The 57,671-nt window shown below is 47.8% G+C and carries 43 protein-coding genes (1 of these 43 only partly in view); 18 read left to right on the plus strand and 25 right to left on the minus strand.

The annotated features are described in order from the left end of the window. Positions 1 to 92: 92 nt before the first annotated feature. Both AC3WS5_RS10760 and recG read right to left on the minus strand, forming a co-directional pair. Positions 93 to 1,493 carry an FAD-binding oxidoreductase gene (locus AC3WS5_RS10760; RefSeq protein WP_492467377.1) on the minus strand — a complete coding sequence of 467 codons (1,401 nt, stop codon included), beginning with the start codon at positions 1,491 to 1,493 and terminating at the stop codon, positions 93 to 95. Between the two features lie 50 nt (positions 1,494 to 1,543). After that, positions 1,544 to 3,646 (minus strand): ATP-dependent DNA helicase RecG, encoded by a 2,103-nt coding sequence (gene recG / locus AC3WS5_RS10765; RefSeq protein ID WP_492467378.1) that lies wholly within the window; start codon positions 3,644 to 3,646, stop codon positions 1,544 to 1,546. A 354-nt stretch (positions 3,647 to 4,000) separates the two neighbouring features. On the opposite strand from recG, the gene AC3WS5_RS10770 reads away from it, so the two are divergent. Beyond that, a complete protein-coding gene (locus AC3WS5_RS10770) occupies positions 4,001 to 6,379 on the plus strand; it encodes a TonB-dependent siderophore receptor (protein ID WP_492467379.1) in 2,379 nt (792 codons plus the stop codon). A gap of 47 nt (positions 6,380 to 6,426) precedes the next feature. Here AC3WS5_RS10770 and AC3WS5_RS10775 read toward each other — a convergent pair whose 3' ends face one another. Together AC3WS5_RS10775 and AC3WS5_RS10780 are read right to left on the minus strand one after the other, a co-directional pair. Continuing rightward, on the minus strand, positions 6,427 to 7,539 hold the full coding sequence (locus tag AC3WS5_RS10775) for a HigA family addiction module antitoxin (protein ID WP_492467380.1): 1,113 nt from the start codon (positions 7,537 to 7,539) through the stop codon (positions 6,427 to 6,429). 19 nt (positions 7,540 to 7,558) lie between these two features. Beyond that, the gene (locus AC3WS5_RS10780) at positions 7,559 to 7,891 is read right to left on the minus strand and encodes a type II toxin-antitoxin system RelE/ParE family toxin (RefSeq protein ID WP_492467381.1); all 333 of its coding nucleotides are present in this window, start codon (positions 7,889 to 7,891) and stop codon (positions 7,559 to 7,561) included. Positions 7,892 to 8,474: 583 nt separating this feature from the next. Here AC3WS5_RS10780 and AC3WS5_RS10785 point away from each other — a divergent pair. Then, positions 8,475 to 8,786 carry a helix-turn-helix domain-containing protein gene (locus tag AC3WS5_RS10785; RefSeq protein ID WP_492467382.1) on the plus strand — a complete coding sequence of 104 codons (312 nt, stop codon included), beginning with the start codon at positions 8,475 to 8,477 and terminating at the stop codon, positions 8,784 to 8,786. 129 nt (positions 8,787 to 8,915) lie between these two features. On the opposite strand, the gene AC3WS5_RS10790 is transcribed toward AC3WS5_RS10785, so the two are convergent. After that, positions 8,916 to 11,183 carry an aconitate hydratase gene (locus tag AC3WS5_RS10790; RefSeq protein WP_492467383.1) on the minus strand — a complete coding sequence of 756 codons (2,268 nt, stop codon included), beginning with the start codon at positions 11,181 to 11,183 and terminating at the stop codon, positions 8,916 to 8,918. 333 nt (positions 11,184 to 11,516) lie between these two features. On the opposite strand from AC3WS5_RS10790, the gene AC3WS5_RS10795 reads away from it, so the two are divergent. Beyond that, a complete protein-coding gene (locus AC3WS5_RS10795; protein WP_492467384.1) occupies positions 11,517 to 11,738 on the plus strand; it encodes a PspC domain-containing protein in 222 nt (73 codons plus the stop codon). Positions 11,739 to 11,913: 175 nt separating this feature from the next. Continuing rightward, entirely contained in the window at positions 11,914 to 12,495 is a 582-nt protein-coding gene (locus AC3WS5_RS10800; RefSeq protein WP_492467451.1) for an RNA polymerase sigma factor, read from the plus strand. A 377-nt stretch (positions 12,496 to 12,872) separates the two neighbouring features. On the opposite strand, the gene AC3WS5_RS10805 is transcribed toward AC3WS5_RS10800, so the two are convergent. The 3 genes from AC3WS5_RS10805 to glmM all read right to left on the minus strand — a co-directional run bounded on the left by AC3WS5_RS10805 (position 12,873) and on the right by glmM (position 19,237). After that, positions 12,873 to 16,223, minus strand: a complete 3,351-nt coding sequence (locus AC3WS5_RS10805; protein WP_492467385.1) for a vitamin B12-dependent ribonucleotide reductase — start codon at positions 16,221 to 16,223, stop codon at positions 12,873 to 12,875. A gap of 406 nt (positions 16,224 to 16,629) precedes the next feature. Then, positions 16,630 to 17,805 (minus strand): cysteine desulfurase family protein, encoded by a 1,176-nt coding sequence (locus AC3WS5_RS10810; protein ID WP_492467386.1) that lies wholly within the window; start codon positions 17,803 to 17,805, stop codon positions 16,630 to 16,632. A gap of 43 nt (positions 17,806 to 17,848) precedes the next feature. Next, positions 17,849 to 19,237, minus strand: a complete 1,389-nt coding sequence (gene glmM / locus AC3WS5_RS10815; RefSeq protein WP_492467387.1) for a phosphoglucosamine mutase — start codon at positions 19,235 to 19,237, stop codon at positions 17,849 to 17,851. 212 nt (positions 19,238 to 19,449) lie between these two features. Between glmM and AC3WS5_RS10820 the strand changes: the two genes are divergently transcribed. The 3 genes from AC3WS5_RS10820 to AC3WS5_RS10830 all read left to right on the plus strand — a co-directional run bounded on the left by AC3WS5_RS10820 (position 19,450) and on the right by AC3WS5_RS10830 (position 22,287). Next, positions 19,450 to 20,064: a phosphatase PAP2 family protein gene (locus AC3WS5_RS10820; protein ID WP_492467388.1), complete on the plus strand. Its 615-nt coding sequence runs from the start codon at positions 19,450 to 19,452 to the stop codon at positions 20,062 to 20,064. Then, the gene (locus AC3WS5_RS10825; protein WP_492467389.1) at positions 20,064 to 21,359 is read left to right on the plus strand and encodes a hemolysin family protein; all 1,296 of its coding nucleotides are present in this window, start codon (positions 20,064 to 20,066) and stop codon (positions 21,357 to 21,359) included. The genes AC3WS5_RS10820 and AC3WS5_RS10825 overlap by 1 nt, the downstream gene beginning before the upstream one ends. Before the next feature lie 115 nt (positions 21,360 to 21,474). Continuing rightward, positions 21,475 to 22,287 (plus strand): SMP-30/gluconolactonase/LRE family protein, encoded by an 813-nt coding sequence (locus AC3WS5_RS10830; protein ID WP_492467390.1) that lies wholly within the window; start codon positions 21,475 to 21,477, stop codon positions 22,285 to 22,287. A gap of 149 nt (positions 22,288 to 22,436) precedes the next feature. Here AC3WS5_RS10830 and hypE read toward each other — a convergent pair whose 3' ends face one another. The 6 genes from hypE to AC3WS5_RS10860 form a co-directional block, all read right to left on the minus strand. After that, complete coding sequence (gene hypE / locus AC3WS5_RS10835; RefSeq protein WP_492467391.1) at positions 22,437 to 23,474, minus strand: hydrogenase expression/formation protein HypE; 1,038 nt, start codon at positions 23,472 to 23,474, stop codon at positions 22,437 to 22,439. A 140-nt stretch (positions 23,475 to 23,614) separates the two neighbouring features. After that, on the minus strand, positions 23,615 to 24,718 hold the full coding sequence (gene hypD, locus AC3WS5_RS10840; RefSeq protein ID WP_492467392.1) for a hydrogenase formation protein HypD: 1,104 nt from the start codon (positions 24,716 to 24,718) through the stop codon (positions 23,615 to 23,617). 158 nt (positions 24,719 to 24,876) lie between these two features. Next, positions 24,877 to 25,146 carry a HypC/HybG/HupF family hydrogenase formation chaperone gene (locus AC3WS5_RS10845; RefSeq protein WP_492467393.1) on the minus strand — a complete coding sequence of 90 codons (270 nt, stop codon included), beginning with the start codon at positions 25,144 to 25,146 and terminating at the stop codon, positions 24,877 to 24,879. A gap of 11 nt (positions 25,147 to 25,157) precedes the next feature. Next, on the minus strand, positions 25,158 to 27,461 hold the full coding sequence (hypF, locus tag AC3WS5_RS10850) for a carbamoyltransferase HypF (protein ID WP_492467394.1): 2,304 nt from the start codon (positions 27,459 to 27,461) through the stop codon (positions 25,158 to 25,160). 90 nt (positions 27,462 to 27,551) lie between these two features. Continuing rightward, a complete protein-coding gene (gene hypB, locus AC3WS5_RS10855) occupies positions 27,552 to 28,358 on the minus strand; it encodes a hydrogenase nickel incorporation protein HypB (protein WP_492467395.1) in 807 nt (268 codons plus the stop codon). Positions 28,359 to 28,529: 171 nt separating this feature from the next. Continuing rightward, on the minus strand, positions 28,530 to 29,072 hold the full coding sequence (locus AC3WS5_RS10860) for a DUF6702 family protein (RefSeq protein ID WP_492467396.1): 543 nt from the start codon (positions 29,070 to 29,072) through the stop codon (positions 28,530 to 28,532). A 39-nt stretch (positions 29,073 to 29,111) separates the two neighbouring features. Between AC3WS5_RS10860 and AC3WS5_RS10865 the strand changes: the two genes are divergently transcribed. Beyond that, the gene (locus AC3WS5_RS10865) at positions 29,112 to 29,729 is read left to right on the plus strand and encodes a HupE/UreJ family protein (protein WP_492467452.1); all 618 of its coding nucleotides are present in this window, start codon (positions 29,112 to 29,114) and stop codon (positions 29,727 to 29,729) included. Positions 29,730 to 29,738: 9 nt separating this feature from the next. Next, positions 29,739 to 32,114 carry a M1 family metallopeptidase gene (locus tag AC3WS5_RS10870; RefSeq protein WP_492467397.1) on the plus strand — a complete coding sequence of 792 codons (2,376 nt, stop codon included), beginning with the start codon at positions 29,739 to 29,741 and terminating at the stop codon, positions 32,112 to 32,114. Between the two features lie 148 nt (positions 32,115 to 32,262). On the opposite strand, the gene AC3WS5_RS10875 is transcribed toward AC3WS5_RS10870, so the two are convergent. Beyond that, positions 32,263 to 32,481 carry a (4Fe-4S)-binding protein gene (locus tag AC3WS5_RS10875; RefSeq protein WP_492467398.1) on the minus strand — a complete coding sequence of 73 codons (219 nt, stop codon included), beginning with the start codon at positions 32,479 to 32,481 and terminating at the stop codon, positions 32,263 to 32,265. Between the two features lie 161 nt (positions 32,482 to 32,642). Further along, positions 32,643 to 34,241 (minus strand): OmpA family protein, encoded by a 1,599-nt coding sequence (locus tag AC3WS5_RS10880; protein WP_492467399.1) that lies wholly within the window; start codon positions 34,239 to 34,241, stop codon positions 32,643 to 32,645. Positions 34,242 to 34,432: 191 nt separating this feature from the next. Between AC3WS5_RS10880 and AC3WS5_RS10885 the strand changes: the two genes are divergently transcribed. The 6 genes from AC3WS5_RS10885 to rbp all read left to right on the plus strand — a co-directional run bounded on the left by AC3WS5_RS10885 (position 34,433) and on the right by rbp (position 39,307). After that, positions 34,433 to 35,395 carry a polyprenyl synthetase family protein gene (locus AC3WS5_RS10885; RefSeq protein WP_492467400.1) on the plus strand — a complete coding sequence of 321 codons (963 nt, stop codon included), beginning with the start codon at positions 34,433 to 34,435 and terminating at the stop codon, positions 35,393 to 35,395. Between the two features lie 186 nt (positions 35,396 to 35,581). Continuing rightward, entirely contained in the window at positions 35,582 to 37,291 is a 1,710-nt protein-coding gene (recJ, locus tag AC3WS5_RS10890; RefSeq protein WP_492467401.1) for a single-stranded-DNA-specific exonuclease RecJ, read from the plus strand. Positions 37,292 to 37,608: 317 nt separating this feature from the next. Then, positions 37,609 to 37,965, plus strand: coding sequence for a 30S ribosomal protein S6 (gene rpsF / locus AC3WS5_RS10895; RefSeq protein ID WP_492467402.1), 357 nt, complete (start codon positions 37,609 to 37,611; stop codon positions 37,963 to 37,965). A gap of 3 nt (positions 37,966 to 37,968) precedes the next feature. Then, positions 37,969 to 38,232 carry a 30S ribosomal protein S18 gene (gene rpsR / locus AC3WS5_RS10900; protein ID WP_492467403.1) on the plus strand — a complete coding sequence of 88 codons (264 nt, stop codon included), beginning with the start codon at positions 37,969 to 37,971 and terminating at the stop codon, positions 38,230 to 38,232. Positions 38,233 to 38,304: 72 nt separating this feature from the next. Next, positions 38,305 to 38,751, plus strand: a complete 447-nt coding sequence (gene rplI / locus AC3WS5_RS10905) for a 50S ribosomal protein L9 (protein ID WP_492467404.1) — start codon at positions 38,305 to 38,307, stop codon at positions 38,749 to 38,751. Positions 38,752 to 38,962: 211 nt separating this feature from the next. After that, positions 38,963 to 39,307: an RNA-binding regulator gene (gene rbp, locus AC3WS5_RS10910; RefSeq protein WP_492467405.1), complete on the plus strand. Its 345-nt coding sequence runs from the start codon at positions 38,963 to 38,965 to the stop codon at positions 39,305 to 39,307. 489 nt (positions 39,308 to 39,796) lie between these two features. Here the strand turns inward: rbp and AC3WS5_RS10915 are convergent, their stop codons facing one another. From AC3WS5_RS10915 to AC3WS5_RS10930, 4 genes are all read right to left on the minus strand, one after another. Then, positions 39,797 to 43,426 (minus strand): efflux RND transporter permease subunit, encoded by a 3,630-nt coding sequence (locus tag AC3WS5_RS10915; RefSeq protein WP_492467406.1) that lies wholly within the window; start codon positions 43,424 to 43,426, stop codon positions 39,797 to 39,799. Between the two features lie 135 nt (positions 43,427 to 43,561). Beyond that, positions 43,562 to 44,770 carry an efflux RND transporter periplasmic adaptor subunit gene (locus AC3WS5_RS10920; RefSeq protein WP_492467407.1) on the minus strand — a complete coding sequence of 403 codons (1,209 nt, stop codon included), beginning with the start codon at positions 44,768 to 44,770 and terminating at the stop codon, positions 43,562 to 43,564. Between the two features lie 28 nt (positions 44,771 to 44,798). Then, positions 44,799 to 46,133, minus strand: a complete 1,335-nt coding sequence (locus tag AC3WS5_RS10925) for a TolC family protein (protein WP_492467408.1) — start codon at positions 46,131 to 46,133, stop codon at positions 44,799 to 44,801. Beyond that, on the minus strand, positions 46,120 to 46,797 hold the full coding sequence (locus AC3WS5_RS10930) for a TetR/AcrR family transcriptional regulator (RefSeq protein WP_492467409.1): 678 nt from the start codon (positions 46,795 to 46,797) through the stop codon (positions 46,120 to 46,122). Before AC3WS5_RS10930 ends, AC3WS5_RS10925 begins: the two co-directional genes overlap by 14 nt. Before the next feature lie 399 nt (positions 46,798 to 47,196). Here AC3WS5_RS10930 and AC3WS5_RS10935 point away from each other — a divergent pair, with 399 nt between their 5' ends. From AC3WS5_RS10935 to AC3WS5_RS10945, 3 genes are all read left to right on the plus strand, one after another. Beyond that, positions 47,197 to 48,417 carry a DUF1015 domain-containing protein gene (locus AC3WS5_RS10935; protein ID WP_492467410.1) on the plus strand — a complete coding sequence of 407 codons (1,221 nt, stop codon included), beginning with the start codon at positions 47,197 to 47,199 and terminating at the stop codon, positions 48,415 to 48,417. Positions 48,418 to 48,651: 234 nt separating this feature from the next. Next, complete coding sequence (locus tag AC3WS5_RS10940; RefSeq protein ID WP_492467411.1) at positions 48,652 to 49,674, plus strand: tetratricopeptide repeat protein; 1,023 nt, start codon at positions 48,652 to 48,654, stop codon at positions 49,672 to 49,674. A 190-nt stretch (positions 49,675 to 49,864) separates the two neighbouring features. Continuing rightward, positions 49,865 to 51,652 carry an AMP-dependent synthetase/ligase gene (locus AC3WS5_RS10945; RefSeq protein ID WP_492467412.1) on the plus strand — a complete coding sequence of 596 codons (1,788 nt, stop codon included), beginning with the start codon at positions 49,865 to 49,867 and terminating at the stop codon, positions 51,650 to 51,652. A 13-nt stretch (positions 51,653 to 51,665) separates the two neighbouring features. On the opposite strand, the gene AC3WS5_RS10950 is transcribed toward AC3WS5_RS10945, so the two are convergent. The 5 genes from AC3WS5_RS10950 to AC3WS5_RS10970 form a co-directional block, all read right to left on the minus strand. Then, on the minus strand, positions 51,666 to 52,955 hold the full coding sequence (locus AC3WS5_RS10950; protein ID WP_492467413.1) for a Gfo/Idh/MocA family protein: 1,290 nt from the start codon (positions 52,953 to 52,955) through the stop codon (positions 51,666 to 51,668). A gap of 27 nt (positions 52,956 to 52,982) precedes the next feature. Further along, on the minus strand, positions 52,983 to 53,813 hold the full coding sequence (gene kduI / locus AC3WS5_RS10955) for a 5-dehydro-4-deoxy-D-glucuronate isomerase (protein WP_492467414.1): 831 nt from the start codon (positions 53,811 to 53,813) through the stop codon (positions 52,983 to 52,985). A gap of 117 nt (positions 53,814 to 53,930) precedes the next feature. Continuing rightward, positions 53,931 to 54,695 carry a 2-dehydro-3-deoxy-D-gluconate 5-dehydrogenase KduD gene (kduD, locus tag AC3WS5_RS10960; protein ID WP_492467415.1) on the minus strand — a complete coding sequence of 255 codons (765 nt, stop codon included), beginning with the start codon at positions 54,693 to 54,695 and terminating at the stop codon, positions 53,931 to 53,933. 169 nt (positions 54,696 to 54,864) lie between these two features. After that, entirely contained in the window at positions 54,865 to 56,295 is a 1,431-nt protein-coding gene (gene uxaC / locus AC3WS5_RS10965; protein WP_492467416.1) for a glucuronate isomerase, read from the minus strand. A gap of 180 nt (positions 56,296 to 56,475) precedes the next feature. Further along, positions 56,476 to 57,671, minus strand: partial view of a DUF4350 domain-containing protein gene (locus AC3WS5_RS10970; RefSeq protein ID WP_492467417.1) — the 3' portion only. 652 nt of this gene lie beyond the right edge of the window; 1,196 of the gene's 1,848 nt are visible here — the last part of the coding sequence; its start codon lies beyond the right edge, outside the window; it ends in the stop codon at positions 56,476 to 56,478.

Consider the following 57,671-nt stretch of genomic DNA (forward strand, 5'->3'; position numbering starts at 1 on the left):
TCTTCCACGGTAAAAATCAGTTTCTGATCACAAATCAAAGATCTTGATAGTTAAATTGTCGCAAATCGTCCAGCATGAAAATCCGGTTTTAACTACGGATCAAAGATCTTCCCCGGATTCAGGATCAGGTTGGGATCAAATAATCGTTTTATCCCCCTAAGTAACTCCAGATGTTTTTGCTCAAAAACAATATCCAAAAAGCTTTTCTGGATCAGTCCGATCCCGTGTTCGGCAGAAATGGTACCGCCCAGGTTTTTCACCAACAGGAACACATCACGAAGCGCCGCTTGCATTCCGGGGTGATTAAAGCTGTCTTTCACCCCTTCTTTCTTAATACGCACGTGAAGGTTTCCATCACCCGCATGGCCATAGCATACCGCCAGGAAATCATGTTGCACACCTAATTCCTTAATGCCCCTGATCAGTCTGGCCAGTTCGGCCCGGGGCACGACGGTATCTTCTTCAATGGTATATCCGTCAGACCTGACCACTTCGGCCATCCGCAACCGCAGTTTCCACAGCTCCTCCTTTTGTGCCGCAGTGTCCGCCAGCAGCACTTCGTCCACGCCAAACTGTTCAAGTACACCCGCAATCTGCTCCATTTCCTCCATCAATACTTCCGGATGTTGGCCATCTACTTCGATGATCAGGTGGGCGGCGATGCCCTCATGCACCGGCGCCAGATGCTGATCCACGTACCGGGTCACAACCTTCAGCGCATCGATCTCCATCAGTTCCAGCGCGCTGGGGGTGATGCCCGACCTAAAGATAGCCGTTACCGCCTCACAGGCCCGATCCAGCGATCCAAAAGCAGCCAGCATCACCAGATCGTGTTTGGGATAGGGAATCAGTTTCAGCACAATTTTGGTGACGATGCCCAGGGTACCCTCGCTGCCCACCACCAGTTGAGTCAGGTTGTAGCCCGTGACATTCTTCAGCACATTGGCGCCTGTCCAGATAATTTCGCCAGTAGGCATAACCATCTCCAGATTCAGCACGTAATCCTTCACCACACCGTATTTGACGGCTTTGGGGCCTCCGCTGTTTTCAGCAATATTGCCTCCAATAAAGCAACTGCCGCGGCTCGCCGGGTCGGGCGGGTAAAACAATCCCTTCTCCCGGACAGCCTCCTGCAACACCTGGGTGATCACACCCGGCTCTGTAATAACCTGCAGGTTGCGCTCATCTATTTCTAGGATCCGGTTCATCCGCTCGGTGGAGAGCAAAATACCACCACGGTAAGGAAGTGCGCCACCGCTGACGCCGGTACCAGCGCCCCTGGGCGTGACGGGAATCAATTCCCGGTTGCAAAACTTCATCACCGCGCTGATCTCTTCGGGGGTACGGGGTTTAATCACCAGCTCCGGCCAGTATTGCAGGGTTTCCGTCTCGTCCCGCGAATAAGCCTCCCGCGTGCTTTTATCAAAAAAGACCTGATCCTCACCGAGGATCGCGATAAGTTCCTGAATATGCGCTGGATTTATTGAAGTCATTCGTTGTTTTTTGATAGATGGCGAGCGCGCCTAATGCAGCGCCTGCCCTGTCAGGATATTTTACTCCAGACCGTCTTGCCTTTATGCGCGCGGAGAAAATCCTTCAGCGGGGCATTCTCAGGCAGGTCCAGCCCGGGATCCTGCTCCAGGATTTCCTCGCAGAGCAATTTTGCTGTTTCCACCATCGCCCGGTCGTTCACGATATTTGCCAGTTTAAAATCGAGCACCCCGCTCTGCCGGGTACCTTCGATATCGCCGGGCCCTCTCAGTTCCAGGTCCTTTTCGGCAATCTCAAAACCATTGGTGGTGGCCGCCATGATCTTCACTCTTTCCCTCGCCACCTGCCCTATTTTCCGGCCGGTGAGCAAGATACAATAACTTTCCTCGGCGCCTCGTCCCACCCGCCCCCGGAGCTGGTGCAATTGCGATAAGCCAAATTTCTCGGCGCTTTCGATCAGCATCACCGATGCATTCGGGACATTCACGCCAACCTCGATGACCGTAGTGGAGACCATGATCTGGGTATCATGATCCACAAACCGTTTCATATTGAGATCTTTTTGCGCTGCGGGTTGCCGGCCGTGCACCATGCTGATCCAGTAGGCCGGTTCGGGGAAATAGACCTTCACGTTCTCATAGCCATGCATCAGGTTTTCATAATCCAGCTTTTCACTTTCTTCAATCAGCGGGAAAACAATATAGGCCTGCCGTCCTTTTTCGATCTCAGCTTTCAAAAAATGCATCACCAGGCCGCGGTCCTCTTCATACCGGTGTACGGTGCGGATGGGCTTTCTGCCTGGCGGCAGTTCATCGATCACGCTATAATCCAGGTCGCCGTAAGCCGTCATCGCCAGGGTCCGGGGTATGGGCGTTGCCGTCATCACCAGCACATGCGGAGGGATATCGGCTTTTTCCCATAGCCGCGCCCGTTGGGCTACGCCAAAACGATGTTGTTCATCAATGATCACCAGGCCGAGGTTAGAGAACTGCACGGCCGCCTCAATCACGGCATGGGTACCCAGCAGGATGGGAATGGAACCATCCCCCACCCCTTCCAGAATGCGCTGCCGCTCTGCTTTTTTGGTTGATCCGGTGAGTAAAGCCACGGGAATCTGCAGTTGGGTCAGCAGATCCAGTACGGTTTGAAAATGTTGGCGGGCCAGGATTTCTGTCGGCGCCATCATCACGGCCTGGTATCCGTTGTCGATAGCCAGCAGCATGGACAAAAGCGCCACGATGGTTTTGCCGCTGCCCACATCGCCCTGCAACAGCCGGTTCATCTGCCTTCCGCTACCGGTGTCCTGCCTGATCTCCCGCAAAACGCGTTTTTGCGCGTTGGTCAGTTCAAAAGGGAGGTGTTCATGAAAAAACCGATTAAAATAGTCCCCCACCTGCTTAAAGATCACACCTCTTGAGTGGCGGTGCCGCTCGGAACGGCGCAACTGCAATCTCAGTTGGGCAAAAAAGATCTCTTCAAATTTCAGCCGCCTGAGCGCCTGCGCGTGTTTCTTCAGATCGGGCGGGAAATGGATAGTCCGGAATGCCTCAAACCGGCGCATCAGCTTGAGTTTGTGGAGGAGCGGTTCGGGAAAATTCTCCGGAAGGTCTCTTTCCTGCAGATGGGCGATCAGGGTTGCACTCAGCTTTCCGATCTGCCTTCCCCCCAGTCCGCGGGTATTCAGTTTTTCGGTCGATGGATAGATGGGCTCCAGGAACGCCTTGCCTGCTGCTTTTTCCGGGTCCCAGACCTCCATTTCGGGGTGGACGAGCTGGGGGCTTCCCATGTACCAGGTCACCTTACCATAAACCAGGTAGCGGGTCCCGGGTTGAAACACTTTCCGCATCAGGCTGATCCCCTGAAACCAGACCAGGTCCAGCGAACCCGATGGATCGGTGAGGGTGGCGGTGAGTCGCCTGCTTCTTTTGACGCCCAGTTCTTCAAACGGCCCCAGCACCCCGGTAAACTGGGCATAGTCGTCGGCCGGGCTAATATCTGCGATACGGCTGATCCGCGTCCGGTCGATATGCCGGAACGGAAAATGATATAGTAAATCTTCAAATGTGAAAATTCCCAGTTCTTTTTGCAACAGCTCCGCCCGTTGGGGGCCTACCCCTTTCAGATATACGATCGGACTGGATAATATGTTAGCCATGGAGGAGCTCACGGTTGTAGCGCAAAAATAACCCCATTTTCTGCAGCACGCTGCAAAGCAATTTGGCGGTAAGATAAAAAACAATTGTTGTTCACTGTAGATTCCAGCCTTAAATTGGATTAAAACCGGGCTGAATGACGAATGGATCTGAAAAAAGCAAAATCCACCTGGAAAATGTCCATTCCCGCGCTGTCACAAATCCGTTTTGCTCAAATCGACCTCAACGCCTGCCTCATAATCCACTCCCCCATCACTCAAATGGTCCAAATTTTCCCGAAACCGTAAACAGGATTTCCCGATTTTGAAAGTGATTGGCGGCGTTAACCCCTTCCTTTGCACCTCATTCAACAAATCATGAGACTACACTATCTATTTATATTAAGTTTTACGTTTTTTACAACCCTGCTCAACGCGCAGAACCGGACAGGAAAAATAGAAGGGACCATCACCACGACCGATGGCGCCCCAGTTCCCGAAGTGAATATCCACCTCAAAGAGCTGAAAAAATATACCCGGACCAATCACGACGGGCATTTCTCTTTCAGCGATATCCCCTTTGGCAAATACACCATCGTCTATTCTTTTGAAGGCGCATCCCCGCAGGAAGCCAATGTGACGGTCCCGCCGGAGGCAGAAGCCACCACATGGTACCGTCTGCCCCTCAACACAAGGGAGTTACAGGAAGTGATCGTCACCTATAAAAAAGGCATGAACAAAGGCAGCACCCAGATCTCCAAATCGGGCATTGCGATCATGGACATGCCCCAAAGCGTATCTGTTATTGGCCGGCCGGTGATTGAAAACCAGCAGGCGCAAAAGCTGAGCGACGTGATCAAAAATGTGAACGGGGTCTATCTTGGCAGCTACCGCGCCGGTACCCAGGAAAATTTCTACGCACGGGGATATAATTTCTCCGGTACCAATATGTTTAAAAACGGCTTCCGGATCAACCCGGGCTCCATGCCTGAAATGAGCGGACTCGAAAGCGTAGAGATCCTCAAAGGCAGCGCAGCGATCCTTTACGGCAATGTGGCGCCCGGCGGCATTATTAACATGGTGACCAAAAAACCAAAATCTGAATGGGGAGGTGAGATCAACATGCGCGCGGGAAGTTTTGACCTGTATAAACCGGCCATCGATGTGTATGGCCCGCTGTCCAAAGCGGTATCTTTCCGGGTAAACGGGACCTATGAAAAAGCAAACAGCTTCAGGGATGTGGTCAAATCCACCAAGTATTATGTCAACCCCTCGTTCCTGTTTGCCATTTCCCCGCGCACTGAGTTGCTCCTGCAGGGCGATTACCTCAACCATTCGTTTACCCCTGATTTCGGTATCGGCACCCTGGCAGACACGATCATCGCCAACCTGCCGCGTTCCAGGTTCCTGGGCGCACCCTGGCAATACGCCAAAACCGAACAGGGAACGGCTTCTGCGGTGCTGAACCACAAATTCAACGAAGCCTGGCAGCTCCATGCCGGTCTGGATGTACAGGATTTCAAAAGGGATTATTTTGCCCTGGAAAGAATCCAGGCCAAGGCCAACGGGGATTGGGGCCGGCCGATCGGCAAGACCAACAACCATGAGAAATACACCACGGGCGAAGTCAACCTGACCGGAAAATTCAATACCGGCGCTTTCCGCCACCAGGTTTTGGCCGGGACCGATGCGGACAGGTACTATACAACCCTGCTCACGTCTGACATGGAAAGAAAGATTTACGACAGCATCAATATCCTGGATCCCGGGAAGTTCACGCCCCGGACGGATGTGCCAAACGCAAAATGGGCCACCCGGACCGAAACGCCGGTGACTAGAGTGGGGATCTATGTGCAGGACCTGGTGAACCTTTCGGAGAAATTCAAGTTGCTGGCGGGCCTTAGGTGGTCCTGGTTGGAAACGAGTCCGGTAAAAACGACTTATTTGCTGAAGAACGACTCTGTTGGTCTTGCGAAAGCCATCACCGATCAGGCCTTTTCACCACGGCTTGGCCTGGTTTATCAGCCCACCAAATTCACCTCGGTTTTCGCCAGCTATTCCAATTCTTTCACCCCCAATTCGGGAACGGATATTTACTTCAACCCGCTCCCGCCTTCTGTGATCGACCAGTATGAACTGGGCATCAAGAATGACTTTTTCAATAGCCGTCTGGATGTCAACCTGACGCTTTACCGTATCCTGAATAACAACCTGGTGCAGATGGCGCCTTTTGGATCCGATGGGCGTCCGAATTCCAATGGTAGTATCAAGGAGCTGACCGGGCAGACCACCAGCGATGGTCTTGAACTCGATTTCAGCGCCCGGCCGATCAAGGGGATGGAGATTTTGGCGGGATATAGTTATAACTATATCCGGTACACCCGAGCGGAGAAGGGAGCCGGTTCCTATGTTAAGGGGCAGCGGCTTGTCAATACACCGGCCCACACGGCCAATGCGTCTGTGTTTTACCGTTTTGAGGAAGGAGGGCTAAAGGGGCTGAAACTGGGCGCAGGCGCCTATTATACCGGGGAAAGAATGAGCGGCTGGAATTACACGGTTAATGCGAAGCGCCCTTACTACTCGGTGAAACCGTACACAACTGTTGATGTCTCCGCGGGCTATGAGATCGGCAAGGTCGGGCTGTTGGCAAAACTCGCCAATCTGACGGACACTTATAATTATGCCGTTCACGAAAATTACAGTATCAATCCCATTCCACCCCGAAACTTCGTGATTACGGCCAGTTTCAAGTTCTGAGATGGTTTGGCGGGGTCTTCATTTCAATGTGAACCGCTGCGCATTATTTAATGGTCACCATCGACTTCAAGATTTACTGGCGTAAAAAATTTATGAGCAAAGGCGTAGTTCACAAGTCCTTTATGGCACAGCCTACCAGCAATCATAGCGGGATGGGTGTTGAACTTTTGAGCGTATTCCAATATGTTGTCTTCATTTCGCAGGTCAGAAACTTCGGTCATAAACTGTTCTTCCTCTGCTTCTGAAAAAGTCCATTTCACTGCAAAATCATTCGCTTCCTTTTCTTTTTCGATATCCTTATCATCATAATCTACTTGTTCCAGGAAGATGTCCTTTTTGCCGTGCAGTAGTATATGCCCTGCTTCGTGAAAAAAGGTAAACCAAAAGACATCGTTTCGCTTGTATCTGCCTGACATTTGAACGAGCGGAGTATCGCCGATCCAACGGGTAGCGCCACTTATGGGCGCTTTGGCAATGCAGGGAGTATAAACCACTTTAACACCAGCATGCAGGCAGATTTTCTGCAGGGCTCGAAAGTATCCTTCTGCTTGTGCTGCCATTAGCTCCTTAATTTGTTCAAGATTCTGCCTGAATTTCACCTTATCATAAGCTGGGACTTCCATTGCTGCCGCCTGCAAATCACCTTTGCGCAGCCAGGCCGAAATGGAAAATGGGTTGGAAGTATTATGCAAAGAAATACGAAAAGCCACTTTTAATTCCTGATTCAAATAATAATCCGTCCAGGCATGATGATTGGCGATACCGAAGAAAGATAAAAGCGCATCTGTTTTTTCTTCTTTTGTAGTAACCGCAGGCAACCAATTTTTCTTTATCATTTCTGCAAGAGGAAATGCTTTTGCCCAGGGTACAGCCCCGGCTATGACCGCTTTATGCTTCTTTCGGGCTATAAACTCGTCATAGCCCCTTTGGTGATTCATCCAAAAATGGGCCGGAATTTTAGTAACATTTTCAAATTGAATTGCCATATCCGGTGTTATGCTGCTTTGACCGTTTAGGATGGCAATAATGGTTTTTTCGGGCTTACCGGTACGCAGGGCAAACTCCTTTGGACCCATGCCCATCTCTTCCAGCTTTTCAGCAAGGGTTCCGCCCGGGTGCGGGACAGTTTGAGGGAAAAACTGATTCTTTTTGATGGTCATTTTTAGTTCTTTTTTTGTGTTAGTGATAATCTTCTATCCTAATTATCTCCACTCCTTTAATCTCAATCCATATAGACCTGCCGTGCACATCTGTTGGTATAGGGTCCTCTTGACAGGTAAAAATCAATCTGTACGGATGATCTAAATCACAAGCCCAAAGACCCTTCTTATCTTCTTTCAATTCGTGCCACCTTCCCGACAAGTATCTTACATCTTCCAGTGTAGTGGCAAAACGAATCTGGACAAGTCTTGTATTGAAAATATCCGCCCTCCTCTTACCCATTTCCCTGACCCGTTTTTGTTCGTCGTTGGCTAATTTCTCAAGTCTCCTGTCGGCAAAGCTAATATTCATGGCAAATATATGGTTATTTTGGTTAACAGTAAGTGTAAATTATAATTATTTACATATTTAGTTTCTGAAAAATCCCGTTTAATGACAGAAGCTATCGTTCCGAATGTGAGACCTTTATTTTAAATATGTTCAAGCATTGATCGTACCATCGGCAAGTTAACAAAATCGTTCATTACATCAAGCGCAAACCCCGGAGTCTCTTACCCCTATTTGTGCATAAGTTCACTCAAAAATGAGCGACTGACGTCACTAAATAAGCGTTTTACAAGAAAGAAAATGGTTTGATCCCATTTTATAAAAGACACCGTTTGATAAACTGTGAAAGTTAAAAATCGATCTGTCTGAAAATATGTTGATGTAATGGATCTAATATAAAAAAATATGGAAACATCATTGAAATGAAAATAGCTTTATTTCTCATTTGTATCTTCCTAACCGGTTGTCATTCAAATAATAATGAAAGGATTGACAGCGAAAACAAAAACACAACGTTAGTTACCGAAAACTTTGCGCGTCAGTCTTAACAAAACTCCATCATAAAAATAGTTTCGATATTTGGAAACTTTCCTTATCTTTGCAAGAAATGAAGAGCTATTCACTTGCCGAAATGAAAGACAAATATATCGGTAAAATAGGCACGACGGAACGGGATGATTATGAATATGAACTTCGTATGGATGTTATTGGGCGAATGATTAAAAATGCACGACAAGAAAGAAATCTGACTCAAGAGCAATTAGGTGAGCTTGTGGGAGTGCAGAAGTCTCAAATTTCTAAACTTGAGAGTAGCGCAAACAGTGCAACTGTTGACACAATTTTAAAAGTGTTTAAAGCATTGAAAGCGGAAATACATTTTAATGTAAAAATCGAAAACGAATACATTCGACTTGCATAACATCCAGACGAAGAATACGAAGCATCACAGAAAAAAAAGGTGGTTGATAGTGTTGTTCATCTTCATAAAAAAGCCGCCAAAATTGGCGGCTTCAACTTTTTCGAACACTGAAAAAATCCGGGCTTGAATTTAACTTCCCGCGAACTCCTTCTTGATGATATTCAGCGCCCCACCGGCCTTGAACCACTCGATCTGCTGTTCATTATATGTGTGGTTCACCTCAATGGTTTCCGTGGTTCCATCGGCATGGCGTAAAACCAGGCCGAGCGGTTTGCCGGGAGTAAAGGTCGTCAGCCCCACTATATCGATCGTATCATCTTCCAAAATCTTTTCGTAATCCTCCTTATTGGCGAAGGTTAGCGCCAGCATACCCTGCTTCTTCAGATTGGTCTCATGGATCCTCGCAAAGGATTTCACCAATACCGCACGCACACCCAAATGACGGGGTTCCATAGCCGCATGCTCACGCGATGAGCCCTCACCATAATTCTCATCACCCACTACGATAGAGCCGATCCCCGCCGCTTTATACGCCCGTTGTGTGGCCGGTACAGGACCGTATTCACCGGTAAGCTGATTCTTCACAGCATCGGTCTTGTCATTAAAGAAATTCACCGCCCCGATCAACAGGTTATTGGAAATATTATCCAAATGCCCCCTATACCTCAACCAGGGCCCTGCCATGGATATATGGTCGGTCGTACACTTACCCCTCGCCTTAATCAGCAATTTCAGCCCCAACAGATCGCTGCCTTCCCAGGCGGCGAACGGATCAAGCAATTGCAGTCGCTGGCTATCGGGCGACACGATCACCTCAACATCTGACCCATCGGCTGCAGGAGCCTGGTAACCCGGATCATCGACCTCAAACCCTTTTGCAGGAAGCTCGTCGCCGCTGGGCGGATCTAGTTTAACCGCTTCTCCTTTATCATTGATCAGCGTATCGGTCATGGGGTTGAAGGTCAGGTCTCCGGCAATAGCCAGGGCCGTAACCAGCTCGGGCGATGCCACGAAGGCGAAGGTATTGGGGTTGCCATCGGCGCGTTTGGCAAAGTTCCGGTTGAAGGAATGGACAATGGTATTCTTTTCTTTCCGATCCGCACCTACCCTGTTCCACATACCGATGCAGGGACCGCAGGCATTGGCAAACACCGTCGCCCCGATCTTGTCAAAAACCTCTAAAAATCCGTCCCTCTCAATGGTGAACCTTACCTGCTCGGACCCGGGGGTGATAGTAAACTCCGACCTGGTCTTCAGGCCTTTTTCGCTCACCTGCCTAGCCAGCGATACGGCCCGGCTGATATCTTCGTAGGATGAGTTGGTACAACTGCCAATCAAACCGACTTCCACTTTTGTGGGCCATTGGTTTTGAGCAGCCACTTCTTTCATTTTCGATACCGGTGTGGCCAGATCCGGCGTGAAAGGCCCGTTGAGATGGGGTTCCAGCTCGCTGAGGTTGATTTCAATGACCTGGTCAAAATATTTTTCGGGCTCAGCATAGACCTCCGGATCTGCCGTCAGGTGTTCCGCAATCTGATCAGCCATTGCAGCGACTTCCTCGCGGCCGGTTGCCCTGAGGTAACGTTGCATGCTCTCATCGTAACCGAAGGTGGAGGTGGTTGCGCCAATTTCGGCGCCCATATTGCAGATGGTGCCTTTTCCGGTGCAACTGATGGATTTGGCACCTTCCCCGAAATACTCCACGATGCATCCCGTTCCGCCTTTAACGGTCAGGATACCCGCTACTTTCAGGATAATATCTTTCGGCGCTACCCAGCCGTTTAATTTACCGGTGAGTTTGATGCCAATCAGCCTGGGCATCTTCAGCTCCCAGGGCAGTCCGGCCATCACGTCACAGGCATCGGCGCCACCTACGCCAATAGCGACCATACCCAGTCCGCCGGCATTCACCGTATGACTATCAGTCCCGATCATCATCCCCCCTGGAAAGGCGTAATTTTCCAACACCACCTGGTGAATAATCCCCGCGCCGGGTTTCCAGAAACCGATTCCGTATTTATTGGAGACCGATGCCAGAAAATCATAGACCTCCCTGCTGTCGGTATTGGCCGCGGCCAGGTCTTTGCTGGCGCCCACTTCCGCCATGATCAGGTGATCGCAATGGACGGTTGAGGGAACGGCCACCTTCTCCCTGCCGGCCTGCATGAACTGCAGCAGCGCCATTTGCGCTGTGGCATCCTGCATCGCTACGCGATCGGGATGAAAATCCACATAATCCGAACCACGGTCGTAAGGCTTTGATGCGGGCTGTGTCAGGTGTGCGTAAAGCACTTTTTCTGTAAAGGTCAGCGGCCGGTTCACCAATTTGCGGGCTTCCTCTACCCTGGCTTCAAATCCGTTATAAACTTTTTTTATTAGATCGAGATCAAATACCATATGAAATATTTTTTGATTTGTTAATTTAACATAGCAGTGTAGCGGCGAATTTACAAAAATCAACCGTTCCAAAAAAGCGGGCTCCCCTTGCAGGTAAAGTTAAATCAACTATTTATGACGCCAGGCGGCCGGGCAGAGGTGGGAAAGTTAAGACGGGAATGAACTGAAACTCAAATCGCCGATGCTTTGCGCCGCATAGCTGAGTTGGGAAACCTAAGACAAGAAAGGTCCGCAGAAGCAAACTGAAGCGAGTTATCCCCGTTTTCCAAAACCTGCTCGATGTATGCAACTATTTTATAAATTTGCCTTTTAGCACCCTTTAACAAATAGCATATGAACCGCCTTAAAAGCTTTGTGGAGTGGAATGCCTTTGGGGTATGTTCCTCCATCGGTGAAAAGCTGAATATAGCGCCATCCCGGATCCGCCAGTACTTTATTTATGCGTCGGTACTAACGATGGGGTCGCCTATTATCCTGTATATGATCCTGGCTTTCACCAAAAATATCCGCCATTTTATCCGCTCGTCCAAGAGAAATCCCTGGTATTACTTATAGTCTGCCTGCTTATCGATCTATTTTTTGCCAGCCATCAACAGTAAATTCACAAACACCTTATCCTCCTTTTTTTAAAATATTTCCGGGAAACTGTAACATTTTGAGTATATTTCCGATAAGTAATTGTCGGTTTATCGCGAATCAATAACCTTGAATAATACTTTGTTTGAACCAGGTGACACCAAAAACCACGGATGCACTGGTGGAATTGTGCAAGAAGGGGGACAAACAGGCATTTTTTGTGGTGTACCAGCGAAATGCCAAACCCTTGCTGAACACCTGCATGCGGATCCTGAATAATCTGGCTGACGCAGAAGATTTGGTTCAGGAGACGTTTATAGATGCATTCACGCATTTGCATCGTTTTGATAACAAGTGCTCTTTCGAAGTATGGCTGAAAAGAATCATCATCAACAAATCTGTCAGTCTTCTCAGGAAGAAAAAGGTAAGTCTGACTGTTTTAGACCAGCATATATCTGAAAAACCCGAAACAGAACTGCCCGATGAAGAGATTTCTCAAATTAATATTGCCCATATCAAGGCGGCCATGGGCCGATTGCCCCGTAATCAGTGGATTGTTTTCAACCTGTTCGCCATTGATAATTTATCTCAAAAGGAAATCGGCCATTTATTAGGGCTTTCGCACAACAACGTCCGGATACTTTATTACAGAGCTAAAAAGAAAATTATACAATATCTCAATTATGTGGAGAAAGACAAGAAAACTGGAAACATTTATCAGAGATCACGCGGATGAATTTGATGTTTCCGAGCCCTCAACCAATCAATGGGACAACCTGCTAAAACGGCTTGAAATGCAAGAAACGGGCGCAGGCGAGCCTGCGGACGCCGGAGCGCATACCACAGAAGGCGGAGAGATTCCCCCAGATTTACCAAGCCTCCATCGGTCAATTAACGGGGAACCGCGAATTCAATAACCCCGAAACATTTATCCCGGGAGATATCATTTAAGATGATCCTGTATGCGTGCCCGCATATTAAGGTGACTCTGCGCCATTTTTTTCAAGATTCAACAGACTGCCATTAAGAGAGCAGTCTGTTGAATCAAGTACCCGCAGCAGAACGGCTTTAACCCTATAATATACTTTTTTTTGTTAAAGTAGGAAATTGGGGTTAACTACATCCGAGGCTATTACCGCAGTTCAGGCATTTGTAACAGGTGCCGCTCCGGATGGTGATATTTCCACATACGTTGCAGGTGGGGGCATCGCTCTGCATACTCCTGGCGATAGCGTTCACAGCGTTTATGCTTGCGTCGGCCGGTTTCATTGTGTCTTCCGATTTTGATGACTGCTTACCTACAACCCGCACTCCACTCAGTTCATGCTTTCTCTCACCAATCGTTGGCGTACCTCCATCCCATTGCGGGAGCTCATCAGCATCCTCATGCTGCTCCGGCGCATGAGGCTTATCCAGCACATGCACCAGGTCCGCACGGTTCAGGTATTCGTAAGCCAGTGCCCTGAACATGAAGTCGATGATGGATGTGGCCGATTTAATGTTCGGATGTTGTACCATCCCCGACGGTTCAAAACGGGTAAATACGAATTTCTCTACAAACTCTTCCAGCGGCACACCGTACTGCAGACCAATCGACACCGAAATAGCAAAGCAGTTCAGCATGCTACGCATGGTAGCGCCTTCCTTGGCCATATCAATAAAGATCTCACCCAGGGTTCCATCGCTGTACTCGCCGGTGCGCAGGAACAGGGTCTGCCCATTGATTTTGGCCTTTTGCGTGAAACCCCTCCGTTTAGCCGGTAAGGAGCGCCGTTCTACAATCATCGCGAGCTGGCGCTTCAACGATGTATCCGCACTGTTCTGAACCCGGTGATTGACTTCTTCCAGCAGTTCATCTACCGTCAGTTTACTCAGGTCAACGATCTGGCTATCTGCTTCCGCTGTATCTTCTTTGTCACTTCCGCTATCCTTGCTCTTTTTATCAGATTTGTTACTTAAAGGCTGGCTGAGTTTTGAGCCATCACGATAGAGCGCACATGCTTTCAAGCCCAGTTCCCAGCTTAGTTTGTAGGAATCTGCAATCTCTTCCACTTTGGCCTCGTTTGGCAGGTTGATGGTCTTGCTGATCGCTCCGCTCAGGAACGGCTGGGCCGCCGCCATCATCCGGATATGGCCGTGCGCATGAATATAGCGCTCGCCGGAAGGTCCGCATTTATTGGCGCAATCAAACACCGGCAGATGCGCTTCTTTCAGATGGGGCGCTCCTTCTACAGTCATGGTTCCGCATACATAAGTGTTTGCTGCGCTGATCTGTTCATTCGTAAAACCCATCGCCTCCAGCATATTCCATTCAAAGTCGTTATACTGTTCGGGTTTAAATCCAAGGCGCTTCATACAATCCTCGCCCAGCGTAAACACATTAAATGCAAACTGAATATCAAAAGCTGTTGCCATCGCCGCGTTCAGTTTGGCGATATCGCCTTCGCTAAACCCTTTGGATGCCAGCGTCTCTTCGTTAATAAATGGCGCGTTCTTTAAAGTGGCGTGACCTTTTGCATAATTGACGATCTCTTCAATTTCGTGTTCTGTATATTTCAGGTTCCGAAGCGCCTGTGGAACGCTTTGGTTGATAATCTTGAAGTATCCGCCGCCACTTAGCTTTTTAAATTTCACGAGGGCAAAATCGGGCTCTACTCCCGTAGTATCGCAATCCATCACCAGGCCGATAGTGCCCGTTGGTGCAATAACGGTGGTCTGCGCGTTCCGGTAACCGTTCTGCTCACCCAGCTTAACGGCATCGTCCCAGGCCCTGGTTGCTGCTTTCAGGAGGTAATCGGGGCAATATTTCGCATTGATCCCCTGCGGCTTAATTTCCAGCCCTTCATAGGCTTCTGTGGCGTCGTACGCCGCTGCCCGGTGATTGCGCATCACCCGCAGCATATGTTCTTTATTTTCTTCGTAGCGCGCAAATGGCCCTAATATACCGGCCATTTCAGCCGAAGTGCTATAAGCAACACCGGTCATGATAGCAGTGATTGCGCCCGAAATGCCACGGGCCTCTTCGCTGTCGTAAGGAATGCCGCTAACCATCAGCAGGCTGCCGAGGTTTGCATAACCCAGTCCCAGTGTACGGTAGTCGTAACTTAACTGAGCCACTTCTTTTGACGGGAACTGTGCCATCAGCACGGAAATCTCCAGCACCACGGTCCATAGCCTGCTGGTGTACCGGAATCCATCCACATCCAGGATGTTATCATTTTCATTAAAGAATTTCCGCAGGTTGATACTGGCCAGGTTGCAGGCTGTATTATCCAGGAACATGTATTCGCTACAGGGGTTGCTGGCGCGGATGGGACCTCCTTCCGGACAAGTATGCCATTCGTTGATGGTCGTATCGTATTGGGTACCCGGGTCAGCACAGCGCCAGGCGGCGTAATTGATCTGATCCCAAAGGTCCTTAGCCTTAACTTTCTTCATCACGTGTCCATCGCTTCGTGCTTTCAGTTCCCAGTCACCATCTTTTTCCAGGGTCCTGAAAAAGGAATTCGGAATGCGTACTGAGTTGTTGCTGTTCTGTCCGCTGACCGTCTTATATGCTTCCCCTTCATAATCGCTGGGATATCCGGCAGCTATCAGGGCAGCCACTTTATTTTCTTCCTCTACTTTCCAGTTGATGAACTCCACGATCTCCGGGTGATCCAGATCCAGGCAGACCATTTTTGCCGCCCGGCGGGTGGTTCCTCCGCTCTTGATCGCGCCGGCCGCCCGGTCACCAATTTTTAAGAAACTCATCAGTCCGCTGGATGTACCGCCTCCGCTCAGTTTCTCACCTTCTCCCCGGATACTGCTGAAATTAGTTCCAACACCGCTGCCATATTTGAAGATCCTGGCTTCGCGGACCCAAAGATCCATGATACCCCCCTCATTCACCAGATCGTCATTTACGCTCAGGATAAAACATGCGTGTGGCTGGGGGCGCTCGTATGCTGAAGTTGATTTTTTCAAATTCGCATCTGCAGGATCTACATAGTAATGCCCCTGTGGTTTACCGGTTATACCATACACTTCATGCAGACCGGTATTAAACCATTGCGGGCTGTTGGGTGCGCATGACTGGTTGAGGATAGAATACACCAGCTCTTCATAGAAAACCCGGGCATCGTCAGGCGACGCAAAATACCCATAACGTTCGCCCCATACCCGCCAGCAATGTGCCATGCGGTGCGCGACCTGCCTGATGCTGGTCTCGCGACCCAGGGTCCCGTCCGGCTGGGGAACACCCGCCTTACGGAAGTATTTCTGGGCCAGAATATCCGTGGCAATCTGGCTCCACTGCGCGGGAACTTCTACATTGTCTAACTGAAAGATTACCTCACCACTTGGATTTTTAATCACCGATGACCGGTAATCATACGCAAACATGTCGTAGGGGTTAATCCCATCTTTCGTAAATTTCCTTTCAAATACTAGTCCTTTCTGAGTTTGTTTTTTCTGGGGTGCCATTTCAAAATATTTTAAGGTTTGATGCTTCTAAAAAAAGTCCCGTGGGACAACGAAAGTATCCCAACCAAGTCATGATTTCCAAGTCTAAATATTAACAAGCTGTGGATAAAGAAGGTTGTTTTTTCACAAACGCAAATGGGTATTAAGTTTGGCAAGTTTTACACATCAGGTGGAAAGAATAAGGCTTTCGAAGTCCGAATTTTTCAGTAAATATTTCGGAATACTGATGGAACAGCCGTACCGCGCATTTGTTAACAAATCATGAAATTCTCGAGGGATCCGAAACCGCCGGACCGGTCAGGATAGGTTAAGATCAGCTCATCAATCCGCGTTAAAAATATATTTTTTTATTCGCAGATTTTATGGTATTTTTAAAGGTTGCACCGATCTGAGCAAAAGCGAGCCCTTATTGCAATTCCTTTATTTTCCGAATCACTTCATCGACCTCATCCCTGGTATTGTACCTGTTGAATGAAAAACGGATGGCCACGTCATTGTTATCCGGATAAAGCGCTTCAATGACATGCGAAGCAGTGCTCGCCCCGCTGCTGCAGGCACTTCCTCCCGACACGCAAATATTTTGCATGTCCAGGTTAAACAACAGCATTTCTGATTTTTCCGTCCTCGGAACCGATATATTCAATACGGTGTACAGGCTACTCCCATTGTAGTCGCCGTGGAATCCCAGCCCAGGAATATGTTCCTGCAATTGTTCGATCATATAATTTCGCAAATCAATGATAGCTGCTGAATCCTTTTCGAAGCGTTCCATCGCAAGTTCCAGCGCTTTGGCAAAGCCAACAATACCATACAGGTTTTCGGTACCCGCGCGCATATTCCGCTCCTGCCCTCCACCGTGCAACAAGGGTTTAACCAGCCGATTCCGGTTGACGTACAGGATGCCTACACCCTTGGGCCCATGGAACTTGTGTGCTGAAGCGGAAATAAAATCGACCTGAATGCGTTGCAGATCCAGCGGATAGTGCCCCACCGTCTGCACACAATCCGAGTGAAAGACTGCATCATATTTCCGGCAGATAGCACTGGCCGCATTAATGCTCAGGAGGTTCCCGATTTCGTTATTGGCATGCATCAGGCTCACCAGACATTTGCCCCTTTGCCCTGCCAGTTGAGCTTCCAGATCCTGAAGATCGATATGGCCATTGGGCAACAGCTTCACAAAGCTGAAGGAAATATTGCGCTGCGTACAATAATATTCTATGGTATGCAATACTGCATGATGCTCAATGGGAGAGGAAATAATATGTGTACACCCCAGGTCCCGGATAGATGTAAGGATCGCCGTGTTATTACTTTCTGTACCCCCGCTGGTAAAAAAGATCTCCCCCGGGTGCGCATTTAATAATTTTGCTACGGATTTCCGGGCGCTCTCCACCGCCATCCTCGTCTCCCGGCCATAGGAATAGATTGACGACGGATTCCCAAAACGTTCAGTCAGGTAGGGCATCATGCCGTTCAGCACTTCCGGGTCCAGAGGCGTAGTTGCCGCATTATCCAGATAAATTCTTTTCAGCTTACTGTCATTTAAAGTTGTAACATAAATTAATTTACTAACCCGCAAGGGTTCTGTTCCGTTGATTGATTTTATTCAGCCGGGGCTCTGACTACATCGCTTCCTTAATATCGCGCATCAGTCTTTCGGCTATGTTGTTGGCCTTTGTCTCCAGATCGCTCTCGGAATAAATTCGAATGATAGGTTCTGTATTTGATGTACGCAGGTGTACCCAATCCCCATCGAATTCAATTTTCAGTCCATCTTCTTCATTGATCGGGTATTTGCTGTATTTTTTTCGAATCTTCCGGAAGATCTCTTTGACATCCAAGTCTTCGTCCAGTTCGATTTTATTCTTACTGATAAAATAGTCCGGATATAAACTGCGCATCGATTTTAACCCGTTCTTCTGCCTTGCCAGATGGCTCAAAAAAAGTGCAATTCCGATCAGCGCGTCCCTTCCGTAATGAAAATCCGGTACGATGATCCCCCCATTGCCTTCACCGCCAATCACGGCGTTCACTTCTTTCATCCGGGCCACCACATTCACTTCACCAACGGCCGACGGGTAATACTCACCCCCGTGCTTCTGCGTAATTTCCCGCAGAGCGCGGGTACTGCTCATATTGCTGACCGTGTTCCCCTTACGATGCCCCAGCACATAATCGGCAACGGCCACCAGCGTGTATTCCTCTCCAAACATACTGCCGTCCTCGCACACGAAGCAAAGCCTGTCCACATCCGGATCCACCGCGATCCCGAAATCAGCCTTTTCCCGCACAACAGTATGACTCAGATCTGTCAGATATGCCGGAAGCGGTTCCGGGTTATGCGCGAAGTTGCCGGTAACTTCTCCATTCAGTACCACCACCTGCTCAATTCCCAGCGCTTTCAGCAGCGCCGGTACGAATATGGCTCCGGTAGAGTTGATGCCATCTACCACCACTTTGAAATTCCGCGATGCGATCTCTTCCCTGTTCACCAGGGGATATTGCAGGATCGCCTCAATATGTTTCTCCTGGTAGGACGAATCGGTCGCTACCTTTCCGAGTTTGTCGACCGGCGAAAAAATAAAATCGTCGGCTTCTGCGATGCTCAGCAGCTCCTTCCCGGTTTCAGCGGATATAAACTCACCATCACTATTTAGCAATTTCAGTGCATTCCATTCTCTGGGATTGTGGCTGGCGGTGATGATAATGCCCCCATCGGCGGCTTCCATTTTTACGGCCAGCTCAACCGTTGGCGTTGTACTCCAGCCCAGATCCTTAACGTCCACGCCCATTGCATTGAGCGTGGAGACCACCAGGCCACTCACTTGCGGACCGCTAATTCGACCGTCCCTGCCAACAACTACTTTGAGCGTTTTTCCAGGAGCTGCCTTTTTCCCAAGAATCGCAGCAAAAGCCGCTGTAAATTTCACTATATCGGGCGGCGTAAGGTTCTCGCCTGGTTTACCGCCTATTGTTCCCCGGATTCCGGAAATACTCTTTATCAGTGCCATATTAACCTCATTGTGATCTGAAAACACTTGCCGGATCACGCCGGAATGCTTACGGATTCTGCTGCAAATTTAAGGCGGACGGCCGATAAATTTAAAATTTTTAACCAGTTAGGGGGCTTTTCACAGCCAGACCTGTCATTTCTAATTGTCCATGGTCAGGCAGTGGCAGCGAGGAAACGCACGCTATTCATTTGCCGCTTATCTTTGTTAAAATGAGATCACTGTCTTATATACCTTTGCCGGATTGGTTCGTAAATCCCGACAAAAGACTTTTTTATACGATCAACGTCAGGGGCGCCAATGATTTCTTCGACTGGCTGATGCCATTGCTGCGTAACCAGTTCTTCTGGGCACCGCTGTATCTTTTTATCATCCTTTTCGCGTTAATCAATTTCAAAAAAAATGGCTGGTGGTGGGTTATTTTCGCAGTCGCTACAGTTTCTATCACGGATATGACCGGAAATTATCTGTTTAAGCAGACTTTCGAGAGGCTTCGCCCCTGCCAGGATCCGGCCATGGAGGGTATTGTAAGAATGGTTCTGGGGAGATGTTCGGGTGGATTCAGCTTCGTTTCCAACCACGCTATTAATCATTTTGGCATCGCAACATATTTCCTATTCACGTTCCGGGCTGTTTTCAAATATGCCTGGGTCCTGATGATCTGGGCCTTTCTGATTGGTTTTGCCCAGATCTATGTGGGCGTGCACTACCCGTTTGACGTCTTTTTCGGCAGCCTCCTGGGCATCGGCCTTGGAGCCGTAACGGGTTTTTTCTTCAATAAACTTTTTGGATTCACTATCTTCGAAATGCAATCAACATCTCGTTAATGGAAATTTTCGTAATAGCGATTCTGATATTGCTGAATGGGATATTCTCGATGGCCGAGATCGCCCTGGTTTCTGCCAGGAAAGCGAGACTCGAGGCGCAGGCAAGCAAAGGGGATCAAAAGGCAGCGGATGCACTCCGGCTGGCTAATAGTCCCGAACGTTTTCTTTCCACTGTCCAAATTGGCATTACCCTTATCGGTATCTTGACCGGTATTTATTCCGGCGACACTATAACCGGATATATTGCAAATTTCCTGGCGCAGTTCCCTGCAATTGAGCCGTACAGCAAGGGACTGGCAACAACGGCCGTGGTGATCATTGTTACTTATTTCACGCTTGTTTTTGGTGAACTGGTACCTAAAAGGATTGGCCTCGCCAGACCTGAGGGAATTGCAAAATTCATCACCCGCCCCATGCGGTTTCTCAGCTACCTCACTTATCCGTTCATCTGGCTGCTGACCAAATCAAGCAGCTTTATTATCAAGATCTTCAAAATCAAACCCCGCGAAGGACAGGTAACTGAAGAAGAAATCAAGGCCATTATCAATGAGGGAACAGAACAGGGTACCCTCGAGGAAACTGAACAGGACATCATCGAAAGGGTGTTCCACCTCAGCGACAGAAATATTACGTCATTGATGACCCACCGGAATGATATTGTTTGGTTTGATATCAGCGAGAACGAACAGCAAATCAAAGAAAAAATCCTGAGCGAACCTCATTCCATGTATCCGGTTTGTGATAGTGACATAGACAATATCAAGGGTGTGATCACGATGAAGGATCTGTACATTCACCGGGGCAATATTCAGGTGCTGGAACTAATGCGGTCCGCTTTGTTCGTGCCGGAAAACAATACAGCTTTCCGGGTCATGGAAAAGTTTAAAGAATCGCAGATCCACTCCTGTTTTATTGTGGATGAGTATGGCACCGTCCTGGGCCTGATCACGTTGAATGATATTCTTGAAGCCATCATCGGTGAAATGCCGCAGGAGGATGAGGTCGACTATGAGATCCTGGAAAGGGAAGATGGTTCTTTCCTGGTTGATGGCCAGATCCCGTTTTACGACTTCCTGTCCTATTTTGACAAGGCAGACTGGATGCATGAAGGAGAACAGGAATTTGATACGCTTGCGGGATTCATCCTGCATAAATTAAAAAGAATACCTGAAGCTACCGACTCGCTCGAATGGAACGGTTTCCAATTTGAGATCATGGATATGGATGGCCAGCGGATCGACAAGGTGTTGGTAAATATCAGCCAGGAACTGAGAGATGGCATGGAAGAAGATTAACGAGTAAAACCACCGGTTTGCAGGATAGCTATGATGTACCTATTATCCGGATAAGTCCGGAAGGATGAATTGTGATCCAGACAAAAATTATTTTATCAAACCTAAATTCTGAACCATGAAAATGCTTTTTACACTTTTTTTTTCGGCCCTCGTGATCTCGGCCAGCTCACAGGGACACCGGCTTGTAAAACTCTGGGAGACTGATTCCGTCATTGCGATACCCGAATCGGTACTTCCCCACCAGGGCAATCTTTATGTATCGCTGATCGATGGGGCGCCATGGGATGATGACGGAAAAGGTGGTATTGGTATCCTGAGCCCCGACGGAAAGCAATATAATGGTCATTGGGTCACCGGACTCAGCGCTCCCAAAGGAATGGGTATCCTGGGCAACCGGATGTACGTTGCCGATATCAACCGGGTTGTGGTGATAGATTTGAAAAAAGGAACGATTGAGAAAAAAATTCCGTTGCACGGATCTCAAAACCTGAATGATATTACAGTGGGTGACGGCGTTGTGTACGTATCCGATTCAAAACTGGGTCAAATCTGGCAGATCCAAAAAGATAACCCGAAGCTATTTTTGGAGAACGCGCCGGGAGTGAATGGGGTCAAGTTTTATAAGGGTGCATTGTATTATGGAGAAGGGAAATTTTTTAAGAAACGGGATGCAAACGGGAAAATATCACTGATAGCTACGGTTACAGAGCCGATCGATGGTATTGAACCGCTTGCAAACGGCGACTTTATCCTAACCTCCTGGATCGGTTATATTTACTATGTTTCCAAAAACGGAAAGGTGCAGACCTTACTGGAATCACATAAACAAAAAATAAATACGGCTGATATCGGCGTGGATATGAAGAATAATATTCTCTACGTCCCGACATTCTTCACGAAGAAGATTATGGCGTACAAGATTATATGAAGACTTTAGAGTTTACCGCCCGAACGTACCGTTCGGTAGGGGCGGGGACGTTAGATGTTAGAACTTAGACGCCAGACTTTGCATTATATACATTTATATTTAATATCTAAAGTCTAATATCTAGTATCTAGTATTTAGCGTCTCCTACCTCAGCATATCCTTGGCAACTGTTCGCCGGTCAGGTAGTTTACCACCCGCCTGCCGCCAATGGCGCTCTTCAGTAAAACCTGGCCGGGAGTGGCGGTGTTAATTTGCCCTATAATAGCTGCTTCGGCGCCGGCTTCCGCATCCCGGAGCAAAGCAAGGCACTCATCTGCAATATTTTTATTTACAACGGCAACAAAAATGCCTTCATTGGCAACATACAAGGGATCCAGCCCCAGCATTTCACAAGCGCCTTCAACCTGATTACGCACCGGAATAGCCGTCTGCTCAATTTCAATACCCAGTCCCGTCATTTCCGCTACTTCATTCAATACAGACGCAAGACCGCCGCGGGTCGGATCGCGGAGAAATTTTATATCCTTTCCAAACTGATCCAGCATTTTCTTAATGATATGAACCAGAGGGCGGGTATCACTCATGATATCGGTTTCAAACTCCAGACCTTCACGCTGACTCATGATGGCAATGCCGTGATTAGCGAGACTTCCACTGATCAGGATTGCATCGCCCGGTTCAATATTTTTGTGGTGAATCTGTGACTGCTGATGTACCTGCCCGATTCCCGAAGTGTTGATAAATATCCCATCGCCCTTGCCCTGCTCCACTACTTTGGTATCGCCAGTGACAATCGTAACCCCTGCCTGATCTGCGGCATTCCTGATGCTCTGCAAGATCCTCGCCAGGTCATCCGTTCTTAATCCTTCTTCCAGGATAAAGGAAAGCGACAGATATTTGGCCATGGCACCACACATCGCCAGGTCATTGACGGTACCGTTAACTGCCAGTTCCCCGATATCACCACCTTTGAAGAATATTGGCGAGATCACATAACTGTCCGTACTGAACGCCAGTCTGCCACCCAACTCAAAGAAAGCACCATCGTGCTGCTGGTTCAGCAGATCATTCTGGAGTACATCAAATACGCCGCTCTGCAACAGCCGGTGTGTAAGCAGACCACCACTGCCATGCCCCATGGTGATCACATCAAAATCAAATTTTGGTAATGGACAGGATAATTGCATGAAAAAAATCTTTGATAATAAATAATAATCGAGTTCTTAAGCTAAATCTTTGCATGTATAATATCACTACTAAGTGATAAATATCAACAATTGTTTTTACCGAAACAATCTCACCGAAGGTGTTTAAACATGATGCGGAACTATTGCCCCACAACACGCCCCGCATTTGAATAATGATAATAGGCCGCGCAGGAACCCTCACTGCTCACCATCGGCGCACCCACGGGATGATCCGGTGTACAGCTCTTACCAAAATTGGGACAGTCAAAGGGCTTTTTCAACCCTTTCATAATAGCTCCGCTTATACAACTCTCATCTTCTTTTACCGCCTGGACATCCAACACAAACTTTGTCCGGGCATTATATAACCGGTATTTCTCGGACACTTCAAATCCGCTATCGGGGATGTATCCGATACCCCGCCACGGTTTACCCGCTACCGTAAACACTTCTTCCATCATCTTCTTAGCCATTTTATTTCCCTCCCGCTGGACATACCTGACATACTGATTCTCCACCCGCCACTCACCGTTCTCCAGTTGCTGAACGGCCATCAGAATACCCTGCAACAAATCTACCGGCTCAAATCCCGTCACGACAATGGGCACCCGGTACTTTTCAGCAATGGGTATATATTCCTCAAGACCCATAATGGTACATACATGCCCCGCTGCAAGAAATCCATTAATTCTGTTTTCCTCATCCTGCAATATCGCTTCCATGGCAGGCGGCACCAGCACATGTGAAGCCAGGATGGAAAAGTTGAGCACATGTTGCCTGGCGGCCTGCACCACGCTCAACGCGTTTGCCGGAGCAGTGGTTTCAAAACCAACGGCAAAAAAGACCACTTCCTTGTCGGGGTTCTTTTTGGCAAGCTCCACAGCTTCCAATGGTGAATAAAGTATCCTGACATCAGCGCCGCAGGCTTTGACCTCCAGCAGACTTTTCTGCGAACCCGGCACCCGTAGCATATCCCCAAAAGAACAAAGGATGACATTGGGTTGCTCCGCCAGCCAGATAGCTTCATCAATGACCGAGACACTGGTCACGCAAACCGGACAGCCGGGCCCGTGAACGATATTGATCAGCCCGGGCAATAAGTCCAGGATACCATTTTTCACCAGGCTGTGCGTTTGCCCGCCACAGACTTCCATAAGCGTCCAAGGCTTGGTTGTCACCGCGTGGATCTTATCGAGGTATTCCCTCACCAATTCGGGATCCCTGTATTCAGACAGATATTTCATTCGCTTACTTTTTTTGTGTTCCCCGTCCTTGGCGGTTTAAGATTTTGTCGAACTCAGCATTTACATTGCCTGTTCTAAGAACAGCCTTTCACACTTCGGTTCATTTATTATTTTTTTTAATCCAATAGTATGAACTATGCCGATCAGTGGCCGAAGAATCAAAGGTCTTTTGCAGCCCCGCTATTCAGTTCATCCGCTACTTCGCCGATCAGTCTCAGGTACTCGAAAGTTTTCATGGCTTCTTCTTCGTCTACTACACTGATGGCTACCCCCACATGTACCAGAACGTAATCGCCCTCCTTGGCTTCAGGAATCATGCTCAGGTTGACCTCCCTCAATATTCCTTCAAACGACACTTTCCCGCTCCTGAACGTTTCATCAGGCTGGCTGGTTATGGAAACCAACTTCCCGGGTATAGCTAAACACATACAATATTTTTTTATTTTAAAAAATCTATTTCCCTAGACTGTTGCGGTTGTCCCTCTCCCCGCATCATTTGTCTGTAAACCAATTGTCCGAAACTGATGCATTCATCATTAGGACTGAGCTGCCTGTGATAAAACAAACCGTATCGCCCGCCCAATCGTTGTTGCATCAAATCTACCAAAAAAGCATTCTGGAAAACTCCGCCACTGACGGCAATTTTCCGGACTTGCAACCGGGCGGCCACCGCTTCGATCCAGTTGACCAGGGTTTCAAATACGCTAGCCGCTATCCGGCCGGTGTCAGCGCCCTCGCTGATATCATCCAGCACTTCAGCAATAACCGGTCGCCAGTCGATTACTGTACCTCCAAATTCAACGGGATAACCTCCGGCTATTTCACCACGATATCCTCGGGCTGCCACTTCAAGTTTCATGGCTGCCTCTCCTTCGAATGTATTTACCTGCATCAATCCAAGCAGCGACGCAATTCCGTCCAGGAATCGACCCATACTGGATGTCTGCAGTATCCCGCTCTTTTTCATCAGAAGGGAATAATAATCCAGTTGCTTTTTTTCAAAATGAGTTTCCACACGCGAAGTATCGCCATCCAACAGTGACAACGCCGACAGTCGCGGTTCCCGGCTCATTTTATCGCCAAGTATCTGGGGAAAATACTTCAGGTGACTTACTCGTTCCATTTTGCCGTCTTCAAACAGGAAAAACTCACTCCCCCAGATCTGCCCATCATCCCCATAACCCGTTCCGTCCCAGGCCAGGCAAAGGACCTTTTCGTTGTCATGCTCCAGATCGTTTTCACCCAATACCGCGCAGGCATGCGCCACGTGGTGCTGTACCCCCATGATCGGAACTCCCATCTTTGTTGCCAGTTGTTTTCCATACTGCGTTGCGAAATACCCCGGATGTTTGTCCACCAGGATTTCCGCCGGTTTAAATCTGAGCAAAGCGGTCAGATGTTCCAGCGTAGCCATAAAACTTTGCTGTGATTCAAAAGAGTCCAGCCGGCCAAGAAACTGACTGATAAATAAATTATTTTTTTCAAGTACGGCAAAGGCCCCTTTCATTTCTGCACCCATCGCCAGCATCGAATCCTGGCCCTTAAATGGATTTGGAAAGAAATTAGGAGCCATTCCACGAGACCTCCGTAAAATGATCTTTTGATTGCACGGTGTAAACTGAATCACACTATCGTCCTGGGGTATTACAATATCGCGATCGAATGTCAAAATCAGATCGGCGAAAAGATTCAACCGATCCAGGGCTTCATCATCCCGGAACACAATGGGACTCCCGTTGAGGTTACCACTGGTAGCAATTAAAGGATTTTGTAACGCATTGGTGATCATTTTCAGCAATGGAGTATAAGGCAGAAACACGCCCAGCTTGTCCAGTCCATTGGCGATCAACCCGGTTTGAAGTCCGGAACTCTCTTCCTTCTTCAGTTTACAAAGCACGATGGGCGCTTCCCGGCTGAGCAAGGCCTCCTTTTCAGTTCCGGTGATCCAAACATCCATTTCTGCTGCTTCCACGCTGTCATACATCACTGCGAAAGGCTTAGCAGGCCGCCGTTTCCGCCGACGCAGTAGTCCAACCGCTTCACCGTTATGAGCGTCGCACATTAACAGGTACCCCCCAATTCCCTTCACGGCTACGATCTTCCCTTGCCTGATCGCATTCAATACGATCGTAATTTGTTCCGCATAGTCGCCCGGGATTTCTCTACCAGCCCCATCGTACAGGTACATCGGGATCCCGCAATGGTGGCAGGAGTTGGTCTGGCTATAATGCCGCCGATCATGAATATCCTCATACTCGCGTTTACAGCTCTCACACATTTCATACGGCGCCATGGTCGTTCGCTCACGGTCGTAAGGCAGCTCCGTCATGATAGAGTACCTGGGGCCGCATTGCAGGCAGGTCGTGAAAGGATACTGAAACCGTCTGTTTGTCTGTTGCTCAATTTCGCTGGTACAATCCCCGCATATCGCCAGATCGGGCGTCAGCAAGAGATCGGGCTGCGTTACATGCCTGGAAATGTCAATGCTGAAATCTTTAAAAGTCTGGTCAGCCACCTGCCGCATTTCATATTCGCGGATCAGCGCATTCCGGGGGGGATCTGCAATAATCTCATCCAGGAATTTCTCTGCTTGTGTGGGATCAGCATTTAGCACAATATGCACACCATCCGTATCATTGCAAACCCGGCCGTTTAGCTGATATTTCTCGGCTAACCTACTGACCAGGGGACGAAATCCGACCCCCTGCACAATTCCGGTTATATGAACATGATAGGTGTACATGGCCAGGACCAAAATAACTTTCCAGCACTATCTCCACACTTTAAAAACCATCTGCCCCGGCCTGAGCATGCATTTAAATATTGTCTTATATCATACGACAACAGGCAGTTTTGACTTCAGCCATGCGATCCAGGTCTCCATGCCTTCACCGCTGGTACAGCTTAGTTCCAGGATCTCAAGTCTGGGGTTCACACGCAGGGCATATTCTTTGGCCTTTGCCAGGTCAAAAGGCACGTAGGGCAGCAGGTCGATCTTATTAATAATACACAAGCTAGAGCTGTAAAACATGTCCGGGTATTTCAGTGGCTTGTCCTCTCCTTCCGTTACACTCATCACCACCACTCGCTCGCTTTCGCCAAGGTCAAACATCGCCGGGCAAACCAGGTTGCCGACATTCTCAATAAACAGGATGGAATTCTCCTCCGGCTTCAGCTCCTGCACCGCGTGCAGTACCATATGGGCATCCAGGTGGCAACCCTTCCCGGTATTGATTTGCTTTACGGCGGTACCGGTGGCTTGTATCCTGTCCGCATCGTTGGACGTCTGCTGATCTCCTTCAATCACAAAACATTTCTGGTCCCCTTCCAAAGCTTGCAGAGTTTTTTCAAGCAGCGTGGTCTTCCCTGATCCCGGTGAACTCACCAGGTTGAGCGCAAGCATGTTTTTTGCGTCAAAATAGCCACGATTTCGCTCGGCCAGTAAGTCGTTGTGGTGCAGAATATCCCGCTCCATATCCACCACTGTGGGCGTGTGGCTATGGGTTTCACCATCGTGGGTATGTTCATGAGTATGTTGATGCGCATGATCGTGGTGGTGATCCCCGTGATCATGATGATGATCCCCGTGTTCGTGTTGATGGTCGTTCCCACTATCTCCGCACCCGCAGGTTGCACACATATCTTGTCAGTTTAATGTGAAATAATCTGAAAGTCTCAAGAGATAAAGTTACGAAGATTCTGAAGGTTAAGCAGCGGGCGGGAACTGACTTTGGTCAGGTTTTACCCACTCATTTGTCAGGAAAAAGGCAGCGATTCAAAAGCGGGATAACAGACTAGGAGGCAAGACCCGCTAAAAGCTGAAAACCGCCTTCCGGTCGGGGTAATTAAGCTTCGTGCTTTTCCGTTTCCCGTCCACGATGAAATGGATAATATTCATCTGATCATCGAACTGATCATAGAGTATGGTGTTTTCAACCGTAATATTCTTTGTATCAAACCTGTCGAAGACGGCTGTCGTATAGACATTAATCGCTTCATGATCCTGTTCCCAGCCGAACAGCGTGAGGGGCACACCCTTGCCCGCCGAACGAACAATCAAGTGCGTGGAGATATATTTTTTCACCCATTCACTCATCTCCTTTTTCAATGCGGCGTTGCTGAAATCAATCCGGGCCTTATATAATTTTGAAAGTACCGCCTCAAAATCATCCGTGAAGATCCGGCTGCTGATTTCCACTTTTTTCTCCCCGGCAATATATTCAATCTCCGTTGCACTCACATGATAGGGATGCGCTTCGGGAACAGGCCTGCCGGAAATAGAAAGAACACCTGCCAGCGTGACCCAAACGAACCATTTATTGAATAATATGACCATTTGAACAAATAAACGCATTATTTTTAACACCTGAAATTAATTTCAGGGCATTACTTCATCAAAACGACGACAAGACGAAGTCACCAAGAAGAGATGAACGACTTTCTTTTTTATTTCACGGAGGGCTGGAAACATATCATCAGCAAAGATGCTTTTGATCATCAGCTTTTTGTGCTGACGCTGGCTGTCATGTACAGTTTCCGGGAATGGAAAAAGGTACTGATCCTGATCACTGCTTTCACCATCGGACATTCAGCTACGCTTGTACTGAGTGTGCTCAACATCCTGCACATTCACAGGGGTACAGTCGAGTTCCTGATACCGCTGACCATCATCTGCACCGCGGTATGGAACGTGGCGGGCCATAAAAAAGATCATCGAATGAATCTCAATTATTTTCTGGCTCTTTTCTTTGGATTGATCCATGGGCTTGGATTTGCCGAAACGATCCGGGTCATGCTGGCCGGAGACCAGTCGCTCGCACTGGGTATTCTCGGCTTCAACACCGGATTAGAGGCAGGTCAGGTATTAGTGGTGCTGATCATATTACTGATGACCAAACTGATCGTCGACCTGGTGAGGGTCCCTCAAAAAACTTACACAGTGGTAGTCTCGCTGATGGTAGCGGTGCTGTCCGTCAATATTGCCTGGAACAGATTTCCATACGTTTTCTAAATTCAAAGAATGAAAAAGATTTTTGCCGGTATCGTATTGCTGTCAACCTGCCTCATCGGCAGCTCGCAGGATATTCAAAATAATCCCGGAAGCAATCACGGTAACAAATTTGAGCAGTTGGGCACAATTCTGCCCACACCCAATGAATTTCGCACAGCCAGCGGTGCGCCGGGCCCGAAATACTGGCAACAGCGCTGCGATTACAAGATAAATTGCACGCTGGACGAAAAAAACCTGACCCTGAAGGGTTCAGAAACCCTGGATTATTTCAATAATTCGCCCGATGTACTGACCTATATCTGGTTACAGCTCGACGAAAACGAACACAGTAATCTCCGGAACGCCAATTACCAGACCAGCTCGATGATGCCGGTAACAATGACTGCGCGGGATCTGGGAAGAATGGAGTCAGACAATAAGACCGACAATGGGTTCGGCTGCAAGATCAGTAAGATCGCTGATGCTGCGGGAAAACAGTTGCAATACACCATCAATAAGACGATGATGCGCGTGGATCTACCCACTGCGCTGAAACCGGGGCAGCGATTTGTGTTAAATATTGATTGGTCGTACAGGTTTGCTGACCGTATGAGCATGGGTGGCCGGGGAGGCTATGAATTTTTTCCGGAGGACGGCAATTATTTATTCACCATAACACAATGGTATCCGAGGGTTTGCGTGTACAGCGATTTTCAGGGATGGCAGAATCATCAGTTCACCGGTCGGGGAGAATTTGCCCTGACTTTCGGGAATTTTGATGTAAAGATGACCGTCCCGGCCGATCATATTGTAGGTAGTACAGGGGAATGTCAGAATTATAACCAGGTGCTGACCCCGGGGCAGTTAGGGCGATATAATCTTGCGAAAAACGCAAAAGAACCCGTTGAAATTGTCACGCTGGCTGAAGCCAAAAAAGCAGAAAAGAGTAAGAGCACCGCTAACAAAACCTGGCATTACAAGGCAGAAAATGTGAGGGATTTCGCATGGACCTCGTCCAGGAAATATGTGTGGGATGCCATGCCTCAGCTTGTTCAGGGCAAGAAGATCATGTGTATGAGCTTTTACGGAAAAGAAGCTTATGGACTTTACAGAAAATTTTCTACACGGGTGGTGGCACATACCATCAAGACCTATTCGCAGTTCTCCACCCCGTATCCTTACCCTGTGGCGCAAAGTGTGGAAGCCGCCAATGGCATGGAATACCCCATGATCTGTTTCAACTTTGGCCGCACACTTCCCGACGGCACTTACAGTGAAGGCGTTAAAAACGGTATGATCGGCGTGATCATCCACGAAGTAGGCCATAATTTCTTTCCGATGATCATCAACAGTGATGAACGTCAGTGGACCTGGATGGATGAAGGACTGAATACCTTCGTTCAATTTCTCACAGAAGAATTGTGGGATAATAAGTTCCCCAGCAAGCGGGGACCGGCCTGGGCAATTACTGATTATATGAAGTTGCCCAAGGATGAACTTGAACCCATCATGACCAATTCCGAGAACATTGTCAATTTCGGACCGAATGCTTACGCCAAACCTGCAACCGGACTGAATATCCTCCGGGAAACCATTATGGGGCGCGAACTGTTCGATTTTGCCTTTAAGGAATATGCGCGCCGCTGGGCTTTCAGGCATCCAACCCCTTCGGATTTCTTCAGGACCATGGAAGATGCAAGCGCTGAGGACCTGGATTGGTTCTGGCGTGGATGGTTTTACGGCACTGACCCCGTTGATATTTCTCTTGACACAGTGAAATATGCAAAAGCTGATCCCAATAGTCCGCTTCCTCCAACCGCGAAAATCAGTTACCGGATCGAGGCGCCGCTGCTAAATAATTTCGAGGATATCACCAAGATCAGAAACAGGGAAGATGGCCGTATCAGATTTTATACAGATGTAGACACTGCTGCAAGAGATTTTTACTGGCGCTATGCAAGAGGATTAGAAAAATTCGATACCAGCAGGGTTCTGACCACTGAACAACCTCAGTATTTCGCGAAACTCACGCCAGCAGATGCACAGATGCTGCAGGGCAAATATTTTTATGAATTAAGTTTCTCCAACAAAGGCGGCATGGTAATGCCCATTATCATTGAATGGACTTACCGGGATGGAAGCCGGGAGACCGACCGGATACCGGCACAGATCTGGCGGTACAATGAGAAGAAGGTCAAAAAGCTTTTTGTAAAAAATAAAGAGATTGCTTCCATCAGACTTGATCCGCTGCGCGAGACCGCTGACATCGATGAATCCAATAATGTCTGGGGTTCTATGCCCGCTCCTTCAAAGTTCAGGGCCTATTCCCAGCAAATGGCAGCTCCTGGCAGGCGAAGCCCCGCGCCGGTTGGCGTAAACCCGATGCAGAACGCGATGAAGAAATAGTGTTCTAAAACTGTGCGACAGGCGTGATAAACTGGCAGTGCTGCGAATGCGAATTATTTTGTACGCTTAAAACAACGCGCTAATTATTCGGCATATCTAATCCTCTTGCCAAAAACTGCGCCTCGATAATCCCGGGCTATTCGAAAAATTACGGTTTTAATGTGAGCGCCCCCGAAGGACATTTCCGGACGGTGGCGATGATCTCCTCAGTAGTCGCATTTTCGGGCTGTATCCAGGGATGCTCCTGTGGCTTGAATACCTGGGGTAAATTGCGTACACAATTTCCCGAGTGCTGGCACTTGGCTGCCTGCCAAACGATAGTCACTTCACCATTTGAATATTCTTTTCTGATATTTTCTTTATCCATTTCCAAAGTTTTTCGGGTTAAAATAATCTGCCTAAAATGCAGATTCTTTCTGGCTGTCTTCACCATTGTGTTCAGACAGGTATTAAAATTACAACTTCCTCCTGAATGCAAAAAACCCTTCCCACGAAGGGGAAGGGTCTAATATTAACGTAAAAATTATTTTATTTCTTACGCAGGTTCGGATGTGGAGGTGCCACTTGGTTTGGACCTTCTTCACCCGGAGCAGCTGCACGCAGATCTACTGAGTTGCAATCGCCACCTTCCTGGCCCGAGCTGAAGATAAACCTGTCAAGACTGATACCTTCCTGTTCGTTCAGGTGTGTGATCACCTTGTTCACGTGATCCCAGCTTAATTGCTGTTGTCTCTTTGTAGCTGCACAGTATCCAACTACGACTACTTTACAAGTAGGATTAGCCCTCATTTTTGAAGCAACAGTTGACAAAACAGCTTTTGCGTCAGAAGACAATGTGTTGGAATTAGGTGCGAAAGATACGCTCGGCAACGGGCCTAACAGTGTTGCACACTCAGAAGCAACTGCGCCGCATCCTTCTGGGCATGGGCATTTACCAACGCCATCAGCATCAACCGGCTGGCAGTAAGTCGGCGTTACTTTTTCTTTATCCTTGCAGTCGGGAACGCCATCGCCATCTGTATCCAGGCTTACACCATGTGTATCAACCGGACAACCGGCAGGAGTTTGCTCAAGGTCGAACTGATCAGTTACGCCATCACCATCAGAATCAGGCAATACTGGAGGAGGAATATTCATCAGGCGAGGATTGCGAATCTCGCTGTATGCATAGTTCAAAGGATTTACCCAGTACAGTGGCTGAACCCTTTTTGCTTTATTACCCAGGTTGAAATTCAGACCAATTGTACCATAGTTGTACCAGTCTTTTGCCTGATTGCCGTATGTATTCGGAAGAATACCGTCTACAAGATCGCTGCCAACGAAAATTGCCCTATCTTCCAGTGCCAGGTTAACCCTGTCGCTGAGTTTGAATGCAATACCTACACCAGCAGTTAAAGAAGGTTTAACGAAGCCAGCAAAGGTGCTTGACCATTTGTCGCTCGTACCGGCATTTCCGAGTGCCTGGTTATAATCATGTCCTTTCAGTGCATCCCTGTAGGATTTCAGGACATCTCTCTTATTGTTGCCATTCCATGCGGTGCTTGGTTGATCGGTGGTATTCCTGAACGCTCTCCAGGTATTTACTCCTACACCAGCCAGGCCGTAGAACGTCATAGCTGTCTGAGCTTTATAGAACCTGATGTTGTGGAGATTGAACAGCGCCTGTAAAGACAGATCCTGTGCCTGTGTTTTGTGGTTCGGATACCATCCTTCCCTTGGAATTCCGGCAATTATCCCTTGATCAGTAGGCCTGTAGCCTTCACCCCTTGCAACACCGTAAACATACTCCAATCTAAGAGACATTACATGTCCCAGTGATTTACGAATGTGAGCGCCAAAGCCCCAGGAGCGCAGGGGATCTGCAGCCATATCACCTATCACAGTGAAGGAACCGCCCTTGACACCAAGTTCCCACATGTCACGCGGTTTAGCGGGATAGTCGTAGGTACCAGCCAGAAACTGGCTTTGTTGGGCTAATCTCTTGTTAGCGATAAGAGAAGAATCAGTGACGTCATGCCCAACTCCGTAGATAGCTCTGGTGCCATGGGTTGTGGTTTGTTGTGCAAACCCGGCTGACGCAAAAAGGCAAGATAAACCTGCCAATAAGATGTACTTTTTGCTTGTCATAACTAAGGATTAAGATTTAAAAACGATTTTCTTAAAGTCAAGCAAATTTAGAGCCATTTTGTTAAAAAACAAATTTTTAACCAAAAAAAACACTAATTTCTTTTATTTTCAGGTCACTTTAAATACCTAAAAATCATTTAGTAACCCGCTTTCTTTTGAAGAATTTGGTTTAATTTGCCGTCATTTCCTATATGAACCTCCCCACACATCTAATTAAAGAAGAAATTGACAGTTTTGAGACCCGTTTCAATGAAGCTGTGCGCAGCCAGACTCCCCTCCTCGACAGGATCATGCGCTATATCGTTAAGCGGAAAGGCAAACAAATCAGGCCGATGTTTGTTTTTCTGACGGCAAAAATGTTCGGTCCTACAAACGAGACCACCTACCGCGCCGCTTCCCTGGTCGAACTGCTCCACACCGCCACACTGGTCCATGATGACGTGGTGGATGATGCCCATGAAAGAAGGGGCTTTTTCTCCGTCTATGCATTATGGAAAAACAAGGCATCGGTACTTGTAGGCGATTACCTCCTCGCCAAGGGACTGATTCTTTCCCTGGAACACCAGGACTACCGCATCCTGCATATCCTTTCGGAAGCTGTCAGACAAATGCCCGAAGGTGAACTGCTTCAGCTTGAAAAAGCCCGGAACCTGAACCTGCGGGAAGATATTTATTATGAGATCATCCGGAACAAAACAGCCTCCATGCTGGCGGCAACCTGCAGCGCCGGTGCATGGTCCACTTCTCAAAACGATGAATATACCGAGATCATGCGGCAGTTTGGCGAAAAGGCAGGAATCGCTTTTCAGATCAAAGACGACCTGTTCGATTATGCCAGCGAAGACGTTGGGAAACCAACGGGGAATGATATTAAAGAAAAGAAGATGACATTACCCCTGATCTATACCCTGAACAATACTGACAGTGCAACCCGGCGGAAAATCATTAATATTGTAAAAAATAACAACAACAAAAAGAAGAAGGTGGACTGGGTGTTGGAAGTAGTACGCGAGACCGGCGGTATCCGGTTTGCCACACAAAAAATGTATGATTTTAAAAAGGAAGCCCTTGATATCCTTGCCAGGTGCCCGGACAATGAATACCGGAAAGGTCTTGCCGATCTTGTTGATTACGTAACGGAAAGAAAATACTGACCCGGACCTTAAACAATCGGGTATTTTGCTGTCCCGGGGGGTCTCATTCAGGATGCCGGCGGAAACCAGTTTCTGTTTCGCGCTTTCCGGAGAAATGAACAAACTGCCGCAGCGTGATGTAAATCTGCCATAGCAACGGCGGGGAATGCGTTGTTAGTGATTTTCTTATTCTAAAAATTACGGTCTTTGGAAAAACGTTGGACAATACTGGATACTTCAGAAGAGAAAGAAAGTGCTCTCAGGGAATCCTTACGGATCAATCAGATCCTTTGCAGGATCCTGGTTCAACGTGGTATTGAAACATTTGACGAGGCCAAAGATTTCTTCAGACCCGGGCTGGACCAGCTTCACAGTCCCTGGCTGATGAAAGATATGGATAAAGCCGTACAACGCGTACTGCTCGCCTTCTCCAGAAATGAGAAGATCCTGGTTTATGGTGATTACGACGTGGACGGAACCACCTCCGTTGCCTGCATGTACCAGTTTATCAAAGCACATCACCGAAAGGTGGACTTCTATATCCCGCACCGCTACCGCGAAGGATATGGTATCAGCAGGGCCGGCGTGGACTTTGCCAAAAAGAACGGGTTCACCCTGGTGATAGCCCTGGATTGCGGGATCAAGTCTATCGAACTCATCGGGTACGCCCGCTCCCTGGGTGTGGAATTTGTGGTCTGTGACCATCATCTGCCGGATACCAGTCTGCCCGATGCAGTAGCTATTCTGAATCCGAAGCAACCAGATTGCCATTATCCTTACAAGGAATTATGCGGCTGCGGCGTGGGTTTCAAACTGATTTCGGCGCTTTGCGAGAAAATGGATCTTCCCGAAGAGACGGCATTCAGATATCTGGACCTCGTAGCAACGGCCATCGCAGCCGATATTGTTCCGCTTACGGGGGAAAACCGGATCCTGGCGCTGCATGGTCTCGTCAAGGCAAATGCTGACCCCAATCCGGGCATTAAGGCCCTGATCTTTCTGAGCGGGGCGAGTCTCCCCCTGCATATTCAAAACCTGGTTTTCCTGATCGCGCCACGGATCAATGCGGCCGGGCGCATGGATGATGCCCGCAAAGCGGTTCAATTATTTATAGCGCCTGATTTTGAAGAAGCGAAGGTCTTTGGCGAGGCACTTCACAATGACAACACGGAAAGAAAAGAAGCGGATAGTAGTATTACAGTGGAAGCACTGGAAATGATCCAGAAAAACAAGGACTGGCAGCACCGGAAATCAACCGTGGTTTACCAGCCACACTGGCACAAGGGCGTGGTGGGCATTGTGGCCTCGCGAATTATTGAATATTATTATAGGCCGACCGTCGTGCTTACACAAAGCGGGCATTATGTAGCGGGGAGTGCCCGTAGCGTTCCGGGATTTAACCTGTATGAAGCAATTCACGCGTGCAGAGACCATCTGCTGGGATACGGCGGACATTTTGCGGCAGCCGGGCTCACCCTGGAAAAAAATCAGGTCGATGCGTTCAGGGATAAATTTGAAGAGGTGGTCGCCCGAACTATCACCGAAGAACAACTGGTGCCCGAAATCATTATAGATACCGAAATGGAATTGAAATGGATTACGTTCCCGTTTTTTAATATCCTGAGACAGATGGAACCTTTCGGTCCGGGTAATATGGTGCCGGTATTCGTGGCCCGGAACGTTGTGGATACGGGTCACAGTAAAATAGTAAAAGAAAAACATATCCGGTTTTCGGTCCGGCAGGGTGATACCACCGTTACGGGGATTGGTTTCAACCTGGCCGAACGGTTCCCATTGATTGAAAGCAGAGAACCTTTTGATATCGTATTCAGGATCGATGAAAATGAATGGCAGGGTCAGAAAAGCCTTCAGATCAGGGTAGAGGACGTACGGCGAAATGTGCAAACACCTATTTAGATTCCAGGATGAAATCTGAAAAATGGATGCAAAAATATAACTTCTAAAGATACGATTTTTTTGTGAAATTTCCGGCCATCCGGCAAAAGTTCGGTGTACTCTGAAGGACCCTGTCCGTCGCCGCAACTTTCAGCCGACGCTGGACGCTCTCAGGGAAATTTTACCTTGAAACACCAGCGGGAATACAATTTTCACGGTTACAAATTTAATCTTTTAAGTTACAAATAATACACTTTTCGTTACAAATAAACTATCTTTGCAGCCCCTTAGGAAAAACTAAGGTTATTTTATTTTATTAATTTTTAAACAACAGGGTAATGAACAATTACGAATTGATGGTGATTTTTACCCCGGTTTTAAGCGAAGAAGAGTTTAAAGCTGCACAAAAAAAGTTTGCCGAAATGGTAACTGATGCAGGTGGCTCTATCGTTTATGACAACCCCTGGGGACTGAAATCACTGGCGTACCCCATCCAGAAAAAAACCACGGGTTTATACTGGGTGCTGGAATACACTGCGCCATCCGACTTCAATGAGAAGCTGAAAATTCAGCTTCTGCGTGACGAATCCGTTCTTCGTCACCTTTGCACCAAACTCGACAAATACGCCGTTGAGTACAATGCTAAAAAGGCAAAAGGCGTACGTACTGAAACCGAAAAAGTAGTGGAGGCTTAACCTATGGCAAAGAATGAAATTAAATATCTGACAGCCATTAAAGCTGAGAAACGTCCGAAAAAATTCTGCCGTTTTAAAAAGTATAACATCCGCTACGTAGATTACAAAGACGTGGAATTCCTGAAGAAATTCCTGAATGACCAGGGGAAAATTTTACCGCGCCGTCTTACTGGCAATTGCCTGAAAGCACAGCGCCAGGTATCTGAGGCTATCAAGAAGGCGCGCCAGATGGCCCTGCTGCCCTACGTTACCGATTTATTGAAATAGGCGTCATCCCTAATTCCGCTACACGCGGAAGACAGTAATGCCTTTGATTTACTGGGATAAAAACAACACACAATGGAAATTATCTTAATACATGACGTCGATAACCTGGGAGCTGCAGACGAAGTGGTAACCGTTAAAAGCGGCTATGCGCGCAACTTTTTGCTGCCCCGCAAACTGGCCGTGGAAAATACACCTTCCAACCAGAAGCAATTGCAGGAAAGACTGAAGCAGGCGAGGAAGAAAGAGGAAACAATGCTGGCTGCAATCAATGAAGTCGTGGCCAGGCTGAGCGAATCGCCGCTGAGACTGGGCGCCAAGACAGGAACCAGTGGCAAGATTTTCGGCAGCGTGACCAACCTCCAGATCAGCCGGGCTATCCGGGAACAAAAAGGTTATGAGATTGACCGCAAAAAAATCGCTATTACAGAAGAAGTAAAGGAACTGGGTACGCACAAAGCGACCATCGACTTTGGCAATGGCCATGTCACCGAGATCCTTTTTGAAGTAATTGCCGAATAATTTCTACTTTTAACATCATTTTAACAATGCTCCCGGCTTCCGGGGGCATTTTTTTTGCCCTAAAAAATAAAATTTGTATGGTACCAGAAAAATACTCTTATCTTTGAACAAGATTCGGTGTTTTTTCAGTTATAGATTCCGGAATATTGTTTAAATGTTCATTGGTCTTAATACTGTTTAATGCACTTATTTCTATAAAAAATTTAAACAAATGAACATTTACGCAGGAAATTTAAGTTGGACCCTGAAAGACCAGGATTTACAAGACTTATTCGCACCTTATGGGGAAGTTACTTCCGCCAAGATCGTATCAGACAAATTCAGCAACCGCAGCAAAGGTTTCGGTTTTGTTGAGATGGCCAATGACGACGAGGCCAGAACAGCCATTGACGCTTTGAACGGAAAAGAAGTGGGTGGCAGGAACATCGTAGTTAACGAAAGCCGTCCGAAAGAATCCGGTAGCGGCGGCGGTGGCTACAAAAAGAAAAGTTTTGGCGGCGGCGGCGGCGGTTACAAGAAAGATAACGGTTACCGCGACAGGAACAGAGGTTACTAAGAACCCCCTCCAGGTTTATTAAACCAGTCAAACGAATTTTAAGCCCCGGCGACGGGGCTTTTTGAATTGAACCTAACTGAAGAGATGCTCCCGCCCGAACGTACCGTTCGGTACGGGCGGGGATGCTAAACACTACCTGCTTACCTTCGCAGGCTTGCCTGCCGAAGGAGGGCGAACCCGGCAGGCGTCAGGGATATTAGATTATTATATAATCCAGCCCAATATACCACTCAGTACCTAACCTGTTTTCATTGCTGAAAATTTCACGAGAACATCACTAATAAGTGATATTACTGAAAATCTATACAAATTTTCTCAAGCAGGTACTTACATGATCGATACACACGTACTTATATTATCGATACAGCGGCCAAATTGCATGCCGGCGACGGTAAATCTTGAACCCTTTCTCAAAACCAAAACAGCCTGCCGCTTTCACGACAGACTGTTTGTTTATATTATTAATAGATTAAATATAATTAACACGCATCAGAACCAACTGCCCACAAATGCTTCGTTCACGGTTGATTGATTCGCGAGACGTTTCCGCCGCGCCGCAACACGTTTTTTCTGCTTATAGGTACTGATCAGCATCATCGGAATAAAGAGGAATATCAGCGGAGGTATGCCCATGAATGAAACCCATCTCCCGCCGTACGTCTTGCGCATCGGGCGTTTGAGCCTCTCAGCGATGAGGTACATACTGGGCACCATCACCAGCGTCAGGAAGAACGCTACGGTCAATCCGAATATAATGGTCCAGGAAAGAGGGCCCCAGAATTTCACACTTTCGCCACCAAAAAATATATGGGGATTCAACTCGGCGAACGTACCGTAGAAACTAATATTGAACCCAATGGCCAACGGGATCATCGCCAGGATAGCCGCCACCGCCGTAAGCATAACCGGAATGATCCGTATTTTACCTGCCTGTATGACGGCCTCTCTGGTCCGGAGACCTCGATCACGGAGCTCATCGGCAAACTCTATCACGAGGATACCGTTCTTGATCACAATTCCTGCCAGGCCCAGGATACCGACGCCCACCATCACAATGGAAATGGCCATCCCCGTCAGCGCAAAGCCAATCATCACCCCAATAATACTGAATACAATTTCGGTAAGAATGATGACTGATTTACTGATGGAGTTGAACTGCCATGCCAGCACCATCAGGATGAGCAACAAGGCCCAGATAAAAGCCTGGTTCAGGAAGTCAACGGTCTCCTTTTGCTGCTCGCCTTCCCCGGTTTGCTTGATCGTTACATCGCTCGTTGTAGTCTTGAACTGACCAATAGCTTTTTTAATCTGCGCATTGACTTCGGTGGCTGTGTAACCGGATAGCAAAGCACTGCGGAGCGTGATGGTGCGCTTCTGATTCTTCCTCTTCACACTACCCAGCGTGTTGGAATAATCAATATTGACCAACGAAATAATAGGCACACTCTTGAATTTTCCGGTCGCCATTTCTCGGAAAGAAACATTCATATTCAACAGATCCGTCAGCTTTTTACGCTGAATTTCATTGGAGCGAACCTGTATCTTATATTCATCTTCGCCGTCCTTGATCTTGCTGGCCTCAAATCCGAACAAAGCTGTTCTGATTTGCTGACCGATCTGCGCCGATGAAACGCCCTCTAAGAGGGCCTTTTCCCGGTTGACGGTCAGCGAGATCTCGGGACTCTTCAAATCAATATCCATTTTCAATTCTTCGATCCCGGGGATCTGCAAGCCATCCAGGTAGTTTTTGAGGCCTGTAGCCGTATTGATCAAATGTTCATAACTATCACTGGATATTTCGATGTTAACAGGCGGATCTGTCGGAGGACCGTTCTTCTCTTTATCCACTGTAATCTCGGCGCCGGGAATCCCCCTAATGGCCGCCCGCAGCGAGTCGAGATAAGGTTCGGTTGCCTCGCCGTTTCTCTTGGCAAACTCTACAAACGACACCTGGATCCTGCCCAGCTCACTCCTTGTCCCCATGCTACCGCTATTGGGTTCAGCAGCTCCCACCGCAACGTTTGAAATAACGCTTTCAACAATGGGATTCATTTTATTTTTCGCCGGATCCATTTTCAACACGCGGTAGGTGCGGGCCTCAAGTTGCCGCAGCACCGAATCTGTATATTTTACATCGGTACCCGTTGGCAGCTTCAGGTACACGTACAACATGTTGGGGTCGTTGTCAGGGAAGAACACCACTTTGGTCCGGCCAATACCCGCCGAGATCCCAATCATGATCAGGGATATAAACAATAGACCTACCGCTCCCAGCAATAGCCAAACGGGCCGCCATCCCTTCAGTACCCAGCGAAGCAGCGTTTCGTAATGGCCCATGATCCAGGGTAGAACTGCGTTCTGAAACCGGTGTACCCATCCGTCGAAGAAATAGGCATTCAACACACCCATCAGCGCCAGGAACAGGGACAGGTTCCCAATAAAAAATAAGACCGAACCGTTTTTACCGACCGCGAATCCAAGCAGGTCAAACAGAACGCCGATAATGACCGCCGTTCTGAAGAACGGACGTTTAAACACCCGTGATCTTTGTCCCTTGAAATCCGGATCATCATCGCGGTGGCTCATAAAATCCACGGCGAATACCGGGTTCATCAGGAAGGCAACCAGCAACGAAGCAGCAAGCGTAAAGATCAGCATCAGCGGCAGGAATATCATAAACTTACCAATCATTCCAGGCCAGAACATCAACGGAACAAATGGGGCCAGGGTTGTTAGTGTTCCGGCCACTACCGGTATAAACACTTCGCCCGCAGCCATCCTGGCCGACTTCTCCCCACTTACCTTTCCATTCCCTGCCATAAAGATCCGGTGCGTATTTTCAATAACCACGATGGCATCATCCACAATGATCCCCAGGCCGAATAGCAACGCAAAAAGCACCATGAAATTCAACGTGATCGAAGTACTGATCAGTAATTCTCCCAGTGGCAGAAATATGAATGCAACGAACATACTCAGCGGTACACTCAGCGCCACAAAAAATGCGTTGGTGATCCCCATGAAAAACATGAGTATGATCAGCACTAACGTGAACCCAATTACAATAGAGTTGATCAGGTCGTTGAAAGATGTGCGCGTGGAGATGCTCTGATCACCACTGATCGTTACGTGAAGATCTTTCGGGAAGTCAGCTTTCTGCATTTCCGCAGATATCCTCTTCACGCTTTCTGCGGTCTCAATCAAATTTTCCCCACTCCGCTTAATGATATTGAGCGTAATAACATTTCTGCCATCCAGCCGGGCATAGCTGCTGGTCTCCTTGACCGTGTCCTTGATAGACGCAATATCCTTCAGGTAAATACCGGACCCATGGCTGTTTTGGACAATAACCTTTTCTATATCGTATGCCGTCTTGAACTGTCCTTTCAACTGCAGGTTACGCCGCATATTACCCACTTCAAACTGCCCGCCTGAGATGTCCATGTTTTCATAACGGATGGCGTTGCTGATATCATTGAATGTCACGCCTGCGGCCATCATTTTCTCATTATCCACATTTACCTGGAACTCCCTTTCGGGTGCCCCAACCAGATCCACCCGCGTGATCTGCGGAATCTCCTCCAGGTGATCCTTCAGGTGGTCGGCGTAGTACTTCAAACGCATCGGGTCGTAATCGCCGCTGATATTAACATACATGATAGGGATCTCGGAAAGGTTAAATTCCATTGCGGTTGGCGCTTGCGTCAGGTCGTTTGGCAAATCCTGTTTGGCTTTGTCTATCGCGTCCTTCACCTTCTGAAGCGCTATGTCTACCACCTCATTGGTTCCAAATTCGATAACGATCACCGAGTAATCCTGGAAGGAAGTACTGGTAACCTTTTCAATCTTGACACCTGAGATACCTTTGATTTGTTTTTCGATCGGCTGGGTAACCAGGTTCTCCATATCGCGCGGCGAGTTCCCCACGTAAATGGTTTGCACGAAAACCATCGGCACTTTAATATCCGGGAAGCTTTCCTTGGGAAGGGTGACAAATTTCTGTACGCCCATGATGGTCACAAGCAGGATCAGCAAGTAGACGGTAGTCCGGTTCCTGACTGCCCAGGAGGTCCAGCTAAACTCTTTGAACTTCCCGTTAAAATTTTCTAATGCACCCATAATATTTACAGAGGTTTGGAATAATTAAGTATTGTTTAATCGCGGAATCCCGCTATCGCAGTGCCATTCACCGGTTTCATCTAAATGGTTCATCAGAGGGCCGGGACCATGCGGCATAAACCGAAATATCTAAATTCATTTTGGAGCAACTGTGGTGATATTTTGTCCATCGTAGAGATCCTCAAACCCCTGCGTGATCAGTTGATCACCGCTGGACAAACCGGATTTGATTTCCAGTTTCTCGCCGTACAACTCCCCTACTATTACACGTTTTTTGCGCGCTACAAGTCTTTTATTTTCTGTTACAGCTACGAACACGTATTTACCCTGCTGATCCGATTGGAGGGTATTCACAGGCACCGTAATCGCATTATGGGTTGTGTAATCCTGTATTTGCACTTTTGCGATCTGATTGGCTCTGAATTCGCTGCCGCTCGGAACACTGGCCTCCACATAAAAACTTCTGGAATTCGGATCAATCAATTTGCTCACGACAGATACCTTAGTATTGAAAGTTCTGTTTCCCGCATCGGGCAGGGTCACAACCACAGGCGTACCCAATTTAACCCGCTCCAGGTAGGTTTCCGGAACATTCACCAAAACTTTCAATACCGATGTATTCACAATAGATATCTGTGGGCCGGATGCCGACATGCCGGTAAACTGCTCCCCTACCCGCACATTAACCTGATCAACGATACCGCTGATATCAGCCCTGACACTTGAAAAATCCAGTTGTTCCCTCGCAGCCCTGGCCTGGGCTTCCGCTGCTGCTAACTGGCTGGTCAGTGTCTGAACCTGGGTTTTAGACTGCAGGACCTGCATTTCGGTGCCGATATTATTTTGCCACAGGTTCTGCTGGCGTTCCAGCGCGGTCTTTGCAAGATTCAATTGAGACCTCACTACAGCCGCCTGTTGCTGCGCAGCCGTCAATTGCTGGCGGGCCACGGCGTCATCGAGTTTCACCACTACCTGACCCTTTCCTACCCGGTCGCCTTTCTTTACGTAAAGGGCTCTTACAACGCCTCCCATTCCGCGGGGTGCGACGTAAGCCGTGTTTTTCGCATCGATCTTACCTTGTAAGTCGATATAATGATTAAACTGACCGTCGTCGATCGCTTCTACGCTCACCAGTTTTTCTTTCGCAGAACCCGGATCAAGCAGGGCTATTTCATCTTCAAGTCCTGAGATCTTGTCGTTCAGCGCCTTTTGTTCGATTTGAAGTTTTGCCAGTGCGGCTTTCTTGTCGCCCAGACTTCCCTTTTTTTGTGCCGCCCCTCCGCCGCAGGACACCATGGCCAGCGAAAGCGTTAAAATCCATACCGTCGTAATGATATATTTCATATTGGTTTGATTTATAATGTTAAATTCATTAAAGTTTTCCGGTTGCCTTCAGGAAATCTACACGGGCAACAACCGCGTTGTATAGTGCATTGAAATAATTGGTTTGAGCACGCTCCAGATCAACCCGCACGGCATTGATCTCGGTTTGCGACCCGGTGCCAATCTCATATTTCTTTTTGGTTTGATCGTACACCTTCTGAGCCAGCTTCATATTTTCTTTCTGTGCATCCACATCTGAAATCGCCGTCCTGAAATTGTTTAAGGCGGTTTGGATCTCCCTGTCTATATTCAGTTTAAGCGCTTCAATCTGGTTTTCGGTCTGTTTCAGTTTGATCTTTGCCTGAGCAATTTTTGCGTTGGTCGCGAATCCTGTAAACAATGGGATGTGCAGATTCAGCGAAATAGCGCTTACGGGAGACCAGTAACTTTGACCTGAATAGATATTGAATTTATTGGCCTGCGCCAATTCATTGTAGTAACCGCTCAGGGAAAGCGTGGGTAACTTACTTAATCGGTATCGTTGTATGTCGTAACCATTTAGCTTTGCGCCCAAAACGGCGGTCTGATAGTCTTTTCGTTGTGCGTAATCAAACTGTGATGCCTCCAATATGCCCTCCCTGATATTTTCATCGGTCAGGGGATCGGTAAGTATCAATGAATCGCGGACGGGCATTCCCATCAGCACTTTTAGCCCAAGATAACCATTGTCGATCTGCGTGACCGCCGTAGTCCGGGCAGAGTGCAGGTTGGTCAGTTGAACCTCCAACTTGTCCATATCCAGTTTTTCAGCAAAGCCATTGTCGTACATGATCCTCGTGTCATGATTCAGTTTCTCGATGAGACTGATATTTGAATCCAGCAGTGCCACCTGGGTCCTGCTGACAACCAGTTGGTAATATATTTTGGTAATATTGGTCCTGATCTGCTCTTCCGTTACTTCTACGTTCTTGTCCCTGAAATCAATCAGCGTCTTCCTGGCCTGCAGGCCGGTGAAAACCTGACCGTCGAACAGAAGCTGGCTAAGGGAGACACCGCCCATAGATGTCCATTTTACCCCAAACTTAAGCCTGGCAAATTCTCCTTTCTGACCACCAAAGAATTCTGCCGGAACGAGGCTGGTGGGCAAAGCGGCATTGTAAGTAAGCTGACCGCTCGCGCTGAGCTGGGGATAAGCATTTCCCGTGACTTCGCGGTTCACTTCTTCCTGCAATTTAACATCCAGCAAAGCATTTTTCACCTGAACGTTATTTTTTTTGGCGTAATCCAGCGCCTGTTGTAACGAGAAGGCATGCGTCTCCTGGGCTATCAGTCCCTGCGTTGTGAACAACATCAACAATATCAGCAATAGACTAAGTCTTTTCATCCGGTAGATTTTTAAAATATTCTTCTTTGTATTTTGATATCAGCTCATATCCTGAAGGTGTTGCCAGCCCGTACAAAAAAAGCAAAAACAGCTCCCGGTGCGTCTCCACAAGTCCGGCGCTTACCCCATTCTGAAAACCAGGCGAGAAGGTGATCAAAATGCTCTCCAGCCTGTACCTGGAAACCAGATTTACATTCAGCTCTTTCCGGTAATAACCCTCTTCTATGCCCCACTCGAGGTTAGCCTTGATCATCCGGAACAGCACTTCATTCCTGTACTCGGCGAACCGCCTGTAGGCGCCCCGGTGATATTTTTTGAGGTCATATACCACCAGGGGGTTAATTCCCTTAAATAGATCCAGCATATATCCGATTGCCGAAAAACCCTCGTGAACGGCATTTTCAGCGGTAACTTTCCCCTTTTCACATTTTTGGATATTCACATCCAGAATTCCTTCTACCACCGCTTCAACCAGCTCGTTTTTGTCCCTGAAGTATTGATAAATGGTCTTTTTACTGCACCCCGACTCTTCAGCAATATCGTCCATGCTTACACTTCGAATTCCGAATTGCACGAACAACTGTCTAGCCTGCAGTGTTATTCTTGTTTTCAAATCCACGGTAACTCCCATAAATAAGCCCGCGAAACTAGGGAAACTTTTCATGTTACCAAAGTTTCCTACGTTTTTTTTAGATTATTTTTTCTGCTTCAAAATTTTGCCACATTACTCTCACGCAGTACCCCGGGTCGGGAAGGGACATTTCAACATCCGAATTTGTAAAGAGCTCTATTTTTAAGAGCCGTAAAAATACCGTAGCCGGGGTCATAGAGTGATCCGCTCTATGCGAACGGCAAAAAAATGACGCCGAACGCCCGTTTTAGGCGGTAAAACCCAACGGCTTTCTCGGGAAACTTCAATAATATTGCACCCGGTGAGCAGAATTGACCCAACAAAAAATCACAAAAGCCGGAACCGCGCGGCTGTGATCCGGGTTAAAAAAGATACCGGATCCGAATCAACCAGGCAATCATAAACATTAAGCAAATATTTTACTTTCAAACAATGGCAACAATTAAACCCTACCGGGCTCTAAGGCCTGATAAAGAACTGGCAAAAGAAGTGGCTTCCAGACCCTACGACGTGATGAACAGCGAAGAAGCCAGGGAAGCAGTAAACGGAAATCCACATTCATTTTTGCATGTGACCCGCGCTGAGGTTGATCTCCCGGCTGGTATTGACGTACACAGCGACGAAGTCTACCAAAAGGCCAAGGAAAACCTGGAAAAATTCAGACAGGACGGAACCCTTTTCCTGGAGGAAAAACCCTGCTATTATATCTACCGGCTGATCATGAATGGCCGCAGTCAGACAGGACTGGTCTGCCTTTCATCCGTCGATGACTACTTTAACGATATCATCAAAAAACACGAATTCACCCGCCCGGAAAAGGAAAAAGACCGCATCGACCATATGCGTACCATTAAGGCGCAAACGGGCAAAGTGTTCCTGGCTTATAATAACGTCCCCGAATTAGATGCCATCATCAATGGATGGAAAGAGGACCATCAGCCCGACAATGATTTTACCGCCGATGATGATATCCGCCATACCGTATGGGTAGTGGATTCAGCGGACACGATCTCTTCAATAACCGCTCTTTTTGAACAAAAAGTTCCCGCAACTTATATTGCTGACGGTCACCACAGAGCCGCTTCGGCCGCAAAAGTGAGCCAGGCTCTGCCCGACAGCGAGGAAGCCCGTTATTTTCTGACGGTCATATTCCCTGCAGACGAGCTGGCAATCCTGGATTATAACCGCCTGGTCAGGGATCTGAACGGACATAGCACCGACGAATTTTTAAAAGCCCTTGAAGCAGATTTCGAAGTAACTTCTTCAGACATTGCAGTAAAACCGGCTCAACTGCATGAGTTTGGCATGTACCTGGACGGGAAATGGTATCGCCTCAACAGCCGCCCCGGCACTTATTCAGATGATCCGATAGGCGTGCTGGACGTAACTATCCTGGCAAATAATGTTTTGAATAAACACCTGGGCATTCAGGATCAGCGGACCGACAAACGAATCGATTTTGTGGGTGGGATACGCGGACTCGGAGAACTGGTAAAACGCGTGGACAGCGGAGAGATGAAAGTAGCTTTCAGTCTCTACCCGGTCACCATTCAGCAATTATTTGATATTGCCGACAGCGGAAACGTAATGCCGCCAAAAAGCACCTGGTTTGAGCCCAAGCTCCGCGATGGATTACTCACTCATTTGTTATAATGCAGGTTTCATCAGCCTTGGGTTGCCGGCTCAACAAACTGCTGCAGCCACTTCCTCGCGCCTGCGCCAAAGAATTGTTATAAAAACCAAATTCGTACCGACAGAGTTACTTTAACATAATTTTGTTTCCGATATTTACGCCGTTGCGGGAATATTCGCGCCCTGCTCATAAATTATCGGCATTTGTTTAATTTTATGCTGAGGGCTTGGACTTACATTTTAAAAAAACTATCAATGAAAAGAATTTTTGGAGTCGCTTTATTTTTAACAGGATGTCTTTTCGTGTCTGCCCAGGGCGATATTGCTTCCATGCGCGATAATGCACGGAAGTTCATGCAGTCTGGCGATATGAACAATGCAGTACTGGTTTTAACTAAAGCACTGGAAGCCGACAGGAACAATACCGCTGTTCAAAAAGACCTTGTACTGGCTTATTTTTACAATAAAGAATACACGAAAGCACTTGAACTGGTCAAGCCACTTTTAGAACGCCCCGACGCTGACGTGCAGAGTTTCCAGTTAGCGGGGAACCTCTACAAAGTACTTGAGCAGCCTAAAGAAGCAGAAAGGAATTATAAGGAAGGACTCAAAAGATTTCCGGATAGCGGTCCGCTTCACAACGAATTTGGAGAACTACTGGAACAAATGAAGAACCCAAGCGCAGCCATTGCCCAGTGGGAAAAAGGAATGGAAGTAGCTCCGTCCTATGGCGCCAACTATTACAATGCGGCTTTTCACTACTTCAACCGCGGCGATGACAAGGTTTGGGCGATCATCTACGGAGAGATTTATGCCAACATGGAAAGCCTGAACCCCAAGGCCAATATTGCCAAAAAAATGGTACTGGATGCTTACAAACAGAAATTGTTCGCGTCCAGCAACCTGGCTAAGGATGCTACAAACATCAAGAATGATTTCGCCAGGGCTGTCGTTGAAACTTTCGCCAGGCAATCCAATATATCGGCGCAGGGCCTTACCCCCGAAACCCTGGCCATGATCAGGACCCGCTTTGTGTTGGATTGGAATAATACCTATGCAAAAAAATTTCCGTTCAGGTTGTTTGATTACCACCAGCAACTGATGAAAGATGGTTTATTTGACGCTTACAACCAGTGGATGTTTGGCCCGGTCGACAATGTAGCAGCCTTTGAAAACTGGGTGCATACAAACCAGGAGGCCTATGACAAGTTCACCAAGTTCCACACTTCCAGGATTTTTAAAATGCCGAAAAACGAGGTGTATTCCGCGGGTAAATAGGATATCTTTCATTTGTTTTCCGAAGGACCGATCTGATCGGGATGAAAGACACCGATTTTGCGATTAACATTTTCTTTCTTAAATTGTATTGATTCTGCGGCAGTTCGCGAAATTGCCGGGGCGGACGAGGTACAAATACCATCCGTTACCGGAAAGCCGGTGTAGTTAACTAATAAAATGGTTGTTGTGCATGGATTTTCCTGATTACAGATTATTTGATGCGGTTGAATATCAACTGAAGAATTTTCCGAAAGCGGATATGCTTGCGGCTAAGGTGAACGGGGCCTGGAAGACCTATTCCACAGAGGAGGTTAGTTCGATCGTGAATGGCATGTCCGCCGGACTGCTGGACCTTGGTATCAGTGGCAGGGATTTCACGGCTGAAAGCAGCGACAAGATCGCGATGATCAGCAACAACCGTCCCGAATGGATCTTTGCCGATCTGGCGGTGCAGCAGATCGGTGCTGTGCTGGTGCCGCTTTATCCAACAACCAACCCGCATGAACTGGCATTTATCCTGAACGAATCGCAGGCCAAGTATATTTTTGTAAGTAACCACGACCTGCTGGAGAAAATCAGAGAAATAAAAAGTGAATTCCTGCACGGTATCTTTACATTCGACAAGATCGATGGCTTTACGCATTATACAGAACTGGTTGCGAGAGCCACGGCAGAAACCCTTCAGCAGGTAGAACAGATTCGGAAGACCATACCCAACTACCATACGACGACCATAATTTATACATCCGGTACAACTGGCGTTCCGAAAGGGGTCATGTTGAGCCATGCCAATATTGTAAGCAATGTATTTTTCTCTAAAGATAGTTTTCCCTTTCCCGATCAGCCACAGACCCGCGTACTCAGCTTTCTGCCGCTGAACCATATTTTTGAAAAGATGGTAACCTACATCTATCTTTTCAGTGGCATCAGTGTATATTATGCCGAGAGCCTGGAAACGATTGGTGATAATTTGCGGGAACTGCAGCCAAACGGATTTAGCACGGTCCCGCGCCTGCTGGAAAAAGTGTATGAAAGAATTATTTCTAAAGGGAGGGAATTAAAAGGAATCAAGAAAGCTATTTTTTTTGGCAGTGTGGCACTGGCCCGAAAATATGACAATCGAAAAAAAGGCAGCTTCATTTACGAATTTCTCCTGAAGATGGCCAGGAAACTTGTATTCAGCAAATGGAAAGAAGCGCTGGGAGGCCGCATTGAATTTATTGTTACGGGTGGCGCTGCCGCATCTGAAAAACTTCTCAGGATATTCAACGCCGCTGAAATACCTATTTATGAGGGTTATGGCCCCACTGAACACAGCCCTGTGATTGCGGTCAACAGGAAAGCATCGGACGGCATGTATTTTGGAACGGTGGGTCCGCCCATCAACGGTGTGGAAGTCAAACTGGCCCCTGATGGCGAGATCCTGGCCAGAAGCCCAAGTATCATGCAGGGGTATTACAAGCGCCCCGACCTGACTGCAGATGCGGTGAAAGACGGTTGGCTCTATACCGGGGATATTGGTATTTGGGTGGAAGACAGGTTCCTGAAGATCACCGACCGGAAAAAAGAACTATTTAAAACCAGCGGGGGAAAATATGTCGCACCACAACCCATCGAAAATAAGATGAAGGAAAGCCGGCATATTGAACAGATCATTGTTGTGGGCGATGGACGTAAGTTTGTAGGCGCCCTGATAGTACCCTCATTTGTGGCGGTGAAGGAATGGTTAATGGAGCGCTATCCAAATGAACAGTTCACCCACGAACAATTAGCTGCGCATCCCGAAGTAAATAAACTGATCGGTTCCATCATCGAACACTACAACAAAAATTTCAACCACGTAGAGCAGGTTAAGAAATTTGTGTTGCTACCCCACGAATGGACGGTAGCCGGTGGCGAAATGACGCCCAAACTCAGCCTGCGGCGAAAAGTAGTGCTTGATAAATACCGCAATGAGATTGAAAAACTGTATAGCTGAGGTATATTTCTACTCAGAAATCTCTAAAATCCCATTTACCCCTGAAAGGTCTGGACCGCATGAGATTGGCATAAGCGTCATCAAACTCCTCCCTGCCGGGGTTCCAACTGAGCGGCCTTTGTAACTCATAAGTGATATTTACGATATTGCAGACCGTAGCAGTCCGGTGCCCCGTTTCTACATCACAGATGGGCATGCTTCTCTTCTTAATGGCATTGATCCAGTCCTGATAGTGATTATCCGAGAAATAAACTCTTTTTTCTTTAGAGCTAAATGAATGTTTCACCAGGTGCTCCGGCGAGCTCCGGAGAAACTCGCGGCTCACTTCAATCTTCCCTTCTGTACCCTGAAACCGGATTGCGTTGCCCTCTCCCCATTTGGTATGATAGACCTTTACTCCTTCGGGATACTCAAAATACAAACCAAATTTGGCCTGCGGATCTGCAGGTGGTACAAACTTAACCGGTCCTGAACGGTCCTTATCAAGCGCCCACTGCACGATGTCAAACATGTGTGCGCCCCAATCCGTAATATAGCCGCCGCCAAAATCGCGGTAACCCCGCCACCACGCCCATTTATCATCCTCGATGGGCGGCGCCAGCGTGGGATTATAACCCCGGTACAGCGACGGACCGATCCATTGATCCCAATCCAGGTACTCGGGTGCCGGCATCGAAGGCAGATCACACTGGCTGACAGGCTCACCGACCGAAACATATGCAGCTTCCAGTTTACCGATATGCCCGTTCCGGATCAGTTCTACCGCCTGCCTGAAATTAAACCAGGACCGCTGCATACTGCCCGTCTGAAAAACCCGCTTGTATTTCCGGGTGGCCTGAACCATGGCCCGGCCTTCAGCGATCGTGAGTGACATGGGTTTTTCGCAATAGATATCTTTGCCGGCCTTTGCTGCATCTACCGCCATTTGGGCATGCCAGTGATCCGGCGACGCGATAACTACGGCATCGATATCCTTGTTTTCCAGCAACTCCCTGTAATAATGGTGCCCCTTTACCTGTGTGTTGGGCGACTTGGATGAATTTGCTTTCGCGGCGCTGCTGAGAAAACGAGCCAGCTTTTTTGAATCCACATCGCAAGCGGCCAGTACGACGGTTTCTTTGCAACCGTTGATAGAACCTAAAAGGCCGAGGCTCTGCTTACCTGTACCGATGTAGCCCAGGTTGATCCGGTCACTTGGCGCGATAATCCTGGAGTCACCCATGCCACCCAGTACCTGGCGCGGCAGGATGGTAGCCGCAATGGCACCCTTGGTTGTTTGTCCAATAAATGTTCTTCTTTTCATATGGTGTTTATTATTTATTTAGAAATACTACAATAATGTATTCACCGGCGTCAGATCCATATCTGAAAACTGTTTGTTTTCACCGGCCATGCCCCAGATAAAACCGTAATTGGTGGTACCACAACCGTAGTGACCGCTCCAGGGCGGGGATATCACCGCATCATTATTCTTCATGATGATGTGACGGGTTTGCTGAGGTTGACCCATCATATGAAACATCCGTTGTTCCTCCGGAAGATCGAAGTAAAAATAGATTTCCGTCCTGCGGGTATGCGTATGAGGGGGCACGGAATTCCACACACTGCCGGGTTCCAGCACTGTGAGACCCATAACGAGTTGACAACTCTGAATGCCATCATCATGGATGTATTTGTAGATGGTGCGTTTGTTGGATGTAAGCAGATCGCCCAGCTCAACCGGCGAGGCCTGTTTCCTGGTAAATTTGGTTGTCGGATATTCCTTGTGTGCGGGCGCTGAGAGCAGGTAGAACAAAGCGGCTTCTTTCTTGCCCTTGCTGGCAAAGCTAACCCGTTTGCTGCCGCGACCGACATACAGGCATTCCAGTTTGTCCAAATCATATTTCTTACCGTCAACAGTCACAACGCCGCTGCCGCCCACGTTAATGATTCCTAATTCCCTGCGCTGCAAAAAGAAATCCGATTTCAGTTCATCTTCATTTTTCAGCAACACGATTTTTCCTACAGGCCTGGTGCCACCGATGATCATCCGGTCATAGTGGCTGTAGACCAGCGTCAGCTTGTTTTCCTGCATCAGGTTTTCCACTAAAAAATTCTCACGAAGCTGTTCCGTGTTCATGGTCTTCGTTTCATTCGGACTATTACAAAATCTAATTTCCATCCTGGAAGGTCCCCTTCATTTCCAGAAGGGCATTGGTTTTACTTGATTAATAATTTTACTACCAGAAAGGATGCCGCAGCAGTAACTCAAGATCAACTTTTCTACACAGCCTCACGTTTACCTGGCCATCCAGCCTCCGTCAACAAAAAGTATCGTGCCGTTTACATAATCAGAAGCTTTCGAGGCCAGAAACACTGTCGGTCCCTTAAAATCTTCCGGGACTCCCCAGCGGCCCACCGGGATCCGGTCGAGGATCGCTTTGCTCCTTTCCGGATCTTCGCGCAGCGCTTGAGTATTATTGGTGGCAATATAACCCGGCGCAATACCATTTACACATACACCTTTACTGCCCCATTCATTTCCGAAGGCCCTCACGAGGCCGGCTACGCCCGACTTAGACGCCGTGTAACCCGGCACATTGATTCCGCCCTGGAAGCTCAGCAATGAACAGGTGAAGATTATTTTGCCTCCACCCTTTTCAATCATGTGCCTGCCAAATTCCCGCCCCAATAAAAACTGGGCATTCAGATTGACATCGATCACTTTATCCCAGTACTCATCCGGGTGTTCGGCGGCAGGTTTACGAAGGATCATTCCCGCATTATTCACCAGAATATCGATACGTTCATTTTCTTCCAGTACTTTTTTAATAAGGGCATAGATCTGACCCCGGTCAGAAAGATCTGTCGGGTAATAAGAAAACTTTCTTCCCAATGCTTCAATAAGTCCCCTGGTGGCGCTACTATCATCCTTCCGCGAAGCGCCTACAATATCCGCGCCCGCCTCCGCAAGTGCAACGGCCATCGCCTGGCCCAGACCGGTGTCGCACCCCGTTACAAGGGCTGTCTTTCCATGCAAGTCAAATAATGACTGAACCATCATCGTTATTCTAAGAATTTATATTTTTTCGTTTTATATCAATTCGCACCGGTTTTCCGAGCAGAATAGTTTTTTTCACCAACCGGTTTCTTTTTATCCTTATTCCACGTGCTTTGATCTCCCTTCAATCTTCGCGCTGCATTACCCATGACAACGCCGGAAATTTTTTGCCTTAAGCTTCCAGGTTAAACCCGAAATAGTTGTTCGCGTTATGGAAACAAATATCCTGGATAACCTTCCCGATCCAGTTTAAGTCGTTGGGAAGTTCGCCATTTTCAACTTCACTACCAAAAAGATTACATAATATTCTCCGGAAATATTCGTGACGGGGATAAGAAAGAAAGCTCCTGGAATCAGTAAGCATACCAATGAAGCGACTTAACAGCCCCATATTGGAAAGCGTATTCATCTGTTTGATCATACCGTCCTTTTGATCTAAGAACCACCATCCGCTTCCCCATTGCATCTTGCCTCGCAAAGAGCCGTCGTTGAAATTGCCAATCATGGTGGCAAACAGTTCATTGTCCGACGGGTTGAGGTTATATAAAATAGTTTTGGTGAGCTTATCCCGGTCGATCAAGCCACCCAGGAATCTGGAAAGGGCTGGCCCCTGGCGATAATCGCCAATCGAGTCCCACCCCGTATCGGGACCTAACTGACGCATGGCCCTGAGGTTATTATTGCGCATCGCACCGAGATGAAATTGCTGAACCCAACCTTTTTCATGATCCCATTCCGCGAAAATAACCAGCATGGCCGACCGGAACTTATCTTGTTCTTCCCGGGTCAGCGCGCTTCCACCCCGGATTTTGTCAAAGATCCTGCTGATCTCCGCGTCCGTATATTCTTCTGCATACAATTGTTCCAAACCATGGTCGGAAACTTTGCAGCCCATGGAAGCAAAGAAATCATGACGGTTCTTCAACGCATCCAGAAAACTTGAAAAACCCGATATATCCTGGCTAGAAGCCTTTTCGAGCTTTGCCAGGTAACTATTGAAATTTCCCGCGTTGGTCACGTTCATTGCCGCATCTGGTCTCCAGGCAGGCAGTACGGGAATTTCAAAACCATCCTCTTTGATCTTGCTGTGATGCTCCAGTGAATCCACCGGGTCGTCGGTGGTGCAGGCCATCTTCACATTCATTTTCCGCATCAGGTTCCTGACACTATACTCAGGTGTCTGCAATTTTCCGGTACAATCTTCATAAATTCTCATAGCCGATTCCCGGTCCAGGATATCATGAATACCAAAATAACGCTGCAACTCCAGGTGCGTCCAATGATACAGAGGGTTCCTGAGGGTGTAAGGAACGGTTTCCGCCCATTTCAGGAACTTTTCAATATCGGGCTGGCCGCCGGTACAATAACTTTCATCTACCCCGTTAGTTCGCATAGCGCGCCATTTATAATGATCGCCGTAAAGCCAGACCTGGCTAAGGTTGTCGAATTGCCTGTCGGCTGCGATCTGGTCCGGGGGTAGATGGCAATGATAATCGATAATAGGCATCGGTGCCGCAAATTCATGATACAGCGTCTCAGCAGTTTTGGTTTCAAGTAAAAAATTTTCATCCAGAAAATTCTTTACAACATTAAGTGGTTCCATAATTTGAAAATATTCTTAATATAAATAAATGTTTCCCCGTATCCTTCCACCGGCAGTCCAAACCTCCATCCCCGGCCATGGCTATGCCGCAACGCCCGTCAACAAAGCGATTCCTGTCCGGGGCGCCCTAGTTTAGTCGAAACGAGCGATTCGGTCGGGAGGTTCTCCTTTGCGACCGGTTCATTGGGGCAGGCGTCTTGCATGTTTTAACAAGAATGCAACCCATTCCCTCGCCCCCTTATAATTCTCATACTCCAGTGGTAACTTACGTCCGTCCACGTATTCGTTATATATCCATGGGTCCCCCAGCACAAAAACCATTCCTTTACCGTATCCGGCAGTGGCGATATAATCTTTCCCTTCCCTGCTGACAATAGCTGTCGCAGGCTTTCTCACGGTCAGAGAGCTAACCTCTTTGGTATATAATTTCTTCGCATTTTTAAAAATAGGGTTATCAGGTTCGATGTACAACGCTCCCTGCTCATAATGATCCCCTTTAACCATTAGCTGGTCATCATCGTTGAATCGGACACCAAATTTCTCGGCCAGCAGGTTAAACTTCTGCAGCTCAGCATTCCCATGATTGTTGCCTAACAGCACCAATACGCCTCCCTGCCTGACCCAATCTGCTATAACCCTCGCGTTGCTCTCGTCCATGTAATTAGGATGAGCCGTCTCCTTATCGGTATCCGGATCTACTATAATATACACCGACGCATTTTTCAACTGTTCCTTTCCGCTTTTAGAAACCGGTGCGGATTTCATCGTGGAAATTTTAGCACCAAATTGCTGAAAGATATTACCCAGGAAGTAAAAACCGTTGTTATCTCTCTCTTCCCAAACGTAATGGAATGGGATGAGTTTACCGGACGGTCCTTTGATCCATTCGTTGTTGTAATAGTTATCCAAAACCACGTTGCGGCCTTTGCCCAGGGAGACAAAGGGCAACATTTCTATTTCATTGGCGGCAAGTATAAAAGCACCCATGCCTTTAGGATCATCCCGGACAAACTTCTCGCTCATATAATAATCGAAACTCCCGTCTCGGTAGGGTTTGCCGCCCAAACCGGAAACAGATACGGATCCTTCCAGATGTAGAAATCCATCCTTGTCCGTCGACAATTTGTTTTTCACCAACCCGTCAAACGCTTTCTTAGCGTTCGCTGCAAACTTTTGCGGCAGGTATCCCATCCTCGCACCTTTGGCAAGCGTATAAGCCATCATGGCGGAAGCTGAAGACTCCGTGTAATTCGGTTTGCGGTTTGGCAGATCAACAATATCATACCAAAGCCCCGTACCTGTATCCTGATATTTTACCATCGCATTCGCCAAGCGGTTGAGGATATCGATGATTTGTTTTCTGCCCGGATGATCCG

The sequence above is a fragment of the Niabella sp. CPT15-335-S11 genome (genome assembly GCF_058792415.1).

Excerpts from the sequence above, each read along its gene's own strand:
- AC3WS5_RS10760 (WP_492467377.1), bottom strand. The coding sequence starts at position 1,493 with ATGACTTCAATAAATCCAGCGCATATTCAGGAACTTATCGCGATCCTC.
- recG (WP_492467378.1), bottom strand. The coding sequence starts at position 3,646 with ATGGCTAACATATTATCCAGTCCGATCGTATATCTGAAAGGGGTAGGC.
- AC3WS5_RS10770 (WP_492467379.1), top strand. The coding sequence starts at position 4,001 with ATGAGACTACACTATCTATTTATATTAAGTTTTACGTTTTTTACAACC.
- AC3WS5_RS10775 (WP_492467380.1), bottom strand. The coding sequence starts at position 7,539 with ATGACCATCAAAAAGAATCAGTTTTTCCCTCAAACTGTCCCGCACCCG.
- AC3WS5_RS10780 (WP_492467381.1), bottom strand. The coding sequence starts at position 7,891 with ATGAATATTAGCTTTGCCGACAGGAGACTTGAGAAATTAGCCAACGAC.
- AC3WS5_RS10785 (WP_492467382.1), top strand. The coding sequence starts at position 8,475 with ATGAAGAGCTATTCACTTGCCGAAATGAAAGACAAATATATCGGTAAA.
- AC3WS5_RS10790 (WP_492467383.1), bottom strand. The coding sequence starts at position 11,183 with ATGGTATTTGATCTCGATCTAATAAAAAAAGTTTATAACGGATTTGAA.
- AC3WS5_RS10795 (WP_492467384.1), top strand. The coding sequence starts at position 11,517 with ATGAACCGCCTTAAAAGCTTTGTGGAGTGGAATGCCTTTGGGGTATGT.
- AC3WS5_RS10805 (WP_492467385.1), bottom strand. The coding sequence starts at position 16,223 with ATGGCACCCCAGAAAAAACAAACTCAGAAAGGACTAGTATTTGAAAGG.
- glmM (WP_492467387.1), bottom strand. The coding sequence starts at position 19,237 with ATGGCACTGATAAAGAGTATTTCCGGAATCCGGGGAACAATAGGCGGT.
- AC3WS5_RS10820 (WP_492467388.1), top strand. The coding sequence starts at position 19,450 with ATGAGATCACTGTCTTATATACCTTTGCCGGATTGGTTCGTAAATCCC.
- AC3WS5_RS10825 (WP_492467389.1), top strand. The coding sequence starts at position 20,064 with ATGGAAATTTTCGTAATAGCGATTCTGATATTGCTGAATGGGATATTC.
- AC3WS5_RS10830 (WP_492467390.1), top strand. The coding sequence starts at position 21,475 with ATGAAAATGCTTTTTACACTTTTTTTTTCGGCCCTCGTGATCTCGGCC.
- hypE (WP_492467391.1), bottom strand. The coding sequence starts at position 23,474 with ATGCAATTATCCTGTCCATTACCAAAATTTGATTTTGATGTGATCACC.
- hypD (WP_492467392.1), bottom strand. The coding sequence starts at position 24,718 with ATGAAATATCTGTCTGAATACAGGGATCCCGAATTGGTGAGGGAATAC.
- AC3WS5_RS10845 (WP_492467393.1), bottom strand. The coding sequence starts at position 25,146 with ATGTGTTTAGCTATACCCGGGAAGTTGGTTTCCATAACCAGCCAGCCT.
- hypF (WP_492467394.1), bottom strand. The coding sequence starts at position 27,461 with ATGTACACCTATCATGTTCATATAACCGGAATTGTGCAGGGGGTCGGA.
- hypB (WP_492467395.1), bottom strand. The coding sequence starts at position 28,358 with ATGTGTGCAACCTGCGGGTGCGGAGATAGTGGGAACGACCATCAACAC.
- AC3WS5_RS10860 (WP_492467396.1), bottom strand. The coding sequence starts at position 29,072 with ATGCGTTTATTTGTTCAAATGGTCATATTATTCAATAAATGGTTCGTT.
- AC3WS5_RS10870 (WP_492467397.1), top strand. The coding sequence starts at position 29,739 with ATGAAAAAGATTTTTGCCGGTATCGTATTGCTGTCAACCTGCCTCATC.
- AC3WS5_RS10875 (WP_492467398.1), bottom strand. The coding sequence starts at position 32,481 with ATGGATAAAGAAAATATCAGAAAAGAATATTCAAATGGTGAAGTGACT.
- AC3WS5_RS10880 (WP_492467399.1), bottom strand. The coding sequence starts at position 34,241 with ATGACAAGCAAAAAGTACATCTTATTGGCAGGTTTATCTTGCCTTTTT.
- AC3WS5_RS10885 (WP_492467400.1), top strand. The coding sequence starts at position 34,433 with ATGAACCTCCCCACACATCTAATTAAAGAAGAAATTGACAGTTTTGAG.
- rpsF (WP_492467402.1), top strand. The coding sequence starts at position 37,609 with ATGAACAATTACGAATTGATGGTGATTTTTACCCCGGTTTTAAGCGAA.
- rpsR (WP_492467403.1), top strand. The coding sequence starts at position 37,969 with ATGGCAAAGAATGAAATTAAATATCTGACAGCCATTAAAGCTGAGAAA.
- rplI (WP_492467404.1), top strand. The coding sequence starts at position 38,305 with ATGGAAATTATCTTAATACATGACGTCGATAACCTGGGAGCTGCAGAC.
- rbp (WP_492467405.1), top strand. The coding sequence starts at position 38,963 with ATGAACATTTACGCAGGAAATTTAAGTTGGACCCTGAAAGACCAGGAT.
- AC3WS5_RS10915 (WP_492467406.1), bottom strand. The coding sequence starts at position 43,426 with ATGGGTGCATTAGAAAATTTTAACGGGAAGTTCAAAGAGTTTAGCTGG.
- AC3WS5_RS10920 (WP_492467407.1), bottom strand. The coding sequence starts at position 44,770 with ATGAAATATATCATTACGACGGTATGGATTTTAACGCTTTCGCTGGCC.
- AC3WS5_RS10925 (WP_492467408.1), bottom strand. The coding sequence starts at position 46,133 with ATGAAAAGACTTAGTCTATTGCTGATATTGTTGATGTTGTTCACAACG.
- AC3WS5_RS10930 (WP_492467409.1), bottom strand. The coding sequence starts at position 46,797 with ATGAAAAGTTTCCCTAGTTTCGCGGGCTTATTTATGGGAGTTACCGTG.
- AC3WS5_RS10935 (WP_492467410.1), top strand. The coding sequence starts at position 47,197 with ATGGCAACAATTAAACCCTACCGGGCTCTAAGGCCTGATAAAGAACTG.
- AC3WS5_RS10940 (WP_492467411.1), top strand. The coding sequence starts at position 48,652 with ATGAAAAGAATTTTTGGAGTCGCTTTATTTTTAACAGGATGTCTTTTC.
- AC3WS5_RS10945 (WP_492467412.1), top strand. The coding sequence starts at position 49,865 with ATGGATTTTCCTGATTACAGATTATTTGATGCGGTTGAATATCAACTG.
- AC3WS5_RS10950 (WP_492467413.1), bottom strand. The coding sequence starts at position 52,955 with ATGAAAAGAAGAACATTTATTGGACAAACAACCAAGGGTGCCATTGCG.
- kduI (WP_492467414.1), bottom strand. The coding sequence starts at position 53,813 with ATGGAAATTAGATTTTGTAATAGTCCGAATGAAACGAAGACCATGAAC.
- kduD (WP_492467415.1), bottom strand. The coding sequence starts at position 54,695 with ATGATGGTTCAGTCATTATTTGACTTGCATGGAAAGACAGCCCTTGTA.
- uxaC (WP_492467416.1), bottom strand. The coding sequence starts at position 56,295 with ATGGAACCACTTAATGTTGTAAAGAATTTTCTGGATGAAAATTTTTTA.